Raw genomic sequence first — 54,832 nt, 5'->3', positions numbered from 1 at the left:
GCATCAAGTTCTACCGCAGCGCCAACGACAACGGCCAGAACGTCGTCGATCTGTGGACCACCACCGGCACCAGGCTTGCCACCGCCACCTTCAGCAACACCACCGCGAGCGGCTGGCAGACGGTGAACTTCACGACACCCTTTACCATCGCCGCCAACACCACCTACATCGCCTCCTATCACACGACAGGCGCTTACGTGGCGACAGACGGTTTCTTCACGAATGGCGTTTCCAACGGCCCGCTATCGGCCCTGTCGAGCGCTGCTGCCGGCGGCAACGGCGTCTACGCCTATGGCGGAACCGCGACCACGAGCATTTTCCCGACCAGCACCTTCGATTCGGCAAACTATTATGCCGACGTGGTCTTCCGCCCGCAGCTTGTCGCGTGAGGCATCGGATGAGATCAGGAACGGGTTTCGAATGAGCAGACTGCCCGTAACAGTGCTCGCCGGTTTTCTCGGCGCCGGCAAGACGACGCTTCTCAGCCATGTGCTGACCAACCGCGAGGGCTTGCGGGTTGCCGTCATCGTCAACGATATGAGCGAAGTGAACATAGACGCCAGTCTCATTCGAGACGGCGGCTGCAACCTGTCGCATACGACCGAGACGCTGATTGAGCTCAGCAACGGCTGCATATGCTGCACCCTGCGCAACGACCTCCTGACGGAGGTACGGCGACTGGCCGAAGAAGGGCGATACGACTATCTGCTGATAGAAGGGACCGGCATCGCGGAGCCGTGCCCCATCGCTGCAACCTTTTCCTTCCGCGACGAGAAGGGTGTTTCGCTCTCCGATTTTGCGAAGCTCGACACGATGGTCACCGTCGTCGACGCCGCAAGCCTCCTGGCCGATTACAGCAGCGCCGATCTGCTTGCCGACCGCGGCCTGCAGCGGGACGGCGAGGACCGGCGGACGCTCATCGACCTGTTGGTGGACCAGATCGAGTTTGCCGATGTCGTCGTCATCAACAAGATCTCGGACGCGAGCGAGGAGATGCGCACGGAAGTCCGCAAGACGGTGGCGGCCCTCAACCCCGATGCGCGCCAGGTGGAGACGGACTTCGGCAAGGTTTCTCTTGCGGCCGTGCTCGATACGGGGCTCTTCGATGAAGCGAAAGCTGCCGCCCATCCGCTGTGGCACAAGGAATTGTACAGCCCGGGCGACCATGTTCCGGAGACGGAAGAATACGGGGTATCGAGCTTCGTCTATCGCACCAGGCGTCCCTTCGACCCCATGCGGTTTCGAGCCTTCCTGGACGAGCCCTGGCCGGGGGTCATCCGCGCCAAAGGCCATTTCTGGCTTGCCACGCGGCCGCGTCACGTGGGTCTGATGTCGGCCGCCGGAGTGCAACGGCGCTGTGAACCCATGGGACTTTGGTGGGCAGCCGTCCCCCCACAGGACTGGCCGAGCCATCGGCAGTTTCGTGAGCAACTGGAGAGCCGGTGGGACAACGCCTGGGGCGACCGTCGGCAGGAACTCGTGTTCATCGGCGTCGATATGGACGAGATGGCTGTGCGGACGGCGCTGGACGACTGCCTGGCCAGCCCGGATCCGCGTGAGTGGCGGGCTCTCGAAGATCCGTTTCCGGCCTGGTAGCACGCGCCGGCGGCTGAGTTAGCCGGCTCGACCGGCCCAATAATCAGAATTCCTTTTCAGCCAGCCACGGCCACTTGGCAGTCGCCGCCCGCCCGTGTGCGGTGAGGGGTCATCACATGGGCGTATGGGGGTACCACCCATATACCCAAGATTGCTGTCGTACGTTCCCTGACGAAAGCTGGCAGGATGAAGTCTTCCAATGTCGGTCGACGGGAAACGGGGGCGCCACTCTTGCTGAGAATTCATGTAAGGAATCGTGAGTACCTGTGTATTGCCGGCGTCACGCCGAGCGTCAGTCAAACATCCTCTGCCTGGACCTCATTGCTTGGAACTGCGATCGTGGTGTCTTCGAGCACCCAGGGTCCCTCCAGCTTTGCCAGTCAGGAAAGCGCCGCCGTCCAATCCTCCTTCACCGGCGCCATCCCATCTTCCCTGATATCATCGGGCGACACGCAATCCTCGACGGCGATATCGCCGCCTTCGGGCGATGGCGGCACGCAGGACACGTCCACCAAGACGGCTTTGCTTGGGACGGTTCTGCAGACGACGACCACATCAATCGAGCGCACCGTGCTCGGCCCGGACCCATACCAGGAGGCGGCGACGCTGCCTGCGGCGCCCACGCTGACGGGTATCACCAGCGATGCCGGCACGGCGAGCCCCACGCCGCAGCCGCTCGATCCTTCCATCAGCACCGGCACGGCGTCGTTGAGCCTTCAGACCTCGATAGCCTCCATCTCGCTGCAGCCGAGCGAGGAGGTTTCCGCCGAGACCCCGGTGGGCTCGGTGGCGCTCGCAGCGCCTGTGGCTGCGGCTGTGGCCGTGCCGACGCTCAACAAGATCGCACTCGAAAACCTGAAGCAGGGCAACCCTATCAGCGAGTGGGGGCTGGAGGGCGATGGCAACGGCACCATCCAGGGCTTTGCGACCGAAATCAGCACGAATATCGGCCAGACGGTCGATTTCAAGATCGCCACGGATTCCACCCATTACCGCATCGATATCTACCGCATGGGCTATTACGGCGGAGCCGGCGCGCGCAAGGTCGATTCGATCGAGAAATCGCTGACGACGGCGCAGATCCAGCCGCATCCGATCGTCGACATGTCGCTCGGTCTCATCGATTGCGGCAACTGGTCGGTCTCCGCCAGCTGGCAGATCCCAGCCGATGCCGTTTCCGGCGTCTATTTCGCCAAGCTGGTGCGCGAGGACGGCACCGAGGATGCGAGCATCATCCCCTTCGTCGTGCGCGACGACGCCTCGACCAGCGATATCGTCTTCCAGACCTCGGACACGACATGGCAGGCCTATAATGCCTGGGGCGGCGCCAGCCTCTATTACGGCGAAGTGCCGGTCGACCCGGCAGACATGATCGGCTACCTGCCGCCGAACTGCAGCTGCGGCCTGACCGCGATCGGCCGCGCCTCGGCCGTCAGCTATAACAGGCCGATCATCACCAATACGAGCCCGATCGGCGGCTCGCACGATTACATCTTCGGCGTCGAATCCTCCGCCATCTCCTGGCTGGAGCAGAACGGCTACGACGTGTCCTATATCTCCGGCGTCGATGCCACGCGCAGCGGCGCGCTGCTGCTCAACCACGATGCCTATCTCTCCGTCGGCCATGACGAATACTGGTCGGCCGAGCAGCGCGCCAATGTCGAGGCGGCCCGCGATGCCGGCGTCAACCTCGCCTTCTGGAGCGGCAACGAATGCTATTGGAAGGTCCGCTGGGAAAGCAGCATCGACGGCAGCGGCCAGGCCTATCGCACCATGGTCTGCTACAAGGAGACCTGGGGCACGAGCACGGACCCGAGCAATGTCGGCACCGGCACCTGGCGCGACCCGCGTTATGCCGATCCGGGGCAGGAGCCGGAGAATTCGCTGACGGGCACGATGTTCCAGGTGGACAGCTACCGCCAGGATACGATCTCCATCCCCTACGACTATTCGAACCTGCGCTTCTGGCGCAATACCGACGTCTCTGAGATCAACGAGGGCGACACCTACAATCTGGTGCAGAACCTGCTCGGCTATGAGTGGGATTCCGATGTCGAGAACGGCTTCCGGCCGGATGGACTCGTCAACCTGTCGCTCTCGTCCATCTCGGTCGATACCTATCTGCGCGATTACGGCACGACGGTCGGTTCCGCCGTCGCCACGCACAGTCTCACCATGTACCGGGCAGCAAGCGGCGCGCTGGTTTTCGGCGCAGGCACCGTCTTCTGGTCCTGGGGCCTCAGCGACAACCACCAGGGCCCGACGACATCGACCGATCGCAACGTGCAGCAGGCGATGGTCAACATGTTCGCGGACATGGGCATCCAGCCGACCACGCTCGATGCGAGCCTGATCCTCGCGACACAATCGACCGACACGCTGAAGCCCACTTCGTCGATCAGCTCGTCGATGTCAGGCGCAAGCTTCGTCGAGGGGCAGCGCGTCACCATCACCGGCACGGCGCAGGATTTCGGCGGCGGCATCATTGCCGGCGTCGAGGTCTCCACCGACGGCGGCCAGCATTGGTTCAAGGCCACTGGCCGCGAGAGCTGGAGCTACAACTGGGTCGTCCAGGCGAGCGGCACCTACACGGTCATGTCGCGCGCCGTCGACGACAGCGTCAATATGGAGGCGCCATCGGCCGGCAAGCAGGTCACGGTGACCCTGCCGGCAACAACGACGAGCCTCTGGACGCTTGCGGAAAAGCCGGTAATCGAAACCGCGATCGATCGCGATCCCGTCGAACTCGGCCTGCGCTTCCAGGCAACGACGGCAGGCTCGGTGCAGGGCATCCGCTTCTACAAGGGCTTCTACAATACCGGCGACCATGTCGTCAGCCTCTGGACCGGCGACGGAACGCTGCTGGCGACCGGGGTGTCGGTGGGCGAGCCGCTCTCCGGCTGGCAGACGGTGATGTTCTCCAGCCCGATCCAGATCGCGGCCGGCACCACCTATGTGGCGTCCTATCACAGCAACGGATTCTTCTCGCTCACCGAGAACTATTTCAGCGAGCCCTATGCCAGCGGCGCGCTGAAGGCCGTCGATGGCGGCGGCGTCTTCGCCTACAGCACCAACGCAGGCACATTCCCCGGCCAGAGCCCCGGCGGCTCCAACTACTGGGTGGACGTGGTCTTCGATGCCGGCCCGAACAGCCAGCCGGTCGCGACCGACGACACCGGGCTGACCATCGGCCACAATGGAACGCTCGTCATCTCGATTGCCGCGCTCGTGGCAAACGATACCGATCCCAACGGCGATGCGCTGACCATCACCGCCGTCGGCAATGCGCTTAACGGCACGGTCGCTCTCAACACGCAGACCGGAACCATCACCTTCACGCCCACCAGCAATTATTCGGGCCCGGCAAGCTTCAGCTATACGCTGTCGGACGGGCGCGGCGGCTCTGATCAGGGCAATGTCAGCCTCACCGTTCAGGCCGGTCCGGCCGGCGAGACGCTGTTTACGGCAAGCGAAGGACCGAGCGGCGGCGGCTTCAACGACAATACGGCGATGGAACTCGGCATGAAGTTCGTCGCTTCCGTCAACGGCACGGTCTCCGGCATCCGCTATTACAAGGCTGCCGGCGATACCAGTGCGCATACCGGCTCCATCTGGAGGGCGGACGGCACGCTGGTTGCCACTGTCAGCTTCATCAACGAGTCGCTCTCCGGCTGGCAGACGGCGACCTTCTCCACGCCGCTGCAGATCACGGCGGGCGCGACCTATGTCGCCTCCTACCATACGACCGGCAGCTACGTGGCGACAGCGGGCTATTTCAACACGGCGCATACCAGCGGCTCGCTGACGGCGCCGGCCGGTGCGAACGGCGTCTACGCGGTCGGATCGGGCTCGACTTTCCCGACCCAGAGCTATCAGTCGACGAATTACTGGGTCGATGTCGTCTTCAACCAGTCGACGGGCAACACGGCGCCGGTCGCCGCCAATGACAACGGCTACACGACCTATGCCAATACGGCGCTGTCGATTGCCGCCGCCAATCTGCTCGCCAATGACAGCGATGCCGATGGCGACCCGCTTGCCGTCACCGGCGCAAACGGCGCGGTCAACGGAACGGTGACCTTCAACAGCCAGACCAATACAGTGACCTTCACGCCGACGGCAGGTTATACGGGTTCGGCAAGCTTCTCCTATTCGATCTCGGACGGGCAGGGCGGCACGGCCTCGGCAACCGTCAGCCTCACGGTCAATTCGCAGCCCGGCGGCGGGGCGACTTCGAGCCTGTTCACCGGCGCAGACACATCAGGGGTTACTTCAGCCAACGACGCCAACTCGGTCGAGCTCGGCGTCAAGTTCATCGCTTCGGCCAACGGCCAGATCACCGGGCTCACCTATTACAAGAGCACCCAGGATACCGGCACGCATGTCGGCTCGCTCTGGACGACAAGCGGCCAGTTGCTTGGCCAGGCAACCTTCATCAACGAGACGGCGAGCGGCTGGCAGACCGTCTCCTTCACCCAGCCGATCAACATCACGGCCGGCACCACCTATGTGGCGAGCTACCATTCCAACGGCTTCTATTCGGCAACGGCCAACTATTTCACGACGGACTATACGAGCGGCGCGCTGACGGCGCCGGCAAGTTCGGTCAGCGGCGGCAACGGCGTCTATGCCTATGGCACGAGCAGCCTGTTCCCGACCTCCTCCTACAATGCCGCGAACTACTGGGTCGACGTGCTCTATCAGCAGGGCACGCAGAATGCGGTCCCGGTCGCCGCCAACGATAGCGGCTTCTCGACCAATACCGGCACGCCCGTGACCATCCAGGCCTCGGCGCTGCTTGCAAACGATAGCGATGGCGATGGCGATCCGCTTGTCATCACCGGCGTCAGCGGCGCGGTCAACGGCTCGGTCGCCTGGAATGCCCAGGCCCAGACCGTGACCTTCACGCCGACGGCGGGCTATTCTGGGCCGGCAAGCTTCAGCTACGCGATCTCGGACGGCAAGGGCGGCACGGCCTCGGCTCAGGTCGCGCTCACCATCAACCCGGCCGCGGGTCCGGAGCAGAACCTCTTTGCCGCCGGTGCGACGCCCTCGGTCGTCTCGGTCAACGACAACCAGCAGATCAATCTCGGCATGAAATTCCAGGCCGATGCCGCCGGCTGGATCACCGCCATCCGCTTCTACAAGGGCGCCGACAATACCGGCCCGCACAACGGCTATCTGTGGACGGCTTCCGGCACGCTGCTCGGCAGCGTCACCTTCAACAACGAGACGGCGAGCGGCTGGCAGACCGCGCAGCTCAGCCAGCAGATCGCCATCCAGGCGGATACGACCTACGTCGTCTCCTACTCAACCAACGGCAATTATTCGGCGACCGGCAATTATTTTGCCAGCGACGTGACCAACGGGAATCTGAAGGCGCCCGGCGGCAGCAACGGCGTCTATGCCTATGGATCGGCCGGGCTGTTCCCGACCGCCAGCTACAACAGCACGAACTACTACGTGGACGTGGCATTCAAACCGCAGCTCGCGGCGTAACGCCCACGCGGATGCAAGGCCAAGCATGCTGTAAAGAGTGAGAGTATCGATGATGCGTACGGATATCAGATTGCCGGTTACGGTTCTCGCCGGGTTTCTCGGCGCCGGTAAGACGACTGTGCTCAATCATGTCCTGAGCAATCGGGAGGGTCGCCGGGTTGCCGTCATCGTCAACGATATGAGCGAGGTCAACATCGACGCCGATCTCCTGCGCGAGGGGGGCGCGGACCTCCTGCGCACAGACGAGACGCTGGTGGAGCTCACCAATGGATGCATCTGCTGCACGCTCCGCGAAGATCTCCTGAGCGAGGTGCGGCGCCTGGCCGCCGCCGGCCGTTTCGACTATCTGCTGATCGAGGGCACCGGCATTGCCGAGCCGCTGCCTGTTGCAGCGACCTTCTCCTTCCGCGACGAAAGCGGGGCGGCCCTTTGCGACGTGGCAAGGCTCGACACGATGGTCTGCGTCGTCGATGCGGTCAATCTGCTTGCCGATTACCGGAGCGCCGAGTTCCTTGCCGATCGCGGCGAAAGGCGTGACGGGGACGATGAGCGCAAGCTCGTGGAACTGCTCGTCGAGCAGATCGAATTTTCCGATGTCGTCATCATCAACAAGGCAGGCGACGTATCCTGCGCCGATCTTGCCGAGGTTCGCCGGGTCGTCGCCGCACTCAATCCGGATGCCCAGGTCATCGAGGCGGTCTTCGGCCAGGTGCCGCTCGGCACGATCCTGGATACCGGCCTCTTCAGCGAGGCGAAGGCCGCCCGCCATCCGCTCTGGCACAAGGAGCTCTTCGGCTGGGGCGAGCATGTGCCGGAGACCGAGGAATACGGCATTTCAAGCTTCGTCTATCGCAGCCGCCGGCCCTTCGAGCCGCTGAGGCTCAAGGATTTTCTCGACAGGAAATGGGCGGGCCTCATCCGCGCAAAGGGTCATTTCTGGCTGGCGACGAGGCCGGATGAGATCGGCCTCCTATCGATCGCCGGCACTCAATGCCGCATCGAAACCAGGGGATACTGGTGGGCCTCCGTGCCGCGGGTGCAATGGCCGCGCTTTCCGCAATTCCGGGAGCTCATCGACCGGCATTGGGACGATGTCTGGGGCGACCGCCGCCAGGAACTCGTCTTCATCGGTTCGGGCTTCGACAAGGCGGCGATCCGGGCCGCGCTCGACGATTGCCTGACCGGGGACGAAACAGGCTTCGATCCGCAGACCGCCGTCGGCCTTCGCGATCCGTTTCCGGCGTGGCGGCACGACGCTCACAGGTGAAAGTATTTTTCCAGTCAACCAGAGGAGAGAACCATGAGCAGCGAACTTTATGCAGACGGCATCGGCGAAATCACCGTCACGGGCACGATCGTGCGCATCGACCTGATGTCGCTTTCGGCCACCGACCGCGATGCCAACAACAATCCGAAGCCGGTCTTCCGCCAGCGCATCATCATGCCGATCGACGCCTTCGCCAATGCGGTCGATCTCATGCAGAAGGCGCTCGGCGGCTTGGTCGAGGCGGGTGCGGTTCGCCGCGTCGGCGACATGTCGGCGGCTGGCGATATGCAATCGGCGCCGGGCGGCGCGTCGAACGCCTCGCCGAACTTCAACTGATAAACGGGGTGCGGAGTCTGCGCGTCCATCCGGACGCGCAACGGACGCCCCGGCTTTTAAATCCAAGTCTCGGTCTCGTAGTGTTTCGGGTGGGCCATGAGTGGTTTTCTGCATACCAATCTGCACTGTCTTGCGCTCGTCGCGCGTCATCACGGGGTCGATCTTTCCCCTGAGCGATTGCAGCACGATTATGCCGTCGGCAACGATCCGGTGGCCGTGCGGCAGATGCTCCGGATGGCCAAGGATGCCGGCCTCAGGGCCACGCACCTGACGCTCGACTGGCGGAGCCTGTTCCAGCTCGGCGAGGCCTTCCCGGTCCTTGCCGAACTTTCGAACGGCAATTGGGTGGTCATCGCCGGGGCTCTCGGGGAGGGCGAAGATGAGAGAATCCGTGTTCTCGACCCGCTTGCCACGCGCCCCGACGTCATGCTGCTGAGCGAGGAGCAGTTCGCCAAGGCCTGGCTCGGATCGGTGGTTCTGCTGAAGCGCAACTATCGCATGTCGGATGAGGACCGGCCCTTCGGCTTCCGCTGGTTCATTCCCGAAATCATCCGCCAGCGCAGCTTCTTCCGCGACGTGGCGCTCGCAGCCTTCGTGCTCTACGGCCTCGGGCTGACGACGCCGATGTTCTTCCAGCTCGTCATCGACAAGGTGCTGGTCCACCAGAGCTATGCAACGCTGACCGTTCTGACGATCGGTATCGCGGTAGCCCTCGTTTTCGACGCGACCTTCAGCTTCCTGCGCCGATATCTGCTGCTCTACGCCACCAACAGGATCGACATCCGGGTGGCGACGCGCACTTTCGGCCATCTGCTCAACCTGCCGATCGCGCTCTTCGAGCAGGCCTCGGCCGGCGTTCTCGTCAAGCATATGCAGCAGACGGGACGCATCCGCGAATTCCTGACCGGCCGGCTGTTTCTGACGCTGCTCGACGGCGTATCGCTCTTCGTCTTCGTGCCGATCCTGCTTCTCTACAGCGTCAAGCTGACGCTCGTGGTGCTCGGCTTCGCAGCGCTCGTCGGGCTTGTCGTGATGATGCTCGTCGGGCCGTTCCAGCGCCGCCTGCAGGCGCTCTACCAGGCCGAAGGCGACCGGCAGGCCCTGCTTGTCGAAACCGTGCACGGCATGCGCACCGTCAAGTCACTGGCGCTGGAGCCGCGCCAGCGCAAGGTGTGGGACGATTATTCGGCGCAGTCGATCTCCGTGCGGTTCCGGGTCGAGAAGATCTCGACCATCGCCCAGTCGCTGACCGGGCTTCTGGAAAAGCTGATGAGTGTCGCGATCATCGGGCTCGGCGCGCTCGACGTATTCAGCGGTGCGATGACGATCGGCGCGCTTGTTGCCTTCAACATGCTCGCCGGCCGCGTTTCAGGGCCGCTCGTGCAGATCGTCACCATGGTGCACGAATATCAGGAAGTGGCGCTTTCCGTGCGCATGCTCGGCGAGATCATGAACCAGCGGCCGGAGCAGGCGGGCCGCGGCCGTGGTGTACGGCCGCATCTGCATGGCCGCATCGAGTTCGACAAGGTCACCTTCCGCTATTCTCCCGATACGGCGCCTGCGCTCGACAATGTCTCCTTCGCCATTCCGGCGGGCTCGGTCTTCGGCGTGGTCGGCAAGAGCGGCTCCGGCAAGACGACGATCACCCGGCTCATCCAGGGGCTCTACCAGAGCCAGGAGGGGCTGGTGCGCATGGATGGTTACGACAGCCGCGAGATCGACCTCGTGCATTTGAGAACCAGCATCGGCGTCGTGCTGCAGGATAATTTCCTGTTCCGCGGCTCGGTGCGCGACAATATCGCCGCCGCCAAACCCGATGCCAGCATCGAGGAGATCATGGAGGTCGCCCGCGTCGCCGGTGCGGAGGAATTCATCGAGCGCCTGCCGCGCGGCTTCGACACGATGCTGGAAGAAAACGCCGCCAACCTTTCCGGCGGGCAGAAGCAGCGGCTGGCGATCGCGCGCGCGCTGATCACCGACCCGAAGCTTCTGATCTTCGACGAGGCGACGAGCGCGCTCGACCCCGACAGCGAGGCGATCATCCGCGAGAATCTGAGCCGCATCGCCGCCGGGCGCACCGTCATCATCGTCTCGCACCGGCTTTCGACGCTTGTCGATGCCGATGCCATTCTCGTCATCGATCGGGGCAAGGTCGCCGATATCGGCCGGCACGACCAGTTGGTGTCGCGCTGCATGACCTATCGCCACCTGTGGGCACAGCAAATGAGGCAGGTCGCATGAACGCGCACGTCAGAAAATCCAGCGAGAACCTGCCCGTCGCCTCAGACAATGGTTCAGACAAGGGACCACCAGGCAGGAGCGGGCCGCTCGTCGCCCGCCCGCCGCTGCCGCCGGCGATAGCGGAATTCCAGTCCGACGCCGTCGAGCTGGAAGAACGCGCCCCGCCGCGCGTCGCGCGCATGACGCTCTATTGCGTGACGGCGCTGATTGCCGCGACCATCATCTGGGCCTCCGTCTCCGATATCGACGAGGTGGTGATCGCGCCCGGCAAGCTCGTCACCACGCAACCGACCATCGTCGTCCAGCCGCTGGAAACCTCGATCATCCGCACGATCGACGTGAAGGCCGGCGAGGTGGTGCATGCCGGCCAGACGCTCGCGACGCTCGACGCCACCTTCAGCCAGGCCGATGTCGACCAGCAGCATGCAAAATTCAGCGCGCTCGATGCCCAGGTGAAGCGCATCGAAGCGGAGCTTGCCGGCGACGACTACCCCGTCATGGCCGGCAACACGCCCGACGAGATGCTGCAGGTGCAGCTCTTCGGCCAGCGGCGGGCCTTCTACACGGCGCAGCTGCAGAATTTCGAGCAGCAGATCGCCGGCCAGTCGGCGGCACTTGCCGCGGCCAAGAACCAGGAGGCCGTGCTCATCGACCGGCGCGATACGCTCTCGCAGATCGAAGGCGCACGCGAGCGGCTCTTCAACAAGCAGAGCGGCTCGCTGATCACGATGCTGGGCTCGCGCGACGCCCGCCTCGACGTCGAATCCGATCTGACCGCCGTCCGCGGCAGGGCCGACGAGGCGGCGCATGCCTATGCCAAGCTGAAAGCCGACCGCCAGGCCTTCATCGAGGATTTCCGCCGCGCCGCGATGGAGCAGCTGGTGGAGCTGCGCGGCCAGCGCGACATGGCGGATGAAGAGCTGAAGAAGATGGAGCTGCGCCGCAACATGGTGTCGCTGACCGCACCCGCCGACGCCGTCGTGCTGGATCTCGCCCAGCGCTCCATCGGCTCCGTCGTGCGCGAAGCCGAACCGATCGTCACCCTGGTGCCGATCAACGTGCCGCTCGAAGCCGAAGTGTCGATCAACACGCGCGACATCGGCCGCATCGCCGTGGGCAAGGAGGCCCGCATCAAGCTCGACGCCTATCCCTTCCAGAAATACGGCACGGCCTCCGGCGAGGTGCGCACCATCAGCCAGGACACGTTCCTGACCGGCCAGCAGGACCAGACCGCCACCCCGAGCCAGCCGGCCGCCCCCTTCTTCAAGGCCCGCGTCCTGCTTGCCGACACCCGGCTGAACGCCGCGGATATACCGGTGCGGCTGCTTCCCGGCATGACGGTGTCGGCGGAAATCAAGGTCGGCCAGCGCACGGTGATCTCCTATTTTCTGTATCCGCTGCTGCGCGGCCTCGACAACGCGATCCGCGAACCCTAGGGCGCTGCGCATCGGTCACGGTCAACTGCCAAGCGACGATTGGCCTATGCGGGGTGAGTGGTATTGCCTTGTACCAGCTCGATCCGGGCTTGCCAGAAATCCGGCACAGGCTCTCCCTCGGTCATCCGCAACAGCGCCTGTGCGGCCTTCTCTCCGATTTCCGTGCGCGGCACGTCGATCGTGGTGAGCCGCGTTCGGACCGCATTGGCGAGCGATGTGCCATTGAAGCCGGCTACGGAAATCCGCTCAGGCACCGGAATGCCGGCCTGGTGCAAGTAGGAGAGACCGCCCAGCGCCATAGTATCGTTGAGGAAGTGAATGCCGTCGATTTCAGGGTGCATCCGCATGAGTTGTTCCGTCAGGAAACGTCCCGTGACAGCCTGCCGCGGCCTATCCTCGCAGATCACATTGATGAGATCGATGTGGGCCGCGGCAAGCGACGATTTCAGCGCGAGATAACGCCGGCGGGCGTTGAGGTCCTTGTCGAGTTCGGCGCCCACATAGGCAATGCGCCTCAGGCCCCGATCAAGGAAATGGGTTGCAACCAGGCGTCCCGCGTCCTCGTGTGATGGACCAGCGCTGAAATCCAACGCGTGCCTGTCGCAATCCCAAAGCTGGATCGCCGGGCAATTTCGCCGAGCCAGAAGCGCTTCCGCATCGGCACTTCTTGCCATGCCGCCGTTCAGCAGGAGCCCGGCTGGCCGGAAGGACAGCATGGCCCGGATCAAGTCCGCCTCTATGGACGGATCAAATTGTGATTCACCGATGAATGTTTGGAACCCCCGCGGCCTGAGTATCGCATTAACCCCGCTGAGGACTTCCGAATAGACGATGTCACTGATCGACGGGATGATGACCGCGACGATCCGGCTTCTGCGCGAACTCAATGTACCGGCGAGGCTGTTGGGCAGGTATCCAAGCTCGTGCGCCGCCTGCCTCACTCTCTGCCGCGTTTCCTCCGAAATGTTGCCGACCTCCCGCAGCACTTTGGAGACGGTCATTTTGCTCACCCCCGCCTTGGCGGCCACCTCAGCCAGGGTGACGGTTTTCGAGCGCTCTGAGGCCACCATTTTCTCCTGTTCTCCGATGCTTATGAATTTGCTTGACGCAGAAAAATGTTATCGATAACTTTGCCACAAGGTTAGCGATAACCTTAAAGCTGGCAGCCTGTAATCTCAAGCCCTTCGGACGTCGTCCGGTCGGCATAATGGAAGGCTCTCATGCCGGCGATGGGAGGTCCGGCACGCGGTTCGCAAGGCTTCGAAGCAGAAGCGAGCGAAAACGCGCCCGTTTGAAATCATCCAGAGGAGGAAGGTCAATGAAGTTTTCGAATAGCATCCGAACCGCACTGGCTGCGATCGGGATCGTCGCGGCCGGCTTGGCGTCTGCGGTCGAGGCGCATGCCGTCACGCTGAACGACATCATCTCGCGCGGCACCGTCCGTATTGGCGTCCTGACCGGCGCGCCGCCCATGGGAATGGTTGATGAAAAGGGCAATCCCACCGGCTACGATGTCGATGTCGCGAACCTGATCGGGGGGTATCTGTCGCTGCCCGTCGAGCTTGTGCCTTTGACGCCGCCGGCCCGAATTCCCGCTTTGCAGACCGGTAAGGTCGATTTCCTCGTCGCCACGCTGGCGCCGACCGGAGAGCGTGCGAAGACCGTGATGTTCACCCAGCCCTACAGCGCCTTCAATATGGACATCATCTCCGGGCCTGACCAGAAATTTGCCAAGCTTGCCGATCTCGAAGGCAAGCGCGTGGCCGCCAATCGTGGTTCGTCGCAGGAAACAGCGTTGCGCAAAGCTGCGATTCCAGGCCTGGAAATCGTCGTTTACGAGGATGATTCCACCAGCGCGCAGGCGCTGATCGCCGGCCAGGTTGATGCGGTAGCGCTGCCCTCGACGGTCGGCGACGCGATCATCAAGCAGCGCCCGGATGCCGGCCTGCAGGTCGGCTTCACTTTCTTCCAGCAGGGAAACTCGATGGCTACCAAGCTTGAAGATTTCGAACTGCGCCAATGGCTCAATACCGCCATCTACCTGATGAAGGTCTCCGGCGATCTCGACAAGATTGCGACGAAATGGACCGGCCGGCCGATGCCGACACTGCCGACGTTCTGATCGCCGTTTCCCGGACCCGCCGGCAATTGCGCCGGCGGATTCTCCCTTAGCCACGGAGTCCTCATGTCCTACACATTTCAGTTCGGCGTGCTGGCCCAATACCAGGAGCAGATCTTCAGCGGCATCTGGCTGACGATCAAGCTGTCGGTGTTGTCGATCATTCTCGGCTGCACTGCCGGCATAATGCTTGCCTCGGTACGCTCCGTCTGGGGCGGTGTGGTCCGCCTTCTCGTCGATGCCTATGTCGAGATCATTCGCAATACGCCCTTCCTGGTCCAGCTGTTCATCGTCTATTTCGGCCTGCCGGGCCTCGGCCTGCGCGTCGGTGCCGATACGGCTGCGCTGATCGGCATGACAATCAACCTTGCCGCTTATTCGACGGAGATCATTCGGGCCGGCATCGAGGCAATCCACAGGTCGCAGATCGAGGCTGGCGAAGCCTTGGGGCTCACGCGTTTTCAGATCTATCGTCACGTCATCATCGTGCCGGCGATCGCAAAGGTCTATCCGGCGCTGTGCAGCCAATTCGTGCTGATGATGCTGGCCTCCAGCATCTGCTCAGCCATCTCGACCCAAGAGCTCGCCGCCTCGGCTGCCTTTATCGAATCGCAGACCTACCGATCCTTCGAAATCTATATCGCCGTCACGGTGATCTACCTCGCCCTGGCGCTGGCGCTGCGCGCTGCGCTCGCCCTGATCGGCATGCGGCTTTTCGGCCGCCGCGTCGCCCGGCGCGCGATGACCGTGCTCCCGGAGGTGCAGGCATGACCTTCACGACCTTTGGCGCCGATCAGTTCGGCTTTCTTCTTCTATCGCTGCAATGGACGCTCCTGCTGACGGTTATCGCGCTGATCGGCGGCGGTTTGCTGGGCTTTGCCGTTGCGCTCGCCCGCACGGCGCAGTTGAAGCCTGTGCGAATTGCCGCCGCCACCTATATCCAGATCATCCAGGGCATTCCGGTGCTGATGATCCTGTTTCTCTCCTATTATGGCCTCAGCCTCGCCGGCTTGGAACTGCCGCCCCTCTTCGCGGCAGGAGCGTCCATGACGATCTATGCCTCCGGCTATCTTGCGGAAATCTGGCGGGGCTGCATCCAGGCAGTGCCGAAGCAGCAATGGGAGGCCTCGGAATCCCTCGCCATGAGCAGGTTGCAGCAATACCGCTTTGTGATCCTGCCGCAGGCCATGCGCATCTCCTTGCCGCCGACCGTCGGTTTTGGCGTCCAGGTGGTGAAGAACACTTCGATCGCCTCGATCATCGGCTTCGTCGAGCTTGCCCGGGCAGGGCAGCTCATTAACAACGCGACGTTCCAGCCATTCCGCGTCTTCCTCGTGGTCGCCGCGCTTTATTTCGTCGTCTGTTACCCATTGTCCCAGCTTTCACGCTTGCTGGAAAGGAGGCTTCATGCCGGAAGTAGTCGTTGAAAACGTCCACAAGAGCTTCGGTGCTCTCGAAGTCCTCAAAGGAGTATCTCTGACCGTCGGCCGCGGGGACGTCTTTGCGCTGATCGGTCGATCGGGCTCGGGCAAAAGCACGCTGCTGCGCTGCATGAACGGCCTGGAAAAGATCAATTCCGGCCGCATCGAAATTGCCGGCCATACACTCGGTCAAGACGCAAAGGCGCTTCGCAAGCTCCGCACCGACGTCGGCATCGTCTTCCAGAGCTACAATCTCTTTCCGCACCTCACTGTGGGCGAGAACATCATGCTGGCGCCGCGGATCGTCAAGAACGTTGCGAAGGCGAAGGCCCGTGAGGTCGCCGGCGAGGTACTGAAACTCGTCGGCCTGGCGGAAAAGTTCGACTCCTACCCGGACCAGCTTTCCGGTGGCCAGCAGCAGCGCGTCGCCATCGCCCGGTCGCTCGCGATGCGGCCGAAGGTCATGCTCTTCGACGAGGTCACATCGGCCCTCGATCCAGAGCTCACCGAAGAAGTGCTTATGGTGATGGAACAGCTCGCCCGCGACGGCATGACCATGATCCTCGTGACGCATGAAATGGCTTTTGCCCGGCGCGTCGCTACGCAGACGATCTTCATGCACAAGGGCAAAATCTGGGAGCAGGGACCGTCTGCAAAGCTCTTCGCCGACCCGCAGACGCCGGAACTGCGGCAGTTCGTGAAATCCGACGTCAAATAGAGGCTAGGCGCATCGGATTTGGTGAGCGCCCAGCCCCTCGAAGCTTACGACCGCTTTTTGATGGTGCTGTAAATGATGTTGCGGTTGGCGCCGAACCAGACTGTCTTATCAACCGTGTCTTCCGCCGCGCTAGCATTGGCAATGCGCCACATGTCGGCCTCGGAACGCTGGAGGAGCTCCCAGTTCATATAGGATTCCATGTATCCGTCATCGGCCATCTCGTCGGAGAAGTTGGCAAATAGAAAGACGCCGCCCGGTTTCAGCATGTCCATGCAAATCTGCGTGAGCCGGATGGCCACTTTGTCGGTGAGGTAATCGTACAGTCCTGCGGCGTAGATCAGATCGAATGTGCCAATCTGATGCTTTCGCGCGAGCAGGCCGCGCACAGATCCATCGATCGGCTCGACGGAAGTCCCGTGGAACTGGCTCGAGATCGAGCCGATACTTTGGGGATCCTGATCAAGGGCAACCCAGCGTTTGAGACGCCCTTCCGCGAGCGCCGTCGACGCCTCCGCTTCGCGAAGGTGTCCGGCGGCGATGGCCAGGACTTCGGTATCCGAACCCGTTCGCGCAGCGGTGTCGTCAACGTAGCGGGTCAGGATGTCGCGACGCTCTCTCACGGCGACCGGGCCGGGCGCGTTGATCGTGTATTCGAAGATATCCAGACCGAGAGGGGTGGATCTGGCCACTTCTTCGGCCACCGCCGGATGCCCATAAATAAAGTCTATGAGACCGGCATCCCCGGAATAGCCGCGAGGTTTTTCAAAGGACCAACGCGTGAACGGGCACTGCTGCAGAATCTCTGCCGAGGAATGGGCCTGAATAAACGGGATGAGCTTCTGCCACACAGCGCCGAATTTCTGGCGGATGTCATGAAGCTGACCAATCAGCCACCTGACTGCGCCAGGCAGGTCTTTGCCGGCGGAGAACCGCTGCATCGCGATGTTGATGACGATCGCAAACTCAGCCTCCGCGGTCCGCAGGAGATCCGTTTCATGATCCTGGTGAGGTGAGGGGAAGTTATTGCTGACGGACTGCGGTGTAATCAGGCTTTGGCCATCGAGAGAAAAGAGCGGCTGTGCCACGGAACCTCACTGGTAAATAACAACTTAAGAGATAGGATAAAATCCTCAGCATTCTCTTAACGTCAAGTCAAGGTCCGCGGCAGTGGTCGCCACTGCACCACCTAATTTTAGAAAATATTAGTGAAGCCGAGAGATACAGTGCCAGCTTCGGCGCTGTTCGAGTGTTATCGGTTGATGCGGGATCTGCGTAGGGCTATCCAATTCAGCTGGCGGTCTGCGTAGGGCAACTGCTGCAAGATGTTGGGTGGCAGGGGCATGATGCACGTGTTAGCCGAGACCGCAGTCGCCACCATGCGGCCGACGCTGTCGCCAGAACGGTTGCGTCGTCTTTATAAGCATAGGAGCGAGAGCGGCCGAAAGTGCGCGACGCGCAGCGGCCTCTGGATCGCGGTGGCTGCTTACCTCGCCTACGCTTTCACGGACTATCTTTTTATTGGCGATGTCGTTCGCTACACGGTCGCTGGCCGGGTGGCCGTGAGCGCCGCTGCTTTATGCATGCTGGAACTCTTGCTCTACCGTAAGGCAAAAGCCGATACGGTCGACATGGCCGCGGCGGCGTCTGTGCTCGCAGCTTATCTCGCCTGGCTTCTCACTGCCCAGATGACCACGGTCAGGGAAGCGTTCTCATACTATATGGTTTTTGGCGCGATCTTCATGATGAGCGTCAACCTGTTCTTCAGTTTCCGGTTTCCGCTTGCCCTGGCGGCCTCCGTCACGAACATGCTCATCTTCATTGGCGCCCTCTGTCTGTTCGCGCCTATGTTGCTTGTCCACAAGCTGATCCTCGGTGCCTTCTGTATTTCCTGCTTTATTTTCACGTCTTACGTGAACCTTCAGCTCAACAGGGAGCGCTATAAAGTCTTCCTGAATGCTCTTGAAGCGAGTTTGCAGCAAGCGGCCGCCGAAGAAAGGGGCAGGGCGCTTTTGCACCTCTCGAACACGGACTCGTTGACGGGCCTTGAAAATCGCCGGGCAATCGATCAACGCCTGCGTGATCATTGGCAACGCTGGCAGGACCAACGAGCGCCCTTTGCCGTGCTGCTGATCGATGTCGATTACTTCAAGCACTATAATGACTGCTATGGCCACCAGGAAGGTGACCGTTGCCTTGTGGCTGTATCCGAGCTTCTCCAGAGCGTGGCCTCGTCCTACGGCTCGATCATCGGGCGATACGGCGGCGAGGAATTCATCGTCATCACACCCATGCAAAATTCGGAAAGAGCGTCCGCACTCGCAGAAGCAATGTGTGCTACCGTCCGCGCGCTGGCCTGGCCGCACGAGCACCGGCGGGACGGGACCGCCGTCATCACCGTGAGCGTCGGCGTATCCTACACGCGGGACCAGACCAAGCAGGTCGACAAGGTCATTCATGAAGCCGATCGCGCGCTTTATGCCGCCAAGGCAACGGGTCGCAACACCGTCGTGGTCTTCGATCCCGACGACCCGCAGAGCAGCGATGACAGCGAGGATATCGCCGCGACCCTGAAGATCGCGCTTGAACACGGCCTCGTCTCCCTCGTCTATCAGCCGATCCGCAACGTCCAGACCGGCAATACGGACGGTGTAGAAGCTCTGATGCGTTTGAGGATGCTGGACGGAACCGCCGTACCGCCGGATAGATTTATCCCGGTTGCGGAAAGGACAGGTTCGATCGTTAAACTCGGCCGGTGGGCCATTCGCACTGTTTGCCGGGACCTGTTGGCAGCCGATCTGGTGCAGGTTGCCAGCGTCAACGTTTCGCCGATTGAACTGAAGACGCCGGGTTTCGCCAGCTATGTCGCGGCAACACTGGCGGAATTCGACGTGGCGGGCGCCAGGCTTGCTTTCGAAATTACCGAAGGCGTGGAACTGGAAATCGACCAGGAACTGGTCCGCTGCATTAGTGACCTGAGGGCGCTCGGCGCTCAAGTCTGGCTCGACGACTTCGGCACAGGCTTTGCCGGGCTCTCGTGGCTTCGCCTGATAGACTTCGACACCGTCAAGATCGATCGGTCCTTCCTCCATGACAGCAACACGGAGAGAGGCAAGAGGATGCTGCTCGACATCATCAGCCTGCTGCGCAATCGCGGCGTGAAGATCCTCGTTGAAGGCGTCGAGACGATCGAACATCAACTGCTGATGCAGCAGTACGGAATCAACCAGATCCAGGGATATTACATCGGACGGCCCGCGCCGGCGGCTCGGCTTGAAACGGATAACGTGCTGCCGTTCAGCATGGCCAGGAACCTTGATGCGAAGCGTCTGTCTCGGAATGGGCCATAGGTTCAGATCCCTTCAAGGCGACAAACATGAGGAGAAGGATGACGCACGCGCCTTTTATGAGGCGGTCGGCTTCCTGCCTTCCCCATCCGACCCCATGATGCTGATAGTCGGCTTGCGCGATCTCAACAACGCGCTGAACTCATAACCGTTGCGCTTACCTTGCCGGCGGAGAGCCAATGGCCGCCCCTCTCTCATCGTTCGAGAGAACAGAGCTCCTTTTGAGGCAAGTCAATGCGCAATTCCCGGCAGACGTCAAAATGACGGTATCAGGTCTCGACCCTCCTCATTCGGAGTGAACCATGAAACGGCATATCTTTCTTCCGCTCCTCACCTATCCGGATGCGACGTCGGAAACCATGATCGCCAATGCCGTTGCGCTTGCGCACCACATGCAGGCGACACTGACAGTCTGTGCGGTGGAGATTACCATTCCCGACGTCTCCAATGCACTGTCGTCGCTGATCATCGATACAGGGAAGATGGCGCGCGACGCCGAAGCGCTGAGTCGCAAGCGCGCCTCGGTCCTGACCCAGCGGGCGGTCGATCAGGCAAAAGGGGCTTTGGTCGATGTCCGCACGCGCGAGATCAGGGTCGAAGAGCCCTTCGTCGTCGAAGCGCTCGCGGAAGCATCCCGCGCTTACGATCTCGTGGTTCTGGAATCGGCCGGCCTGTCACGCCCGGTCGTCGAGGCGGTGCTGTTCGGCTCCGGGAGACCGCTCATGCTTTTTCCCCCGGCACCTTTCGGCGGCCGCATGGACCACGTCGCCATCGCCTGGGACGGCAGCCGCGCGGCGGCGCGGGCGGCTCATGATGCCGCAGCATTCCTGGAGCGTGCCTCAAGGGTTTGCCTGATTTCCGTCATCGATGAGAAGCCGATCAAATACGAGACCGGGGAATACCTGATCGAGAATCTTATGAAGAGCGGCGTCATGGCGGAGGCGGTTCAGGTGCAGGCCCGCGGTGAGCTGGTCGGGGAGGTGCTGCAAAGCAAAGCCTTCGAAGCGCGGGCGGATCTTCTCGTCATGGGCGGCTTCGGTCATTCCCGCCTGCGCGAATTCGTGCTCGGCGGCGCCACCCAGGCGGTGCTGACCAGCATTACCCTGCCGGTCCTGTTGTCGCATTGACGATCTGCCCAGTACCGATCCCAACCCTCAGTCGAGCCTGGCGGTGAAGACGTAGCCGACGCCGCGCACGGCCTTGATGAATTGCGGCTTCTTCGGATCGGTCTCGATCTTGCGGCGCAGCCGGACGATCTGGGCGTCGATCGTCCTGTCGAAGGCTTCGAGGTTTCGTCCCCGAGTCAGATCCATCAAGACGTCGCGGGTGAGAACGCGGCCGGCATGGCGCACGAAGGTCGCCAGCATATCGAATTCGCCGGTCGTCAGTTCGATCTCCGCACCATCGGGATCGAGAAGCTGGCGGCGGCTGAGATTGAGTTTCCAATCCTCGAAGCCGACGATCTCCTCGCTCGCGGCGTCTGCATTGCGCGGCGAAGATTGCCGGCGGCGCAGGATCGACTTCAGGCGGGCATGGACTTCCCGGAGATGGAAAGGCTTGGCGATATAGTCATCGGCGCCGACCTCCAGGCCGACGATCCGGTCGACGACATCGTCGCGCCCCGTCAGCATCATGATCGGGACATCCGAATTGGCGCGGATTTCGCGGGCAAGATCGAGACCGTCCGTGCCGCCGGGAAGGACGAGATCGAGCAGGATGGCATCAAAATTCTGCTGGCGCAGGCGTACCCGCATTTCGGTTCCGTCGGACGCGGAAGAGACCGCGTAACCCTCGCCCTCGAAATAACGTGTCAACATCTGGCGAATGCGCGGATCGTCGTCGACGACGAGAAGATGCGCGTCATACTGGGCTGTTGCCATCATCCATCCGTCAAGCCGTTGCTCGTTACAGATCGTGTCCAATGGCATCGTCTTTAACACGCTCGCCGTCCCGGTGTCACCAGCAGCCGGTCGGTTGTCCTCATCAGGAGCGGGAGAAAAAGATGTGAAAAGGCGAGCGGCTTTTCATGCCCTACTGCTTTGATTGAGATTAGGATTCAGAGCCCTGTCTGAAACCAGCAGAAGGCGGGGTGCCGCCGGCGCTTCGGCGGCCAAGGCGGATGTTTCCCAGGCATGGCGCCACCTGCGGACGTCGTTTGCGGTGATCAGAACCGTATCCCCGTCCATCTCCTCCGATTCGAAGCGGCTTGCCGCAATTTCGCAGAACGTGTCGATGTGCTGAAGAAGGCGCACTTCGGTGGCGCGAGGCGGCGAGGCTATCGACAGCAATGCGCGTCGCGAGACGACGACGGTCTTTTTGTCGGCGCCGAAACGCACCTCGATGCGTCCGGACTTGTCCCTCGCATTCAAGCTTGCTGTCATGACATCATACGGCATTCCATTGCTCCGCTCATAGGCTGGTCGCGGTTGCTTCCAGATTTTCTCCAACGTTACGACCTAAGCCCAAAGACACTTTGACCTCGATCAATGCGATGCCGGTATCTCTGCGTGGCCACGGCGGCGCGTGCCGGTCAGGCAAAGATGGCGACGGGATCGGCACCGAACATCGCGCCGTGACCTCCCGCGAGCAGGAGCCACGCGGTCATGGCCGCAGTCATGAGGACCGCGAGCAGCATCGGCATGTCGATCATCGGCTGCTCTCCTTTGGAATAGGCGGCGAGCGGCCAGATCGAAGTATGTGCCGCCAGATCGGTCCAAGCGCTGCCAAGGCGCCGCTTCGCTCTTTTTTCGATCATCGGAATTGCCGCCAATGCGAATCCGGCAAATCCTCCGAACAACAGCAGGGAGCGCAGATCGCCGTTTGCCGCGATATGGCCGCTCGCCCAGGCGGCAAATCCCCAAAGGACGGGATGTCTGGTAATTTTGGTGACGGAGCCGAGTGCGAGCGACGGGCTCAGCGTGATAGAAAGAGGATTGGCGCTCAAAAGTCCCGCGATGACGAGGAAGATGCCCAGGGGTGCGAGTACGAACGTGACCGCAGCATGCCATGGCCGCAACTCCCACAAGGGCATGTAATCCATTGCGAGCGCCGAGGCGAAAACCCAGATCAGCGCCAGAATGGAAACTGTGGAATAGCCGGCGAAATAGATCGGCCGGCCGACGCGGTGAATGATTCCGGAGCGAATGGCCGGTACGGCCGGGATGGAGTGAAGTGCTACGAAAAGCGCGAAGGCGGCAAGGAATTCGGTCAAGCGCATTCTCCTGGTTCTGCAGGCAATTCCCGATCGGCATCAATCCCGTATGCCGTCGGCGAGATTGAGGAGCTTTTGGGGATCGGTCACCGTCAGCTTCTGGCGGCCACCCTCCACCATTCCCTTCGCTTCCCATGCACTGAGAATTCTCGAGACGGTGTGCAGCGTCGTTCCGGTCATTTCGGCGATGTCCTGGCGCGATATCGGGAAATCGATGCGGATGCCCGTTGCAACCGGCCGGCCAGCCTGTTTGGAAAGCCTGAGGACGGCGTGGGCCACCCGCTTTTCCACTTCCTCCGTCGACATTTCCCGGATGCGCGTGTGCGCTTCCTCCAATCTTTGGCCGATCGTCTGCATCGCGGTCACGGCAAGGCGCGGGTTCTGTTCGACGAACCGCGGCCACATGTCGGTCGGCCAGGCGATGACGAGGCTTTCGGCCGCCGCGACGGCCGTTCCCGGGTAATCTTCCCGGCGGAGCGCCATTGCAAAGCCGAACAGGTCGCCCGGATGAACCATCCGGACGATGATCTGCTGTCCGTCCTGGGTCACTTGCGTGACCTTGAGACGGCCGTGCAGAAGCAGGAAGAACGACTTTGCCCGCGCGCCTTGCTCGAAAACCGCGTCTCCCGGAGCGATGCGCCGCGGCGACGCGTGCTGCAGCATCGAATCGAGATCCGCATCGGTCATTCGCTCGAAGAGCGGCAATGATTTCAAAATCGTCCGGTCAATTTTCATCGTCATCCTGCTCTGCCCTGGGCATTCGTCGCCGGTCCGAACATTTCCGCCATTGCTCTTTGCGCAAAGTCTTTCACGCTTTCCAGAAAACCTGGCCTGCGAATGAGGCGGAAGCCGAGATTGTCGGGCGGGCTGCCGACCGAGCATCCGCCGCCCTTGGGATTTCGCACGAAACTGCTCATCGGGGCGCGGTGTTTGCCTGCGGCTATCAGAATACCGCAATTCCTGGGGTCCGGCTCCGCCGCAGGATCGTTTCGATCGAGATCGACCCGTTTGTTGCAGGTCGAGGTCCACTCCCAGACGTTGCCGGCGAAATCGACCAGTCCGGTTTGACTGATTCCGAACGAGCCCTGCGGCTGCGGTCGCGGGTCGATCGCCGCCGCCCGGCGGGCTTCGCGCTCGTAATCCGCAAGCCAGCGGTTTGCCGGGTTCTTGTCGTTGGGGTCGATTCCGAGAGCATCGTCGGGAAAACGATCGGCCGCGGCATAGGCCAGCTCGAAATCGGTCGGCAGCCGCCATTCGGCGCCGGTGCGCTCCGACAGCCAGGCCGCGTACCGGACCGCATCGTCGTAGCTCACGCCGGTCGCGGGGATTTCCCCCTGCGACGGCGTATCGTATCGCTGTTCGGCCGGCTCACAACGGGCATCGGCCACGCAGCGATTATAATCGCCAAGCGTGGTCTGATACTTCATGATTTCGAGCGCCGTGGTCACTTCCCTATCCAGCTTGGGCGCATCGACAGCCAGGCCGTTGCGGAAATATTCGGTGGCGTCGCGATAAGCGAAGCCATGCGGCGCGATGACGACGGTCTGCGGGGCGGCGACGGCCCCGTCGGGGCCGGCCGTCACGAGCAATCCCGATTGCACTGCGACAGCGACCGAAAGTGCGGCGAGCAGCGCAAGAGGAATTGCGATCGATATGCCTGAAACTGGTTCGATGGCTGCAATGCGGGCCATGGTTTTTCGCAGATAGCGCCCCCAAAAATGAGATTGGTGCGCGGGCCACCCCTGGCCCGCGCACCGCCCCCTCCGCCAGGTCAGCTTGCCGACGGTGCCCTGACCGAGGTCATGAGATCGTTGTCCCATTCGCCGGTCACCTTAAAGTGGGCCGCTGCCCCCAGCTCGAAGGCCTCGATAAGGTTATGGTTCACGTAGGCATAGATGCCTGGCTGAGCGAAGGTGTAGAGGGCGGCCCCTGCCGTGCCGCCGGGAATGAACCAGGTTTCCTGGTCCGTGTCGGGCGGGTTGAGGAATTTGCCGGTTGCCCAGACATATTCGCCATGTCCGCCGATCAGATGCGGCCGGGTGTCCCGGTTGGCCTGCGAATGAACGATCAGGACGGTTTCTCCGACCTTGGCCGTCATCGCATTGTCGCCGGTCAGGGCTCCGACCGCACCGTTGAAGACGATGTGGGTGGGCGTCAGCGTTTTCATCGCGGCCACCGTATCTTCATAGGCCTCTCCGGGGCTGTCGTACGTCTTGAACTTGCCGGTTTCGTCACGCGGCACGTAAAAGTCCTGTTCGCCGATATAGTAGACCTTGTCGTAGACCAGCGGCTTGCCGTTGCCGTCCTTGAGGCCTTCGCGCGGCAGCACCATGATGGCGCCGTTCATGCCCGATGTGACGTGCCACGGAACCATGCCGGGAGGGGCGCAGTGATAGACGAAGACGCCGGCCTTGGTCGCCTTGAAGCGAAGAACGGTGCTCTCGCCCGGATTGACGACCGTCAGCGCCCCGCCGCCCAGCCCGCCAGTGGCGGCATGGAAGTCGATGTTGTGCTGCATCGCGTTGGTGTCGGGATTGATCAGCGTGAGCTCGACATAGTCGTCCTGATGAACCACCATCAAGGGGCCGGGAACCGATCCGTCGAAGGTCATGGCGTTGATCTCGGTGCCCTCCTTGTCCAGGATCATCTTCTTTTCCTGGATAGTGAGCGTGAATTCCTTGATCTTCGGCCCGTCCGCGGTCTTCTGCTCGTGAGCATGAGCGAAGGGCGGCTTGACGAGCTCGACCTTCTCGCGGGGAAGCTTCGATATGTCGACCTTGGCCGGCTTGGCGGTCTTCAGCGCTTCCGCCGCGGCGGCCTCTTCATTGGCGTGGGCCACTGTGTTGGATACGATGATTGGCGTCAGCGCTCCGGCAACAGCAGCACCCGTCAGCATCGTACGCCGGGTCATTTGTAGAGTATTCGTCATTGCTAATCTCCTGTAGTCGAAGACGGGCGGACGCCGCCCTGTCGAAGGGGAGAGTAGAACAAAGCCGACGGAAATCTTTGACGTGGCGCAAACTGGCTGTTTGTGCCGGCGCAAAGTTCAAAAGATCTTCTTTGCGTAATCTCAACGACCGCCGTCTTCCATCCGGGCATTTCTGCATGATCAAAATGGAGATCTTGATCATGCAGACTATAAAGGACGTGGAGACCAAGGCGCCGCGGGGAATGAGCCGTTCCGGAATGGTCCTGTTCTCCTACGGCTTTCGGCCTTTCTTTATGGCCGCGGCATTATGGGCGATCGTCAGCATCGGCCTCTGGACGGCGTTCCTCAACGACGGCGTCGCCGTGGCGAGCGATTACGGCACGCTTTACTGGCACGCTCACGAGATGCTCTTCGGCTTCGCGCCGGCTGTCCTGGCAGGCTTCCTGCTGACCGCAATCCCGAACTGGACCGGCCGCCTTCCCATCTCGGGGCGCCCGCTGGCAGCGCTCTTTGCGGTGTGGTGCACCGGCCGGATCACTATGTTGTTCAGCGGCAGTATCGGTTTGACGGCCGCCGTCGCGATCGACAGCCTCTTTCTCCCGCTCATGCTGGCCTTATCGGCGCGAGAGGTGATTGCGGGAAGGAAATGGAAAGACCTGAAGGTCATCGCCGGGCTGGCGGTCCTGTCGGCGGCCAATGTCTTCTTTCATATCGAGGTGATCGGAGACGGCAATCCGGCGCTTGCCATTCGTCTCGGCCTTGGCGCCTATGTCCTGCTCGTTACGATCGTCGGAGGACGCATTCTGCCGAGCTTTACCAGGAACTGGATCAATCAGCGCGGCCGCACGGATTTTCCAGTCGCCTACAATCGCTTCGATGCGGCGACGATCGTTGCCGGCGCCGTTTCTCTCGCTGCCTGGGCGATTGCGCCCGAATCCGTCGTGACCGGTTTCTCTGCCGCCGTTGCGGCGATCATGAACGGAATACGGCTTTTCCGCTGGCGGGGATGGACGACATGGCCGGAGCCCATCCTCTTCGTGCTTCACATTGCTTATGGTTTCGTACCGATGGGATTTGCCGCCGTCGCCCTCGGGCCGATGGGGCTGCCCCAGGTCGCCGTTCTTCATCTCTTTGCGATCGGCGCAATGTCCATGATGATGCTGGCGGTCATGACGCGGGCAAGCCGAGGTCATACCGGACGGAAATTGAAGTCGAGCCGGGTGACGAACGCATCCTATATCGTGCTTGCCGCCGTTGCCCTGCTTCGGCCCATGGCAGAGCTGATGCCTGCCTTCACGACCCAGATACTGATGGTGTCCGCTCTCGGCTGGACGGTTGCCTTCGGGCTGTTCGCGCTCGAACATGCACCGTTCCTGTGCCGGGACCGCAAACCTCTGGCCGCGCGCAAGCCATGAGGAAGAGCGCCGCCCCGTTTACGGGTGGCGGCGCTCCTATTCACACGTTCGGCAATCGTCCCATCATTTCCGGCGACCAGGCCGGCTCGTAGACCATGTCGACGACGGCAGCCGAAACGCCTTCGATCTCTTCCGCCCGGGCCTTCACCGCTTCGGCGATGAAGGCGGAGGCCGGACAGAAGCGGGTCGTCGTCGTCATTTCTATTCTGACGGCGCCATCATCCGAAACCTCGATGCCGTATATCAGCCCGAGGGCCACGATATCCGTCCCGAGTTCCGGGTCTTCTATCCCGCGCAATGCCGCCAGGATCGTTGGTTTGGAAATCTTATGCGCGGGCATCGGAAACGTTCGCCGGCGTTGCCCTGATCATGATCCTGTAGATCTTGCCGCTGGCATCGAAATCTCCGATCCACTCATGGCCTCGCGCCTTGAGCTCATTGAACAGGAAGACGGGCTCGCGGTTCAGGAGCGCGAACAACACCTCGCCGCTCTCCATCGATTCCAGGCGAGAAAGAATGCGCTCCATCGGTTCGGGCGGGGCGAGATCGGTCAGATCGAGGTTCCAGGTCGGTTCCGGCCAGATCGCCTCCGCTGTTGCGGCTGCCGGCGCGGGATCGCTGTCCGGCTTCCCCTGGGGAACGAAATCGATCTCCCAGTCGTCGTCGGCCAGGCGTTTGGTGAGATGCGAATAGCCGCGCCGCTCCAGCTGGCGGATCAGGGGGATGGGTTCGAATATGGCATGAAGCCGCACGCCCTCGTCGGGGCCGAGCTTTGCGAAAGTATCCATAATGAGCTGGAACGGCATCCCGCCGTCGCGCAGGATCTGTCTGACGTCGAGTTCACGAAGCTGAACCATGGGCGTTACCTCTGTGGTTTGCGGCGCTAAAAAGCGCCGGCGGTTGAAAGGGTGCGCTCTTGGCGGCGGGATCGACATTCGCCAGAGTGCGGGCAAGCGCGAGCTCGATCGTAAGAGCCGCTGTGGAAAAAGTCTGGGCTATCGCGGCAAGATGAAAAGCCGCATCCGATCCGAGCGCGATCGCGGCCGCCGCCGCAATGACGGCGAGGTAAAAGATGCAGAGCCAGGCCGTCGCCCGGCGTCCGTTTATCAGCTCGGCCAGGCGCGGTGTCGGCCGGCGTCCGAGCAGTGGGCCGAAGGCTTCGATCCAGGTGAGGAAAGGAACGATCTTCAGGAGCTGCGACAGGCCGAACCCGGTCAGCCAGCCGAAGACGAACAGGTAGCCTATGGCGGTGAAGACCTCTGGCGCGGCATCCGATGCCAGGGCGATGGCCAACATCGGCACCGAAAGCCCCAGCAGAACGAATGCCGGCAAGGATCCGGCCATGTTGAGCTCGAGGCTCTTCCGGCGCCGCGCGCGGTAGGTCGAAAACAGGTCGGCGAGGTAGGCCGCAACCGGCAGCTGGAAGAGCAGCGATCCGAACAGGAAGAGGCACTGGCCCAGGACGGGTGCAAAGATCGTCGAGGCCGTCGCCGCGGCAAGGGTGCCCGCCGCAAGCAATCCCGTGGCCCGAATGAACGGCGCCCTCTTCATATCGTCGGAAAGCAAGAACATCGGCAGCAGCTTATAGCTGACGCCGATCGCGGCGAAGCTCATCCAGCCGGCGAGGCCGAAACTCGCATGGAACGGCACGGCATTCGCGACGAAGGCGATGATGCCCGTGGCCTCCGTCAGCCCGGAAACCGTGACGGCGAACAGTGCTCCCAACGCCAAGGTCACAACAAGGCATGCCATGCCGATCATGACGAGCGGCGAGGCGGCGTGAGCCGCCCTGCTGCGCCACAGACCGGAAAGCAGCACGAATCCGATCGACAACAGCGATGCCGGCAGCACCGATGATGCTGCGACCATGACCGGGCCTGCCGCCCCGGACCCGGTATCGATCAGATGGAAGCCGAAGAGGAGAAGTCCGAGCCCGGCGACGGAACCCGCAAGGCAGGGCAGGTCGAGCCGCCCGGTCGGCAGGCCGAGACCCGTCATAACCGGGGTAAACTGCAGAAGCGCCCCGATCATGAGGAGGCCGAGCCAACCGATCGTAATGCAATGGACGATAATCAGCGCGTGAGGTTCGGCGACACTCGCCGACGGCGCCCAGGCTCCGGCCGAAAGCAGGCCTTCGGCCAGAAGCAGGAAGAAGAGCGCCGCGCCGAAATATGACATCGTCCAACGCGACAGTGTTGCTCCCACCGGCATCATCGCGCTGCCCCGAACTCAGTGGCTGCCGCAGCAGCAGTCGCAACCGGAATCCTGGCGGGTGATCTGCACGCGCCAGACGTCGGGTCCCTGTTCCAGATATTCCCAGAGGAATTTTCCCGGAAATGCGGTTTCAAGCTGGTAATGCAGGGGCCGGGGCTCATGATCGCTGGTGATCAGCATGGCGTCGCCGGGGGTCAGTGCGCTGAGCGTGCCAAAAATCCGGGGATGCCGCTCGATAGGATGTATCGTCCTGACATCGATGTGGGGAGCTTGGGCGTGGATGGTTTGCGCATCGGTCATCTGGCTGTTTCCTTTTGCCGCGTCTTGCAGACTGGCGGGATCGCGGCTCGTCCCGCGCTAGAACGAGACGGTAAAGGGCTTTGCGGAAAGCGACTTTGACGGCGGACAAATATCCGGATGATTCCCGGCCGAGCGTCCTCATTGATTTGGGACAAGGAAGAATGCGCGGCCGGAGGTCATAAAGCATCCTGATTTTGATAGAGGATGCGACAATGTCCGACAATTTGGTCGCCAAGTACGGCGATGCGCGGCTCCCGCGTTACACGAGCTACCCGACGGCTCCGGCCTTTTCAGCCGCCGTGGGGCCGGATGAATATGCCAGGGGCCTTGCAGACATCGGAAAGGCCGGACCGGTTTCCGTCTATCTCCACGTGCCCTTCTGCCGCTCGATGTGCTGGTATTGCGGCTGCCACACGACCATCACCCGGCAGGACGCCCCCGTGGTCGAATATCTCGACGTGATGAGCCAGGAGATCGAGCTCGTCTCCTTTGCCGCCGGAAACGACGTGCCCGTCAAGAACGTTCATTTCGGCGGCGGCACGCCGACGATCATGAAGCCGCAGGAATTTTCCACCCTGATGGCGAAGCTCAGGAGCGCCTTCGCTTTCGAGGCGGATGCCAGCGTCGCGGTCGAGATCGACCCGCGCACCTTGGCCGCTCCCATGATCGAGGCGCTCGGCGAAAACGGCGTCGATCGCGCGAGCCTCGGCGTCCAGAGCTTCGACCCGATCGTGCAGGCCGCCATCAACCGGATGCAGTCCTTCGAGCAGACAGAGACGGCAGCCGTGGGCCTGCGCTCGGCAGGTGTGACCAGCATCAATTTCGACCTGATATACGGCCTCCCGAAGCAGACGGTCCAATCCTGCGTGGAAACGGTCCGCCTAGCCGCGCAGCTGCGCCCGGAACGTTTCGCCGTTTTCGGCTATGCCCACATACCGGCCTTCAAGAAGCATCAGCGCCTCATCGACGAAGCATCGCTTCCGGATGCGAGACAGCGCAACGAACAGGCCGAAGCCATCGCCCAGGAGCTTGAAAAGGCCGGGTATGTGCGCATCGGGCTCGATCACTTCGCACTGCCGGAGGATGAGCTTGCGGTCGCCGCGCGCGAGGGGACGATGAGGCGGAACTTCCAGGGCTACACCACCGACGACTGCGATAGCCTCATCGGCCTCGGCGCTTCGGCGATCGGGCGTTTGCCGACCGGCTATATGCAGAACCACGTACCGCTGGGTCTCTATGCGGAGCGTGTCGCGTCCGGCGTGCTGCCGACGGCCAAGGGATATCTTCTGACCGAAGAGGACAAGCTTCGGGGCAGAATCATCGAGCGGCTGATGTGCGATTTCGAAGTCGATTTGGGAAGGCTGAGCAGGGAGTTGGGTTTCGACACCGGCTTCCTCGTCGAGCGTAACGAACGTCTCGGCGGACTCGTGGCCGATGGCGTCGTGACGATCCGCGACAACAGGATCGTCGTCTCGCAGGACGCACGCTTCATGGTCCGCGCCGTTGCGGCGGCATTCGACGCCTATTTCGGTTCGCTCGGCCGTACGCACAGCAAGGCCGCCTGACAACAACTCAGGCCGGAGGCGCCGATCGGGCGGCTCCGGCCTATTTACTCACGCCTTTCAGGCGGTCAGGTTCCGATAGATTGCCGGCAGCGCGCCCGGCAGCTTCGCAATATCCGAAATCACGGCAAAACCAGCCCTTCCGAAAATTGCCGGCAAGTAGTCGCCGGCATTGCGGTCCACGGTGACGGCGAAGACGGCCTGGCCGAGCGCGCGGGCTTCGGCGACCGCCTTCCTGCTGTCTTCCAGGGCAAACCGCCCTTCGTAATGATCGACGTCGTTCGGTTTGCCGTCCGTCAGAATGAGGAGCAGCTTTTTCCTTGCGGCGTGTTTGTGCAGCTGTCCCGAAACATGTCTGAGGGCCGCCCCCATTCGCGTGTAATAACCCGGTTTGAGATCGGCGATCCGCTGCGCAGTCACCTGCGAGAACGTCTCGTCGAACTCCTTGACGCTGTCGATACGCACCCAGCTGCGGCGTCTCGACGTGAAGGTGTGAATGGCGAAACTGTCGCCGCAGGCATCCAGGCCGCGCGCAAAGACATCGAGCGCCTGTTTCTCGACGTCGAGGACCCGGCGATTGTCCACCCAGGAGTCCGTCGACAGCGAGACGTCGACGAGGATCGACGTTGCAAGCTCGTGCGAAGCAGGGCGGGCGCATTCATAGATACGGTCGTCCGGCTGCCCGGTCGCAAGCAGGTCGGCGCGCGAGCGTATCACCGCCTCGAGGTCGAGCTCGTCACCATCGAGCTGCGCCTTCCTGATCTCCCTCTTTGACCTCAGCGTCTCGAATTGCCGTCTGACCTTGCGCACGATCGCCTGATCGGCAACGACGGGCACCTGTTGCGCGGCCGGGACGCTGCCGATGAGGACGCGGCAGTAATTCTCCAGATATTCCGCTCTGCGGAAATGCCATTCGGGATAGGTCAATACGCCGTGGATCTGGGAAACGTCCGAGGCCTCCGGGGAGAGATCCAGGTCGAAACGGAATTTCGACTTCGGCCGCTCCCGTGTTTCGCTCAAAGTGATCTCGTCGAGTTCGTCGGCTGCGCCGGCATCGTCCTCCTCGCGATCGTCCGTCGGCCGGTCGACATTGACCATCTCGGCCATGGCGAGGATCTTTTCGAAGCGGTTGAGGATGAAAGGATCGCGCCTGCGGTCGTCGGCATCTTTCTTGCGGACCGCTTGATGCGACGAGCGGGCCGGGCCTGCCTCGCCGCCCTCGGAAGGCAGATCCTCGCGGTCGGATTTTTGAGCCTCCGCGCGTCCGGTGAAGTCCGGCCAGATCGGGACCGGCAGCATCGGCAGATATCCTGCCGGCGCCTTGTCTCCTCTCGGCCTGACAAGATCGGGCAACCGGCTCCCCAAGGGAAATGCCAGGGCAAAGCGCAGATAATCCTCGACCTGCCTTTCGGCCTTGGGCAGCCTGCCGCGGATCCGGCATGCGAGAATGGCCTCGCTCAGGCGCAGATATCGTGGATACATGCCGGGAAAGATGTCGGCCACCCGCGCGGCGTTTTCACGACCTGTTTCGATCCGGGCAATGTCGGAAAGCATGGCGTCGGTCGTTTTGCGGCTCGGAATGGCAGCCACCGCGATATAGGCGGCCAGCCAGAAATAGAGATCCCGGTTCAGCCGTTCGTCATCGAAGATATCGATCGAGGCGGGCAGGTGGATGGCGCTGCCGTCCCAGCTCGGATGATCACTTCTTTCTTCGCCGAGACCGACAACCTGCCGGAAACGCAGCCGATGCGACGAGATCTGCTGGCGTGATTTCTGGATCTGCAGTGTCGGATCGCCGCCAAAGGCGCGGAAGCAGACGGCCAGCTGCGATTTGATGTCGGCCAGGTTGACCGCGTGCTCCGCATGGCGGGGCCAGGAGCGCGTGTCGCCGACAAGGCGATGCCAGGCGCGTCCGACCGTTTCCTCGAGTTCCAGGAATTCGAGCATCTCTCACCTGCCGAGCGTCGCTGCGGCCACCTCGACGAGGGCGGCCTTCACATCGGCTTCATCCGTCAGCGGTTCGATGATGGCGGCCCTGACCGCTTCGGCAAGCGGCATTCCGGCATCGACGAGGATGGCGCAATAGATGATGAGGCGCGTCGAGACGCCCTCCTCCAGATCCTGCCCCTTGAGAGCGCGAAGCCGGCGGGCAAGGTCCACCAGCGGCGCCACCCGGCTCTCCGCCAGGCCGCTTTCGATCGAGACGGTCGCAATCTCGCGCTCCCGCGGAAGGAAGTCGAACTCGATCGAGACGAAGCGCTGGCGGGTGCTGGGCTTCAAGGATTTCATCAGATTCTGGTAGCCTGGGTTGTACGACACGACCACCATGAAAGACGATTGCGCCTCGATGAGTTCCCCGGTGCGCTCGAGCGGCAGCAGCCGGCGATCGTCGGTCAGCGGATGAAGAACGACGGCGACGTCTTTGCGGGCTTCGACGATCTCGTCGAGGTAGCAGATGCCGCCCTCGCGCACGGCTTTCGTCAGCGGACCGTCGACCCAGACGGTTTCTCCGCCTTTCAACAGATACCGGCCGGTCAGATCGGCAGCGGTGAGATCGTCATGGCAGGAGACGGTCGAGACCGGCAGCCCCAGGCGGGCGGCCATGTGATGCACGAACCTGGTCTTGCCGCAGCCCGTCGGCCCCTTGAGCAGAATCGGCAATTGCCGGCTCCAGGCGCTCTCGAACAGCGCGCATTCGTTTCCATGGGCGGTGTAGTGCGGGATTCCCGCATTCGCATCGAGCGGGAGATTAAACGCGATCGTCATTTCTTCTGTTCTCCAAAAAGGGGAGGGGAGCCCGCCTATTCGGCGGGCTGTGCAATTGCGTCGGGCAGGCGGGCGCGGCCGGGGACGAGAACCGACCAGATGAACATCAGCGCGCTGATGAAGACGAAGATGCCGGAGCCGAGTCTCACCCAGTAGAAGACGCTGAGCTGGTCCTGCACATCCATGTAGGATTCGCCGAGCACCCTCTGCAGGTGAACCTGGATGATGCCGGCAAAGGTGAGGGCGAAGGTCATGACCGACATCGCCGTGCACATGATCCAGAAACTTGCGATCGAGAGCCACTGATTATAGGGCGCGCGGCCGCGGATCTGGGGAATGGCATAGGCCATCGCCGCAAGATTGAGCATGACGTAGGCGCCGAAGAAGGCGAGATGCCCGTGCGCCGCGGTAACCTGTGTGCCATGCGTATAATAGTTCACCGAAGACAGCGTATGGAGGAAACCCCAGACGCCGGCGCCGAAGAAGGCCATGACCGAGCAGCCGATCGACCACAGCAGCGCCGCCTTGTTCTCATGCTTGCGGCCGGCCTTCCAGGTCATCACGAAGGTGAACACCACCATGGTGAAGAACGGCGCGACCTCCAGCGTCGAAAAGAGCGAGCCGATCCACTGCCAGTATCCGGGCGCGCCGATCCAGTAATAATGGTGGCCGGTGCCGAGAATGCCGGAGAAGAGCGCCAGGCCGATGATCACATAGAGCCATTTTTCGATGACTTCCCTGTCGATGCCGTTCAGCCTGATCATCAGGAAGGCCAGCACCGACGCCATGATCAGCTCCCAGACGCCCTCGACCCACAGGTGGACGACATACCACCAGTACATCTTGTCGAGCGCGAGGTTGACCGGGTTATAGAAGGCAAAGAGGAAAAAGATCGCCACGCCCCAGAGCCCGAACAGCAGGATGTTGGTGATCGTGGTCTTGCGTCCCTTCAAGGCCGTCATGGTGACGTTGAACAGGAACATCAGAGCGACGACGACGATGCCGACCTTGATCGCGAAGGGCTGCTCGAGAAACTCGCGGCCCTCGTGGATGTGGAACAGGTAGCCGATGACGGCGACCGCCGCGGCGACGAGGAATATCCAGAACTGCGCGATGGCGAGTTTCGGGCTGTAGAGCTCCGTCTCGCATTCCTCCGGAAGAAGAAAATAGGTGGTGCCCATGAAGCCCATCAGCAGCCAGACGATCAGCGCGTTCGTGTGGATCATGCGGACGATGTTGAACGGCAGCTCGACCGACAGCGTGTTCGGCAGGACGTAGATCGTTCCCGCCAGCACGCCGAACAGCAGCTGCGCCATGAAAAGGCCGAGAGCTCCGTAGAAATAGAGCATGGCGACGCTTTGTGTCTTGTATTTCATTGCTTGATCCTCTCGCCCGTCAGCCCGCCTGGTTCGGCGGCCACGCCTGCGTGTTCATCTTGCTGACCCATTCGAGGAAGTCCGCGAGATCGTTCACTTCTTCTTCCGTCAGATTGAATTGCGGCATCTGCCTGCGGCCCTCGATGCCGGAGGGTTGCGCCGCCATCCAGGCGTGGAGCGCCTCGCGCGCACTGGCCGGGTCCTTGTCGCCGCCCCAGCGAATCCAGACATTGGAAAGCTCGGGAGCGAAATAGGCGCCTTCGCCGTCCAGCGTGTGGCAGTTGATGCAGGCGTTCTTCTCCCAGATGTGTTTGCCTCTGGCGACGCTCTCGGTCAGCGTCTTCTCGTCGGTCGAGACGGTCCGGATGTAATAGTGGCTGTGGGCGGTCAGCCCGACGAATATGGCGAAGAAGAAGGCCGATCCGCCGTAGAACACGTTTCGGGCCGCGGTTTTTGTCAGGCGTTCAGCCATCGATGATCCTTTCATGTCGGTGGCGGAGCCCGCCGTGACGTCGAAAACGGAGCCAAGGGCTCACGCTTCCTGGATGACCGAAGGGCGGCGGCGGGTCTTTGTTAATTCGCAAAGACCGCCGAGAATGCCAGCGCGCCGGCCACGGCCGGGAACAGCACGGCCGCCGCCCACAGGATCAATGCGAGGCCGAGCGGCGAACCCTTGAAGCGCAGGCCGAGGAAACCGGAGACGACCAGGCGCACTTTCGCCAGCGCAATCAGCCCGGCGGCGAGCGCCAGTGCGGGCCTTGCCGCGGCGCCCGACAGAAACATCGAGGCTGCGAAGACGCAGGATGTCAGCATCAGCAGAAAGATCAGCGCCCGCGAGGGAGCATTCGCCCTGTCTTGTACAGTCATAAGAGATAGACCACCGGGAACATGACCAGCCAGACGATGTCGATGACATGCCAGAGGGTCGTCACGAGATGGATATTCTCAAGCGATGGAAACCGGGCCATCAGCGCGAGGACCAGAGCTCCGAACAGGACATGGACCAGGTGAAATCCTGTTATCAGCACGTAGAGCTGCGAGAAGCTGTCCTCGGCAAGCAGCGATGCGCCTTCCACCTGATATTCGTAAAGTTTGAGGGCGACGAACAGAGCCCCGCCGACGGCCGAAGCAAACAGGGCCTGCCGTTGCCGCCGCAAGTCGACCGACCGCGCGGCGAGCGCCGCAAACCAGCCGCTCACCAGTAGGACCACCGTATTTGCGAGTGCAATATCGTGATGAAGCTTGGCCTTTCCGGCCGCGAATACGTCCGGCTGGAACCACGACGCGATGACGAAGCCCATCATCAGCGCCGCAAAAGCCGCAAGTTCGCTCCACGCCAATATCCAGACCATCAGGTCGTCGCTTCGGGCTGCGGGCCGGCTGCGGAGCTCGGGGGAAATCATCGCTGTCATGGCTGTGACGATAGGGATGATATCGCGCCCGCTCTTTGATCGATCGCAAAGAGCGGGCCGATCGGAAGAACTAGGTTTTGCGGAAAGGAGAACCCGATGACCGATGCCCAGATAGGACTGTCGATAGCAACGCCCGTGATTATAGTATTCGCGATCGCCCTCTATCGGATGGGTGTCCTGCAGCGGACGGGCACGGTCTCAGCGGTTCTCGCGGCGGTCGTGATCGCCGCCAGCCTGTTTCTGCAGAGGTAATGTGATGAAAAAGCCGATCCCCACCGATTTCATAGAACTCGAACGCTGCTACGATCAACTGATGTCGTGGTGCGACGTACTCCAGGCAATCGCCGATTTCCTGCCTTGCCACATAGACGAAGACCTTTGCGAGCGTATCTCAGGCGGCCTGCTTCCGCTGCTGCAAACGACGCATGCGCTCGAAGAGCGCCTTATTTCGTCGGGACTGAACCTGATCATGGAAGCGGGTGACAAGGCCGATGCGGCCGAACGCCGGCGGGCAGTGCGTTTGTTTCATCGCGATGCCGCCCAAGACGTCGCCATTACGCTGGAAACGCTGGGCGAGGGGCGCTGCCGGCTCTCCTGGGAAGCTGTCGGATATCAGCTGCGTTCGTTCTTCTGCTCGACGCGCGGGCATATCAGATCGGAACGCGAGATCATGAGATTGATGCAGCGGGCGGCGGAGGCTGAACGGGCGCCGGCCTTGACGGATGCGATCAATCAAACCGAGGCGGCCTGAGCGACTGAGGTTTCGTGGCGGCCTGTCATTCCGACAGGCCGCCTTCGAGATGCACCGAATGGAAGTCGTCGACGAGCACTTCGAGATCCGCCAGCCAGCCCTCGGGGCTCCGCACCGGGATTCCTTCCGCATCCCATCCGCCTTCCGTGCTTCTCGCAAGTTCGAACTTCATGGGCTCGATCGCCGATCCCGGATTTCTCAGGCGAAGAACGACCTGCCTTGGGTCGAGGGCATCGAAATCCGGACCCATGATCGCGACGTGGACCTTCCTCGTTCCGCGCACCTCGGCTCCGAACTCCAGTTGAGCCATCGCTTTTTCGGCATGCAAATGGATCGATAGAACCGGCGAAACCTCCGCGGCCTCTGCCTGTCCTGGACCGGCAAAGCGCCAGAGGCCCGCCGTGCCGATGATCGCGACGGCAAGGATGAGTTCGAAGACGATGCTTCGGCGCAGCCTTTCTCTCGCAACCGGATTTCCGGCCAACGTCGGCGCCGTGAGCCAGAAGCGATTATAGACGGCCACCATGCAAAGACAGGCCACGAGCATGACCTTGACCGCAAGGATCCGGCCGTAGAGCGACGACAGGATCTGGATGAGCGCCGGAAGCTCTATTATCGCAAGCACGATCCCGGCAAGGATCATGACGAAGAACGGGATCGGGATCATCCGCGAGAAGCTGCTCAGCGGGCGCAGGCTCGGCGGTGTCCGGCCGAGCTTCCAGAGCGGCAGGAGGCTTCCTGCCCAGAACAGCAGCGTCGCGCTGTGGAGAAATATGGCGGCTCTCGCCAGCCAGCGCGGGTCCGCCGTGCTGCAGTGCCCACTGAAGGTAAAAGCGCTCGCCGCCAGTATCAGGGCGACGACGGCAAGAACGCGCCCGGTGATTTTGCGGCGGGCGAGGGGGAGCGCGATCGTGAGCAGCGACAGGAAGAACAGGCTGGCGCAAATTGCGGCATTGCCCTGTACGGCGATCTCGAGCGGCGCCGCACCGGCAAAGACCAGACCGTTTCCCGCTTCGTCCAGCCCCTGCAGGTAAAGCCCCGCCGCCAGCAGCGCGGTTCCCGGCAGCATGATGGTCGCGGCCCTCGCTGTTGGGCCGTTGCGGGCGCCCAGCCAACGGTCGAACAGCGCGCCGCCAACGGCGAAGGCCAGGAATAGAACCGTGGCGGTGTGCACGAGCCAGATAGCGATCGGCAAGGAAAGACCGGAGCCCTCGCCAACCGCAACCGGCGGCCTTGCGGAAGGCGTGCCGATGTTGAACACCAGCGTGCCGCCGACAGGGTGGCCGTCTTCGGATTCGACGCGGTAGCTCACCATCACCGTGCCGCGGATATTAGGATCGGAGAAGCGCAATCGGACATCCGCATCTGATGTGTCGGCGTCCAAGTCCTGGTTCGCGCCATTGCCGTCGGTTGCCGTGGCTCGGATGAGCCTGACCGGCTCGCTGAAATGCAGTTCGATTTCGGCCGGCAGGCGATCCAGCGTCTCATTGGCCGCCGGAGTCGAGCTTTTCAGAGCGGCGTGGGCAAGCGCGCCTGTCGGCGCCAGCATGCCCATCGCGATGGTGGCTGCAACGAGAGCCGCCCGAAGACGCCGCGTCACCCGTTTTCCTGTTTTCGAGGGCCACATGGTCGACGGCTCCCGGCGGTTCACGAACGCGGTTGTTCGACCACGTCGAAGTAGGGAGCGGGGGTTTCGTAATCGTCGGGCGACTTGCCCGCTGCGGGAATTTCGATCCAGCGTTCGACGGCGCCTTCGGTGCATTCCTGCACGACAGGAACGTAAATGCGGGTGCCGGACGGAATTTCCTTCGCGAGCGTCGCGCGGAAAACGAATTCGTCATATTCGTCGTCGGCGAGAGTGCCGCCGGACCATGTGATTTCGCTGACGCCTTCCTTCACGGGCTTGCCGTAGAGATCGTAGCTTTTCTCATAGGCGGCGTTGACCTTCTCGACCGACCAGCCCGGTTTCGGCATCGGCTTGGCCGACAGCAGACCCTCCGGGATCTTCACGCGGATCTTGATCGTCGCCTTGCCCTCGCAGCCATGCCCGACGCGAAGGATGGCCTTGTAAGCCTTGCCTGACGGCGCCTGGCTCTGCTCGAGGGTGATATGGGCATCGGCCGCGCCGGCGGCGCAGACCGCTGCGGCGAAAGCAATTGCCATGGGCTTGAACATGACGGGTTCTCCACCGTGCGGGATGGCGCGCAAGCGCGGCCATCCGCACCGGTCGGTTGACTATTGAGTGATCTGCGCGAGGTCGGCATCCAGCCGCTTGCGCACCATGTTCGGCACCTTCGCGGTCTTGATCGCCTCGATATTGGACGGGCTGTCACCGACCTGGATCAGGGCGACCATGCCCATGCCGACATGCGGCGTGCACTTCAGGACATAGGCGCCGGGAACGTCGAACTTCGTCTGGTACTGCTCGTTCGGCTTGGACTTGAACTCGGCAACGCCATCGGGAATGAGGCCCTTGAAGGTCTCGACATTGTGGCTCTTGTCGGTGGGAATGAAGGTTACGGTGTCGCCGGGAGCGATCTTCAGGACGCCCGGCTCGAACACCATTGCGCCGTCCGTACCCTTGTTGAGCATCTGAATCTGATGGTCGGCGGCCATCGACGGCGCAGCCGAAACAATCAGGGCTGCCGTTGCAGCGATCAGACCGAATTTCAAACGCATGTGCATATCTCCTGTTTCGCGAGGTCGATTTAGCCTCGTGAACACCTTCTAGGACATGCCGCCGCCGGCTTCTTTGACGCTCGTCAAATAGGAGAAAAAACGAGTAATTCCGCCCTAAAAAACATATGCATAGCATTCGTCGGGCGACGATTGCCGCCCGACGGAATCGGGCCGCCCCTGCCGGAGCATCATCGCCTCCGCCAAGGGTCGGTTTCAGAGATAAGGGGATAGTTGCCGCGAAGGTTATCTTGCGTCGAGAAGCTCGCGGATCTTCAGCGCGAGTTCCCTCGCGGTATAGGGTTTGCGAAGCCATTGCGCGCCGGGAACTATGCCTTTGCCCGCAAGACCCGGCTCGGAATATCCCGATGTGAAGAGCACGGCGATATCAGGCCGCAGGATGCGCACTTCTCGCGCGAGTTCGTCGCCGGTCATTCCCCCCGGCATCACGATGTCGGTAAACAGGAGCGCTATATCACTATTTTCCTCTAGAAGATCGAGTGCGCGGTGACCGTTTTCCGCTTCGCGCACCGTATAACCCATCGACGCCAGCCTGGCGACGGCGACGCGGCGAACGCGGGCGTCATCTTCGACCACCAGCACCGTTTCATCGCCGCGCGGCAGCTGGTTCTCACCGGTGTGTTGATCGGACTCGGGCTCCTGAGGCCTCTTCTCGTTGATGGCAGGCAGGTATATCCGCACCGTCGTGCCCCGTCCGACCTCGCTGTAAAGCTGAAGATGCCCACCCGATTGCTTCACGAAGCCATAGACCATGCTGAGCCCGAGGCCGGTGCCTGAGCCCACTTCCTTGGTCGTGAAGAACGGTTCGATCGCGTGCTGCCGGACTTCCTCGTTCATGCCGACGCCGGTATCCGTCATGGCAATGAGCACGAAATTGCCGCTGCGCACCTCCGGGTACATCTTGGCATAATCGGCATCGAGATGGACCCGCGAGATCGTCGTGATGAGACTGCCGCCCTTCGGCATGGCGTCCCTCGCGTTCAAGGCGATGTTCAGGATGGCGTTTTGAAGCTGCGAGCTGTCGACGAGGACGTCGAGGCCGGACCCTTCGATGACGGTCGACAGCTTGATATCTTCGCTGAGCGTTCGCCGGAGCAGGTCCGAGAAGCCGCTGACGAGCTGACCGAGATCCGCATGTTTCGGGCTCAATGGCTGGCGCCGGCCGAAGGCGAGCAGCTGGCCCGTGAGGACCGCCCCGTCCTGCGCTGCGGACTGAGCTTCCTTGAGAATTTCGCGAAGGGTGCCGGGCGCCAGCTTGTCCTCGATCATTTCGAGGTTGCCGCTGATGACGGTGAGCAGGTTGTTGAAATCGTGCGCGATGCCTCCCGTCAGCTGCCCGATCGCTTCCATCTTCTGGGCCTGGCGAAGATCTTCCTCGATCTTGAACCGGCTGGTGAGATCGCGGACGAAACCGGTGAAGATCCGCTCGCCGTTGGCGGTCGCTTCGCCGACGTGAAGTTCCATCGGAAACTGCGATCCATCGGCCCGCTGCCCGGTGACGACGCGCCCATAGCCGATGATGCGTTTCTCGCCGGTCTCGATATAGTGATCGATGTAGCCGTCGTGAGCGTCGCGATAGGGATTGGGCATGAGGTTGCTGACGTTGCGGCCGCAAATCTGGTCGGAAGACATGCCGAACAGTTTTTCGGCGGCCTTGCTGAACGACAGCACCGTTCCCTTATGGTCGATCACCACCATCGCGTCGGGCACGGTGTCGAGGATTGAACTCAGATGCGCCTCGCGCGCCTTGACCGCCTCCTGGGCGTGCCTCAAGGCGCTGACGTCACTGTTCGTTTGAATGACGGCAAGGTCTCCGTCCGACAGATTGACGAGCACGCAGCGGGACGCGACGTGAATATCGTGTCCGCTCTTATGGCGATGAATGATTTCACCCTGCCAGAAGCCGCGCGACTTCAACTGGTCCCGGACGTTTTCCGCCGGCTCGGGAAATTTCGTCGCCAGCAGTTCGTGAACCTTCTCGCCGACGGCTTCCTCTCTCGCCCAGCCGTACATGTTCTCGCAGCCGATGGACCAGTGCGTGATGGTTCCGTCGAAGCGATGAACCAGAATGTCCGCTCCATCCAGCACGTGCACCATCGCATCCAGTTCCTGGGACGATGCGGTTCTCGGTGATACCAAGCGATGGGGCATGAACGTTGATCCTGCGACTTGATGCATCAGTGCAGCTTGACCCTATGACAGGAATTGTCGGAAAAATCATCAGCGTCGCCGGACAACTGTGCAAGGCGTGCGAGATTGACGATCCTGAGGTCATGCCTGCCCTCCGGAACGACGATGTTTCGCGATGCGAGCTTCGTGATCGTGCGCGACACGGTTTCGATGGTCAGGCCGAGATGATCGGCAATGTCCTGCCGGTTCATCGGCACGCGCAGCAGGCCCTGCCGCGGCTGCGCACTGCGGCGGGATGCAAGCTTGACGATGAAGCTGCACAGACGTTCCTCGGCATTCTTCTTCGACAGAAGCACCATCTGTTCGTGCGCGGCGGCCGCCTCCTGGCAGAGGAGCGAGATATAGGCGGGACCGAGGGCATCCGACCGGGCGACTTCCTCGTGGAAGCTCTTCCGGGATATGCGGCGAATCCTGCATTCGGTAACGGCCTCGGCCGTAAACAGGAAATCGCTCAGCAGCGACGCGCCGATGAGATCGCCGGCGAAATGAAACGCGGTTATCACCCGGCGGCCTTCGCCGATGATGCGATGGAGGCGGACGACGCCTTCCTCCACCTGGAAAAGATGGCTGGCCTTGTCACCTTCCCAACAGATCGCTTTCCCCGCGGGAACGGTCTCGGTCGCCGACGTCAGGAAAAGCGACGACAGGGATTGACCGGCATGGAGAGCTTCGCTCGTCTTCTCGGCATTTTCGAACGCATGGTTGGTCTGCATCAGCATCGTCTTGTCCCTCGTGGCAGTGAGGGCACTAGAACGCCCGCCGGTCACACGGGAATGATCGGACGGTGCCAAAGGGTGAAAGAGTGTAACAGTTTGTAACAACGGCCGCCCATCCCCATCCGAGTGCTTTTGGTTGATGTAGATCAAGGAGCAATTGCCGGCTTCATGACAGTCCTGCCTCAAATGACGAGAAAGCCGGCCGCGAGCGGTCGTCTTTGCATTGGGGACGACATCATGAATTACACGACGGAAACGATGTTGGTCGCGGTCGCGGCGTTTCTAGCGCTGCTGGGAGCCGCATTCGCGCACGATCATCTCTTTGCGGTCCATATGGGCATACTCTGCTTCTGCCTCGCGGTGGGAACGGTGCTCCTAGTCAGGAACGTCGACTTCGCACCGGCGGACCAGCGGCGGAAGGTCGATGTGTCAGGCTATTTCGACGAGGTGATACGCTACGGCCTGATCGCCACGGTGTTCTGGGGCGTGGTCGGCTTCCTCGTCGGGGTCGTCATCGCGCTGCAGCTGGCCTTTCCCGACCTCAACATCGCGCCCTATCTGAATTTCGGAAGGCTGCGGCCCGTTCACACTTCGGCGGTCATCTTCGCCTTCGGCGGCAACGCTCTCATCATGACGTCGTTCTATGTGGTGCAGCGCACCTGTCGCGCCCGTCTCTTCGGCGGCAGCCTCGCCTGGTTCGTCTTCTGGGGCTACCAGCTCTTCATCGTCATGGCTGCGACCGGATACGTTCTCGGCATCAACCAGGCCCGCGAATATGCCGAACCCGAATGGTATGTCGATCTCTGGCTGACGGTCGTCTGGGTCGCCTATCTCCTCGTCTATCTCGGCACGATCCTGAAGCGCAAAGAGCCGCATATCTATGTGGCGAACTGGTTCTATCTCGGCTTCATCGTCACCATCGCGCTGCTGCACGTGGTCAACAATCTGGCGGTTCCCACGTCGTTCCTCGGCTCCAAGAGCTATTCTCTCTTCTCGGGCGTCCAGGACGCGCTGACGCAATGGTGGTACGGCCACAACGCCGTCGGCTTCTTCCTCACCGCCGGCTTCCTGGGCATGATGTATTACTTCGTGCCGAAGCAGGCCAACCGCCCCGTCTATTCGTACCGGCTGTCGATCATCCACTTCTGGGCGCTGATCTTCATGTACATCTGGGCCGGCCCGCATCACCTGCACTATACGGCGCTGCCCGACTGGGCCCAGACGCTCGGCATGGTCTTCTCGGTCATGCTCTGGATGCCCTCCTGGGGCGGCATGATCAACGGCCTCATGACCCTTTCGGGCGCATGGGACAAGATCCGCACCGACCCGATCATCCGCATGATGATCGTCGCCATCGCCTTCTACGGAATGTCGACCTTCGAGGGCCCGCTGATGTCGGTGAAGACGGTCAATTCGCTCAGCCACTATACCGAGTGGACGATCGGTCACGTGCATTCCGGCGCTCTCGGCTGGGTGGGCATGATCACCTTCGGGGCGATCTACTACCTGACGCCGAAACTATGGGGGCGCGAGCGTCTCTACAGCCTGCGGATGGTCAACTGGCACTTCTGGCTCGCAACGCTCGGCATCGTGGTCTATGCGGCCGTGCTCTGGGTCGCCGGCATCCAGCAGGGGCTGATGTGGCGCGAGTACAATTCCCAGGGCTTCCTCGTCTATTCCTTCGCGGAAACGGTCGCGGCGATGATCCCCTATTACGTGCTGCGCGCGGTCGGCGGAGCGCTTTACCTGGCGGGCGGTCTCGTCATGGCCTGGAACGTGTTCATGACCATCCGCGGACGTCTGCGTGACGAAGCGGCGATCCCGACCACTTTCGTGCCTCAAGCACAGCCTGCCGAATGAGGTGAGACATGGCATCGATACTTGATAAACATCAGATCCTTGAAAAGAACGCGACACTTCTGCTCGTCGGCTCGCTGCTCGTCGTGAGCATCGGCGGCATCGTCGAAATCGCCCCGCTGTTCTACCTGCAGAACACGATCGAGAAGGTAGAAGGCATGCGGCCCTATACGCCGCTGGAGCTCGCGGGGCGAAACATCTACATCCGCGAAGGCTGCTATCTCTGCCACAGCCAGATGATCAGGCCGTTCCGCGACGAGGTGGAGCGTTACGGCCACTACTCGCTCGCAGCCGAGTCCATGTACGACCATCCCTTCCAGTGGGGGTCCAAGCGGACCGGGCCGGATCTCGCCCGCGTCGGCGGGCGCTATTCGAACGAATGGCATGTCCAGCATCTCGCAAACCCGCGGGCGGTCGTGCCGGAATCGATCATGCCGAGCTACGCCTTCCTCAAGGAGCAGGAAGTGACGGTCAGGGATATCGGCATGGACCTCAAGGCCAACGAGGACGTCGGCGTGCCCTACAACGACGACATGCTGGCGAATGCGGAAGCCGACATGAAAGCCCAGGCCGATCCGAATGCGGATACGACGGCGCTGCTGGCGCGCTATCCGAAGGCGAAGGTCGGCGATTTCGACGGAGACCCGGCCAAGCTGACCGAAATGGACGCCCTGGTGTCCTATCTGCAGATGCTCGGCACGCTGGTCGATTTCTCGACCTATGACGATGCGACCGGCTACCGATGAGGTGATCCATGGAAACCTACACTGCAATGAGACACTTCGCCGACAGCTGGGGCCTTCTCGCGATGGCGGCATTCTTCGTCGGCGCCGTCGTGTTCACGCTTCGCCCGGGCAGCAGGCAGGCGGCGAAAGAAGCCGCCGATATTCCCTTGAAGGACGATTGAGATGTCGGAAAAACATATCGATGAAATCAGCGGCGTCGAAACGACCGGACATGAATGGGACGGCATCCGCGAACTCAACAATCCCATGCCGCGCTGGTGGGTCTGGACGTTCTATGTGACGATCCTGTGGGCGATCGGCTATGCCATCGCCTATCCGGCCATCCCGATGATCGCTTCCGCCACGAAAGGCTATTTCGGCTATTCGACGCGCGCCGAACTGCAGCAGGACCTCGATCTCGCCAAGGCATCCCAGACGAAGTTCCATGACCTGATCGCCGCCAAGACGGTCGAGGAGATCGACGCCGATCCTGTTCTTCGGGAATTCGCCATCGCCGGCGGTGCGTCCGCTTTCAAGGTGAACTGCGCGCAGTGCCATGGCTCCGGCGCCAGCGGCGGCCCGGGATTTCCGAACCTCAACGACGACGACTGGCTGTGGGGCGGAGACCTCGGCGCCATTCAGACGACGATCGCGCATGGGATACGCTTCGATTCGGATGCCGAAACGCATGCTTCCGAGATGCCGGCCTTTACCGACGTCATCGAGCCGATCCAGATGAAGCAGGTCGCCGCTTATGTCTGGGGGCTGACCAATACGCCCTCTGACCCCGCTCTTGCGGAGGCGGGAAAACAGGTCTTCCTCGACAACTGCGCCGCATGCCACGGCGAGGACGCCAGGGGAAAGACGGAAATGGGCGCCCCGGATCTGGCCGACGCGATCTGGCTGAAGTCGCGGGGCGAAGACGCCATCGCTCGCCAGGTGGCCTCTCCCAAGCATGGCGTCATGCCGGCCTGGGCAGGGCGCCTCGGCGATACGACGGTCAAGGAACTGACGGTCTTCGTCCATTCGCTTGGCGGCGGAACCTAAGGAGACAAGCCATGACAACTCACGACCACAATCCCATCCTCGGTCTCTACGGCACGCCGCGCGCCATTATCCGTTCACGCGTGTCGGCGCGCGCCCAGGTGACGCCGCCATCCTCCGAGCAGGACGATCCGGCAAAGATCGGCAATTCGATCGTCAGTTTGACCTGCCTCAAAGATCACAAGCAGACGAGCCGCTAGTTCTGGATCCGTCGAGGACGTCCCAGCGGTGTTTCTCCCCCGCAGTTCCTCGAGAGCCTTTCCGGGTTAGATTGCAGCATTCTGCCGGAGCAGGTTTTCGTCAGGGCAAAGGCGATTGGCGAAGGGCATACCCTAGGTATGTCCGAGCCGATCGCCTTTGATCCTGGCGGAAAGATGCCCGGCCCTTCGGGTTGGCTGAAACGGGCCGCCTGATGACCGGCCGACTCCGTTTGAGCCAACAGAATGCTGCAATCTAACCCGGAAAGGCTCTAGGCCACGCCCTCTCTCTCCAGGGCGTGGCCTTTCTCTTTCCGAAGGCCTCTCGGGAAAGCTTTCGTTCTTGATCTGCATCAAGGAACGGATGCGCGGCAGATGAGACAAGAGCGCGAAACGGATAGAATCCCATGAACCTCTACACCGCACCAGATCCCAATGACATCGAGCGCGTCAGCGTCGAGCCGGTCAATGCGCGCCGCAACCGGCAGCCTCTCTACGCGCCCAGGAAGAAGATCTTTCCCAAGCGCGCCGAGGGACGATTCCGCCGCTTCAAGTGGATCGTGATGCTGATCACGCTCGGCATCTACTACCTTGCGCCGTGGATTCGCTGGGATCGCGGTCCCTACGCGCCCGACCAGGCGATCCTCATCGATCTCTCGTCGCGGCGCTTCTTCTTTTTCTTCATCGAGATCTGGCCCCAGGAATTCTACTATGTCGCGGGCCTGCTCGTCATGGCCGGCTTCGGCCTGTTTCTCGTCACCTCGGCGGTCGGCCGCGCGTGGTGCGGCTACGCCTGTCCGCAGACCGTCTGGGTCGATCTCTTCCTCGTCGTCGAACGCGCGATCGAAGGCGACCGGAACGCGCGAATGAAGCTCGACGCCGCTCCCTTCAGCTTCGAAAAGCTGAGGAAACGGGTCATCAAGCATTCGATCTGGCTCCTGATCGGCGTCGCCACCGGCGGCGCGTGGATCTTCTATTTTGCCGATGCGCCGAGCCTGGCCGTTTCGCTGTTCACCGGCGCGGCTCCCGCAGTCGCCTATGCCACGGTCGCCACATTGACCGCGACCACCTATGTGCTCGGCGGCCTCATGCGCGAGCAGGTGTGCACCTATATGTGCCCTTGGCCGCGTATCCAGGGTGCGATGCTCGACGAGAATTCCCTGGTCGTCACCTATAACGACTGGCGGGGCGAGCAGCGGTCGCGCCATACCAAGAAGGCCCAGGCACAAGGCCTGCCGGTCGGGGATTGCGTGGATTGCAATGCCTGCGTGGCCGTCTGTCCGATGGGAATCGACATTCGCGACGGGCAGCAGATGGAGTGCATCACATGCGCTCTCTGCATCGACGCCTGCGACGGCGTGATGGACAAGCTCGGCAAGCCCCGCGGCCTGATCGCCTACGCGACGCTCAGCGAATATTCGAGCAATATGTCGCTTGCGACAGACGCGGGAACAACGCCGATCCAGCCGTCCAAGGTCAGAAACGAGGATGGAAGTTTCGTTTCGGCGGTCCGGCACTTCAACTGGCGTATCATCTTCCGTCCGAGAATCGTCTTTTACGCCGTGGTCTGGGCATCGATCGGCATTGCCATGGTCGTCCATCTCGCCTTCCGCGAGCGGCTCGAACTCAATGTCGTCCACGACCGGAACCCGCAATATGTCCTGGAAAGCGACGGCTCGATCCGCAACGGCTACACGCTGCGCGTCCTGAACATGGTGCCGAAGCCGAGGGATGTGAACATTACGCTGGTCGGGCTGGAGGGAGCGACGATGCGCATTTCCGAGCTCGGCAAGGAAGACGGCCGCAGCTTTACCGTCCATGCCGAACCCGACGCGGCCACGACGCTCAAGGTCTTCGTGACGCGCAAGCCTGACGGAACCGAAATCAACGAATTCCTCTTCGTCATCGAAGATACGGACCGTGCCGACCGGGCGACCTATCGGGCGGCGTTCAATGCACCGGGAGACGTCAAATGAAGGCTTCTGCTCAAGGTTTCACAGGCCTGCACATGCTGCTTACAACCTCGGCATTCTTCGCCGTGGTGATCGCCGTCAACGTCACCATGGTCGTCTACGCCTCCTCCAGCTGGAGCGGCCTGGTCGTGAAAAACACCTATGTCGCCAGCCAGGAATTCAACCGCAACGCGGCGGCGATGAAGGCGATGAGCGCCTCCGGTATCGAGGGCGATCTTTCCGTCAAGGGGCGCGAGATCCGCTATGACATCCACGGCAAGGGCGGGTCGCCCGTGATCGTCGACGATGTCGTGCTGAATTTCAAACGGCCGGTCGGAGACCACGAGGACTTCCACCTCACGCTCGGGAAGACGGGCGAGGGGCGTTTCGAAGCCGAGCACGTGGTCGCCAAGGGCGACTGGATCGTCGAGATCATCTCGCGAAAGGACGGCGTCGTCGTCATGCACGAAGCCAAACGCTTCGATACCGCGGAGTTCGGCCAATGAGCTGCTGCTCCATGGACACCGAAAGCGTGCTCGCCCTCAGCGCGACCTCGTCCAGCGCCGAGGAAGCCCGCCTTGCCAGCCACCCGCTCGGCGCAGGGTTGCGCCAGCTTGATCTCAGCGTTCCCGACGTCCACTGCGGCGCCTGCATCTCGACCATCGAAAGAGCGCTGTCAGCACTTGCCTTCGTGAGGAAAGCGCGGGTCAATCTGACCGCGCGAAGGGTAAGCTGCGTCTATCAGGAAGAAGTCGACGAGCGCGCGACCGATCCGTCCGAAATCCTCGCGGCGATCAATGCCGTGGGATATCGCGCGCACCTGTTTGCGCCCTCGGCCCCCGAAAACGACCGGACCAGAAACCAGCTTCTCCTGGCGGTCGGCGTTTCCGGTTTCGCGGCCGCCAACATCATGCTGCTCTCGGTATCGGTCTGGTCGGGCGCGGATGCCGCGACGCGCGACATGTTTCACTGGATCTCGGCGATGATCGCGGCGCCCGCGCTGGTTTATGCGGGGCGTTTCTTCTTCAAGTCGGCTTGGAACGTGCTGAAGCGCGGGCGGACCAACATGGACGTTCCGATCTCGCTCGCTGTAACTCTGTCTTATGCCGTCTCCTTGTGGGAGACGGCTCACCACGGCGAACATGCGTGGTTCGATGCCACGGTTTCCCTGCTGTTCTTCCTGCTGATCGGCCGGACTCTCGATCATGTCATGCGCGAAAAGGCGCGCGCGGCGATCAACGGGCTGGCGAGGCTCGCCCCGCGCGGGGCGCTGCTGATGATGCCGGACGGATCGCGGCGCTACATCGCGGTGGAAGAGATCGCGGTGGGCGACGAAATCTCGATTGCGGCGGGCGAACGCGTTCCCGTCGACGGCGTCGTCGTCAGCGGAGAAAGCGATGTGGACCTCTCCATCGTCACGGGCGAGAGCAGCCCGGTCGCTGTCGCTGCCGGCAGCGACGTGAATTCCGGCGCGATGAACCTGACCGGCTCGCTCGTCTTCCGGGCGACGAAGATTGCCAGGAACTCGCTTCTCTCGGAGATCATCGGCCTCATGGAAGCCGCCGAAGGCGGAAGAGCACGCTACCGCCGGATCGCCGATCGCGCGGCAGCGCTCTATTCCCCGGCGGTACATCTGCTGGCGCTCATCTCTTTCCTCGCCTGGGGCTTTATCGGCGGCGATTGGAAACAGGCGATGCTGGTTGCGGTCGCGGTGCTGATCATCACCTGCCCATGCGCACTGGGCCTTGCCGTGCCCGTGGTTCAGGTCGTTGCCGCCGGCGAGCTTTTCCGCAAGGGCATCATGGTCAAGGATGGTTCGGCGCTGGAACGGCTGGCTGAGGCGGATAGCGTCGCCTTCGACAAGACCGGCACCCTGACGATGGGCATGCCGCGCCTCGTCAGGATCGAGACGATCGAAGAAGGCAGCGCCGCCATCGCCTGCGGATTGGCCGCGCATTCGCGCCATCCGCTTTCCCAGGCGCTGGTGCGGGACACCGAACCCGCCCATCTCCCGTCCTTTGACGGCGTCACGGAAATTCCAGGCGGCGGGCTGGAGGCAAGAAAGGGAAGGGATGTCTATCGGCTTGGTAACGCGATGTTTGCGGGCGGAACCGGTTTCATGCCCCGTAGCGTGGACAGTCCGTTTTCGGAAGTGGTCCTGTCGAAAAACGGGGTCGTTCTTGCCCGTTTCCTCTTCGACGACACGCTTCGTCCTGGCGCTGCCGAAACCATCGCGGAGCTCAATGCGGCCGGTCTCGAAACGCTGATGGTATCCGGCGACAGGCAGACCGTCGTCGACAATACCGCAGGGGCTCTCGGCATCGACAGGGCCCTGGGCGCGCTGACGCCGAAGCAGAAGGTCGAGGAATGCCAGAGATTGAGCGATCAGGGCCATCGCGTGCTCATGGTCGGCGACGGCATCAATGACGCTCCCGCACTTGCCGCCGCGCATGTCTCGATGGCGCCCGCCACGGCGTCCGATATCGGCCGGCAGGCAGCCGACCTCGTCTTCTTCAACGACCGCCTCGACGCCGTTCCCGAAGCGATCGCCGTGGCGCGGCGCTCCGCCAGCCTCATCCGGCAGAACTTCGCGCTGGCCATCGGCTACAACGTACTGGCGGTGCCGATTGCAATCGCCGGGCTGGCGACACCGCTGATCGCGGCGGTGGCCATGTCGACATCGTCGATCATCGTCGTCACGAACGCGCTGCGCCTCAATGCATTCGGCAAACGTCCCGGCATCCGGGTCGCGGAACGCGCCGGCGGGCAAGCGGAGGTGAAAACCGCATGAACATGCTGATCTATCTCATACCGATCGCGCTTCTGATGGGAGGCATGGGGCTCCTGGCTTTCCTCTGGTCGCTGAAGAGCGGCCAGTACGACGATCTTCAGGGAGCCGCCTGGCGTATTCTCGCCGAAGACGAAGCCGACGGGAAGAAACCGTGATCACACAGGCCCAACACGAAAGGAAGATCGATGCCTGCGAAAAATTCCGTGCTTTTGCAGTCTGACCTGTTCGACGGCCTCGACCAGGCGACAGTGCAGCAACTCGCCGCCACGGCCGAGCTTCGGAGCTTCGCTCCCGACGAGCGGATCATCGCCGAAGGCCAGGAGGCGTCATTCGTCTATTGCGTCATCGGCGGGTTCGTGCGGCTTTCCAAATCGGAATCCGCCGGGCGCGAGGCGGATATCTACGTATGCGAGCCGGGTGACACCTTCGGCGAATATCTTCTCTCGGGCGGCGGCTCTTATGCCTACAGCGCGTGGTCTGCCGATGGGGCCGAGGTCGCCTTGTTCGAACTTGCGGACTTGCGGGCACTCGCCGAACGGCACCCCGTCATGCATCGAAACGTCATGCGCATCATGGCCCGGTATCTGCTCGGCACGATGAATTGCATTGCGGGAGACCGGCTGCACACGGCCGCACAACGCGTTGCGAATTACCTCATGAGCCGATGCCCGGCGTCCGCCTCGCAGGTCACGTTTCGCCTTCCCTATCGGAAGAGGATTCTGGCCGGCAAACTGGGACTTGCCCCGGAAGCACTTTCGCGGGCCTTTGCCGCGCTCGTCCCCGCAGGGGTCGAGGTCAGAGGCAAGGTCGTTCTCGTCGACAGCGTCGATCAGCTTCGCAAGGCATGCTGACCTTCCCATGACAGGAACAGGAGATTCGAGATGACGCGTAAGCAGAAGCGGCTCGCGGTGATAGCAGGCGGCATGGGCTTCATTGCTGCCGCCGTGCTGCTGGTCATGTTCGCCTTCAGCCAGTCGGTCGCCTATTTCTACATGCCGGCGGATCTGACAAAAACACCGGTGGCGCCGGAAACCCGCATCCGGCTCGGCGGGCTGGTCGGTGAGGGCAGCGTCGTGCGCGGCGCCGGCTCGACGGTGGAATTCGCCGTCACCGACGGCAGCGCCAATGCCGTGAAGGTCAAATATACCGGCATCCTCCCCGATCTTTTCCGCGAGGGGCAGGGGGTCGTCACCGAGGGCATGTTTGCATCGGGAACGAATGTCTTCATCGCCGACACCGTGCTGGCCAAGCATGATGAGACCTACCTGCCGAAGGACGTCGCCGACCGGCTGAAACAGCAGGGGCTGTGGCAGGAAGGCCAAGGCCAGGAAGCGAAGGCGACGCAATGATCGTCGAGATCGGGCATGACGCGCTGGCGCTCATCCCGGCGGAGCAATCGATCGGGTGTTTGACGAAAATCAAAGCGATGCGGCCGATCGGCCTCTAGCCTGTTCCGGACAATAACCGCGATCAGGGAGACGGCGACCATGCAGGCAAGGGATATAATGACCACGAAGGTGGTTTCGATCGGCCCGGCGGTCAGCGTGCGCCATGCGGTTGCGATGATGTTGCAGAACCACGTCAGCGGTCTTCCGGTCGTCGACGATCAGGGACGCGTTTGCGGCATGGTCACGGAGGGCGATCTGCTTCTGCGCCGGGAGGTCCGGCTCACGCCCCGCCCCGCGCGGGCGCCGGAACTCATCTCCGAGATCGATCTCGAACGTTACATCTGCAGCAACGGTTGGTGTGTCACCGATGTCATGTCCCAGGATGTGATCGTCGCACGGCCGGACAGCGAAGTGTCCGATATTGCCGAAAGCCTGCAGGCGCACCGCATCAAACGCTTGCCGATCGTCGAAGACGGACGTCTGGTCGGGATCGTCAGCCGGAGGGATATCCTGCGGGTCATCGCCGAAGCGCCGGCGGCGGCCTTGCCGCGAGGGGATGAGGCGATCAGGCTGGCGGTGCGCACCAGGCTGAGATCCGATCTCGGGCTCACCCCTCAAAGGGTGCAGGTCTCCGTCAGGAACGGGCAAGTGACCGTCGACGGCCAGGTGGAATCCGAATTGAAGCGCAAGGCGATCAAGGTTCTCGTCGAGGGCCTCAGCGGAATTGCCGGCTATAGGGATCGGCTGCTCGTCGCTCCTGCTCACAGCCAGGATTAGAAACTCCATTGCATTGGCCGCCATCATCGCGCCGATGCAACGAGGAGGCTTGCGCGATCCTTGAGGGGTCGAGCAAGCCATCTGTCAACTTCCCTGCTTGACACGGAAACCTCCGACTCGTGAGCCGACCTTAGACCGTGTATCGGGCTTCTTCTTTGATTGAAAGCAATGAGGAAGAGCACGATCGAAGTACGCTTCGGTATTCATGCGCTTGCGTCGAACTTGACAGAGATCAATTACGCCGACGGTGAGCCCGATGTATCGCTTGGTCATGCAGAAGGAGCATATGATGGATTTCGAAGCATTTTTCAAAAACGAGCTGGACGGGCTTCATGCCGAGGGCCGCTATCGCGTTTTTGCCGATCTCGAGCGTCACCGCGGCCACTTCCCGCGCGCGACGCGCCATACGGCCGATGGCGAGAAGGACGTCACGGTCTGGTGCTCCAACGACTATCTCGGCATGGGCCAGAACCCCAAGGTGATCGAGGCGATGAAGAACGCCATCGACCACTGTGGCGCGGGTGCGGGAGGCACCCGGAATATTTCTGGCACCAACCACCACCACGTCCTGCTCGAGCGTGAACT

General features: G+C 62.0%; 53 protein-coding genes. 30 read left to right on the top strand and 23 right to left on the bottom strand.

What is annotated here, in order from left to right:
- From QD408_RS24425 to QD408_RS24395, 7 genes are all read left to right on the top strand, one after another.
- The coding region (locus QD408_RS24425) for a DUF4082 domain-containing protein (protein WP_414141070.1) at positions 1 to 389 on the top strand (389 nt) is incomplete at its 5' end.
- A gap of 31 nt (positions 390 to 420) precedes the next feature.
- Positions 421 to 1,596, top strand: coding sequence for a GTP-binding protein (locus QD408_RS24420; protein ID WP_414141069.1), 1,176 nt, complete (start codon positions 421 to 423; stop codon positions 1,594 to 1,596).
- Positions 1,597 to 1,782: 186 nt separating this feature from the next.
- Positions 1,783 to 7,095, top strand: coding sequence for a DUF4082 domain-containing protein (locus QD408_RS24415; RefSeq protein WP_414141068.1), 5,313 nt, complete (start codon positions 1,783 to 1,785; stop codon positions 7,093 to 7,095).
- Positions 7,096 to 7,144: 49 nt separating this feature from the next.
- Positions 7,145 to 8,362: a GTP-binding protein gene (locus tag QD408_RS24410; protein ID WP_088681531.1), complete on the top strand. Its 1,218-nt coding sequence runs from the start codon at positions 7,145 to 7,147 to the stop codon at positions 8,360 to 8,362.
- A gap of 33 nt (positions 8,363 to 8,395) precedes the next feature.
- Positions 8,396 to 8,698 carry a hypothetical protein gene (locus QD408_RS24405; RefSeq protein WP_088681532.1) on the top strand — a complete coding sequence of 101 codons (303 nt, stop codon included), beginning with the start codon at positions 8,396 to 8,398 and terminating at the stop codon, positions 8,696 to 8,698.
- Positions 8,699 to 8,794: 96 nt separating this feature from the next.
- Entirely contained in the window at positions 8,795 to 10,939 is a 2,145-nt protein-coding gene (locus QD408_RS24400; protein WP_414141066.1) for a peptidase domain-containing ABC transporter, read from the top strand.
- Positions 10,936 to 12,375, top strand: a complete 1,440-nt coding sequence (locus QD408_RS24395) for an HlyD family type I secretion periplasmic adaptor subunit (RefSeq protein ID WP_414141065.1) — start codon at positions 10,936 to 10,938, stop codon at positions 12,373 to 12,375. Before QD408_RS24400 ends, QD408_RS24395 begins: the two co-directional genes overlap by 4 nt.
- Before the next feature lie 44 nt (positions 12,376 to 12,419).
- Here the strand turns inward: QD408_RS24395 and QD408_RS24390 are convergent, their stop codons facing one another.
- Complete coding sequence (locus QD408_RS24390) at positions 12,420 to 13,445, bottom strand: LacI family DNA-binding transcriptional regulator (protein WP_088681535.1); 1,026 nt, start codon at positions 13,443 to 13,445, stop codon at positions 12,420 to 12,422.
- A gap of 248 nt (positions 13,446 to 13,693) precedes the next feature.
- Between QD408_RS24390 and QD408_RS24385 the strand changes: the two genes are divergently transcribed.
- From QD408_RS24385 to QD408_RS24370, 4 genes are all read left to right on the top strand, one after another.
- Positions 13,694 to 14,497, top strand: coding sequence for a transporter substrate-binding domain-containing protein (locus tag QD408_RS24385; protein WP_088681536.1), 804 nt, complete (start codon positions 13,694 to 13,696; stop codon positions 14,495 to 14,497).
- A gap of 63 nt (positions 14,498 to 14,560) precedes the next feature.
- A complete protein-coding gene (locus QD408_RS24380; RefSeq protein ID WP_088681537.1) occupies positions 14,561 to 15,265 on the top strand; it encodes an amino acid ABC transporter permease in 705 nt (234 codons plus the stop codon).
- Entirely contained in the window at positions 15,262 to 15,921 is a 660-nt protein-coding gene (locus QD408_RS24375; protein ID WP_414141064.1) for an amino acid ABC transporter permease, read from the top strand. The genes QD408_RS24380 and QD408_RS24375 overlap by 4 nt, the downstream gene beginning before the upstream one ends.
- A complete protein-coding gene (locus QD408_RS24370; protein WP_088681538.1) occupies positions 15,902 to 16,633 on the top strand; it encodes an amino acid ABC transporter ATP-binding protein in 732 nt (243 codons plus the stop codon). Before QD408_RS24375 ends, QD408_RS24370 begins: the two co-directional genes overlap by 20 nt.
- Before the next feature lie 44 nt (positions 16,634 to 16,677).
- Here QD408_RS24370 and QD408_RS24365 read toward each other — a convergent pair whose 3' ends face one another.
- Entirely contained in the window at positions 16,678 to 17,718 is a 1,041-nt protein-coding gene (locus QD408_RS24365; RefSeq protein ID WP_088681539.1) for a class I SAM-dependent methyltransferase, read from the bottom strand.
- Positions 17,719 to 17,973: 255 nt separating this feature from the next.
- Here QD408_RS24365 and QD408_RS24360 point away from each other — a divergent pair, with 255 nt between their 5' ends.
- Both QD408_RS24360 and QD408_RS24355 read left to right on the top strand, forming a co-directional pair.
- Positions 17,974 to 19,980 carry a putative bifunctional diguanylate cyclase/phosphodiesterase gene (locus tag QD408_RS24360; RefSeq protein ID WP_414141063.1) on the top strand — a complete coding sequence of 669 codons (2,007 nt, stop codon included), beginning with the start codon at positions 17,974 to 17,976 and terminating at the stop codon, positions 19,978 to 19,980.
- Between the two features lie 299 nt (positions 19,981 to 20,279).
- Positions 20,280 to 21,104 (top strand): universal stress protein, encoded by an 825-nt coding sequence (locus tag QD408_RS24355; RefSeq protein WP_414141062.1) that lies wholly within the window; start codon positions 20,280 to 20,282, stop codon positions 21,102 to 21,104.
- A gap of 27 nt (positions 21,105 to 21,131) precedes the next feature.
- Here the strand turns inward: QD408_RS24355 and QD408_RS24350 are convergent, their stop codons facing one another.
- The 6 genes from QD408_RS24350 to nirK form a co-directional block, all read right to left on the bottom strand.
- The gene (locus QD408_RS24350; RefSeq protein ID WP_088681541.1) at positions 21,132 to 21,857 is read right to left on the bottom strand and encodes a response regulator; all 726 of its coding nucleotides are present in this window, start codon (positions 21,855 to 21,857) and stop codon (positions 21,132 to 21,134) included.
- Positions 21,858 to 22,001: 144 nt separating this feature from the next.
- On the bottom strand, positions 22,002 to 22,373 hold the full coding sequence (locus QD408_RS24345) for a hypothetical protein (protein WP_414141071.1): 372 nt from the start codon (positions 22,371 to 22,373) through the stop codon (positions 22,002 to 22,004).
- Between the two features lie 134 nt (positions 22,374 to 22,507).
- On the bottom strand, positions 22,508 to 23,188 hold the full coding sequence (locus QD408_RS24340; RefSeq protein WP_414141061.1) for an NnrU family protein: 681 nt from the start codon (positions 23,186 to 23,188) through the stop codon (positions 22,508 to 22,510).
- Between the two features lie 39 nt (positions 23,189 to 23,227).
- A complete protein-coding gene (locus QD408_RS24335; RefSeq protein ID WP_088681544.1) occupies positions 23,228 to 23,923 on the bottom strand; it encodes a Crp/Fnr family transcriptional regulator in 696 nt (231 codons plus the stop codon).
- Positions 23,924 to 23,925: 2 nt separating this feature from the next.
- On the bottom strand, positions 23,926 to 24,879 hold the full coding sequence (locus QD408_RS24330; RefSeq protein ID WP_414141060.1) for an SUMF1/EgtB/PvdO family nonheme iron enzyme: 954 nt from the start codon (positions 24,877 to 24,879) through the stop codon (positions 23,926 to 23,928).
- 80 nt (positions 24,880 to 24,959) lie between these two features.
- Positions 24,960 to 26,117 carry a copper-containing nitrite reductase gene (gene nirK / locus QD408_RS24325; RefSeq protein WP_088681546.1) on the bottom strand — a complete coding sequence of 386 codons (1,158 nt, stop codon included), beginning with the start codon at positions 26,115 to 26,117 and terminating at the stop codon, positions 24,960 to 24,962.
- A 200-nt stretch (positions 26,118 to 26,317) separates the two neighbouring features.
- Here nirK and QD408_RS24320 point away from each other — a divergent pair, with 200 nt between their 5' ends.
- The gene (locus QD408_RS24320) at positions 26,318 to 27,532 is read left to right on the top strand and encodes an NnrS family protein (RefSeq protein WP_414141059.1); all 1,215 of its coding nucleotides are present in this window, start codon (positions 26,318 to 26,320) and stop codon (positions 27,530 to 27,532) included.
- 40 nt (positions 27,533 to 27,572) lie between these two features.
- On the opposite strand, the gene QD408_RS24315 is transcribed toward QD408_RS24320, so the two are convergent.
- The 4 genes from QD408_RS24315 to QD408_RS24300 are packed head-to-tail and all read right to left on the bottom strand — an operon-like array spanning position 27,573 to position 30,046.
- Positions 27,573 to 27,872 carry a metal-sulfur cluster assembly factor gene (locus tag QD408_RS24315; protein WP_088681547.1) on the bottom strand — a complete coding sequence of 100 codons (300 nt, stop codon included), beginning with the start codon at positions 27,870 to 27,872 and terminating at the stop codon, positions 27,573 to 27,575.
- Entirely contained in the window at positions 27,859 to 28,389 is a 531-nt protein-coding gene (locus QD408_RS24310; RefSeq protein WP_088681548.1) for a DUF2249 domain-containing protein, read from the bottom strand. The genes QD408_RS24315 and QD408_RS24310 overlap by 14 nt, the downstream gene beginning before the upstream one ends.
- Positions 28,373 to 29,710 carry a hypothetical protein gene (locus QD408_RS24305; protein ID WP_414141058.1) on the bottom strand — a complete coding sequence of 446 codons (1,338 nt, stop codon included), beginning with the start codon at positions 29,708 to 29,710 and terminating at the stop codon, positions 28,373 to 28,375. Before QD408_RS24305 ends, QD408_RS24310 begins: the two co-directional genes overlap by 17 nt.
- Positions 29,711 to 29,761: 51 nt before the next feature.
- Complete coding sequence (locus QD408_RS24300; RefSeq protein WP_088681550.1) at positions 29,762 to 30,046, bottom strand: DUF2249 domain-containing protein; 285 nt, start codon at positions 30,044 to 30,046, stop codon at positions 29,762 to 29,764.
- 212 nt (positions 30,047 to 30,258) lie between these two features.
- Between QD408_RS24300 and hemN the strand changes: the two genes are divergently transcribed.
- Positions 30,259 to 31,611, top strand: coding sequence for an oxygen-independent coproporphyrinogen III oxidase (gene hemN, locus QD408_RS24295; RefSeq protein WP_414141057.1), 1,353 nt, complete (start codon positions 30,259 to 30,261; stop codon positions 31,609 to 31,611).
- A 57-nt stretch (positions 31,612 to 31,668) separates the two neighbouring features.
- Here the strand turns inward: hemN and QD408_RS24290 are convergent, their stop codons facing one another.
- The 6 genes from QD408_RS24290 to QD408_RS24265 form a co-directional block, all read right to left on the bottom strand.
- Complete coding sequence (locus QD408_RS24290) at positions 31,669 to 33,555, bottom strand: nitric oxide reductase activation protein NorD (protein ID WP_414141056.1); 1,887 nt, start codon at positions 33,553 to 33,555, stop codon at positions 31,669 to 31,671.
- A gap of 3 nt (positions 33,556 to 33,558) precedes the next feature.
- Positions 33,559 to 34,374 (bottom strand): CbbQ/NirQ/NorQ/GpvN family protein, encoded by an 816-nt coding sequence (locus QD408_RS24285; RefSeq protein ID WP_414141055.1) that lies wholly within the window; start codon positions 34,372 to 34,374, stop codon positions 33,559 to 33,561.
- A 35-nt stretch (positions 34,375 to 34,409) separates the two neighbouring features.
- Positions 34,410 to 35,750, bottom strand: coding sequence for a cbb3-type cytochrome c oxidase subunit I (locus tag QD408_RS24280; protein WP_414141054.1), 1,341 nt, complete (start codon positions 35,748 to 35,750; stop codon positions 34,410 to 34,412).
- Positions 35,751 to 35,769: 19 nt separating this feature from the next.
- A complete protein-coding gene (locus QD408_RS24275; protein ID WP_088681555.1) occupies positions 35,770 to 36,222 on the bottom strand; it encodes a c-type cytochrome in 453 nt (150 codons plus the stop codon).
- Between the two features lie 101 nt (positions 36,223 to 36,323).
- Complete coding sequence (locus QD408_RS24270) at positions 36,324 to 36,617, bottom strand: hypothetical protein (RefSeq protein WP_088681556.1); 294 nt, start codon at positions 36,615 to 36,617, stop codon at positions 36,324 to 36,326.
- Complete coding sequence (locus QD408_RS24265) at positions 36,614 to 37,162, bottom strand: cytochrome c oxidase subunit 3 (RefSeq protein ID WP_414141053.1); 549 nt, start codon at positions 37,160 to 37,162, stop codon at positions 36,614 to 36,616. The genes QD408_RS24270 and QD408_RS24265 overlap by 4 nt, the downstream gene beginning before the upstream one ends.
- A 96-nt stretch (positions 37,163 to 37,258) precedes the next feature.
- On the opposite strand from QD408_RS24265, the gene QD408_RS24260 reads away from it, so the two are divergent.
- Positions 37,259 to 37,414, top strand: coding sequence for a hypothetical protein (locus QD408_RS24260; protein WP_414141052.1), 156 nt, complete (start codon positions 37,259 to 37,261; stop codon positions 37,412 to 37,414).
- A 4-nt stretch (positions 37,415 to 37,418) separates the two neighbouring features.
- Positions 37,419 to 37,913 (top strand): hypothetical protein, encoded by a 495-nt coding sequence (locus QD408_RS24255; RefSeq protein WP_414141051.1) that lies wholly within the window; start codon positions 37,419 to 37,421, stop codon positions 37,911 to 37,913.
- A 25-nt stretch (positions 37,914 to 37,938) separates the two neighbouring features.
- Here QD408_RS24255 and QD408_RS24250 read toward each other — a convergent pair whose 3' ends face one another.
- The 5 genes from QD408_RS24250 to QD408_RS24230 form a co-directional block, all read right to left on the bottom strand.
- Entirely contained in the window at positions 37,939 to 39,513 is a 1,575-nt protein-coding gene (locus QD408_RS24250) for a copper resistance CopC/CopD family protein (protein WP_414141050.1), read from the bottom strand.
- Positions 39,514 to 39,560: 47 nt separating this feature from the next.
- Positions 39,561 to 40,088, bottom strand: a complete 528-nt coding sequence (locus QD408_RS24245; RefSeq protein ID WP_414141049.1) for a YcnI family protein — start codon at positions 40,086 to 40,088, stop codon at positions 39,561 to 39,563.
- A 60-nt stretch (positions 40,089 to 40,148) separates the two neighbouring features.
- Entirely contained in the window at positions 40,149 to 40,592 is a 444-nt protein-coding gene (locus QD408_RS24240) for a pseudoazurin (RefSeq protein WP_414141048.1), read from the bottom strand.
- A gap of 243 nt (positions 40,593 to 40,835) precedes the next feature.
- Positions 40,836 to 42,761, bottom strand: coding sequence for a PAS domain S-box protein (locus QD408_RS24235; protein ID WP_414141047.1), 1,926 nt, complete (start codon positions 42,759 to 42,761; stop codon positions 40,836 to 40,838).
- A gap of 26 nt (positions 42,762 to 42,787) precedes the next feature.
- On the bottom strand, positions 42,788 to 43,519 hold the full coding sequence (locus QD408_RS24230) for a Crp/Fnr family transcriptional regulator (RefSeq protein ID WP_414141046.1): 732 nt from the start codon (positions 43,517 to 43,519) through the stop codon (positions 42,788 to 42,790).
- A 234-nt stretch (positions 43,520 to 43,753) separates the two neighbouring features.
- Here QD408_RS24230 and ccoN point away from each other — a divergent pair, with 234 nt between their 5' ends.
- From ccoN to QD408_RS24165, 13 genes are all read left to right on the top strand, one after another.
- Positions 43,754 to 45,376, top strand: coding sequence for a cytochrome-c oxidase, cbb3-type subunit I (gene ccoN / locus QD408_RS24225; RefSeq protein WP_088681594.1), 1,623 nt, complete (start codon positions 43,754 to 43,756; stop codon positions 45,374 to 45,376).
- An 8-nt stretch (positions 45,377 to 45,384) separates the two neighbouring features.
- Positions 45,385 to 46,119, top strand: coding sequence for a cytochrome-c oxidase, cbb3-type subunit II (ccoO, locus tag QD408_RS24220; RefSeq protein ID WP_414141045.1), 735 nt, complete (start codon positions 45,385 to 45,387; stop codon positions 46,117 to 46,119).
- A gap of 8 nt (positions 46,120 to 46,127) precedes the next feature.
- Positions 46,128 to 46,280 (top strand): cbb3-type cytochrome c oxidase subunit 3, encoded by a 153-nt coding sequence (locus tag QD408_RS24215; RefSeq protein ID WP_088681566.1) that lies wholly within the window; start codon positions 46,128 to 46,130, stop codon positions 46,278 to 46,280.
- A gap of 1 nt (position 46,281) precedes the next feature.
- The gene (gene ccoP / locus QD408_RS24210) at positions 46,282 to 47,145 is read left to right on the top strand and encodes a cytochrome-c oxidase, cbb3-type subunit III (protein WP_414141044.1); all 864 of its coding nucleotides are present in this window, start codon (positions 46,282 to 46,284) and stop codon (positions 47,143 to 47,145) included.
- A gap of 11 nt (positions 47,146 to 47,156) precedes the next feature.
- On the top strand, positions 47,157 to 47,342 hold the full coding sequence (locus QD408_RS24205) for a hypothetical protein (protein ID WP_088681568.1): 186 nt from the start codon (positions 47,157 to 47,159) through the stop codon (positions 47,340 to 47,342).
- A 404-nt stretch (positions 47,343 to 47,746) separates the two neighbouring features.
- Complete coding sequence (gene ccoG, locus QD408_RS24200) at positions 47,747 to 49,315, top strand: cytochrome c oxidase accessory protein CcoG (protein ID WP_414141043.1); 1,569 nt, start codon at positions 47,747 to 47,749, stop codon at positions 49,313 to 49,315.
- Positions 49,312 to 49,797, top strand: coding sequence for a FixH family protein (locus QD408_RS24195; protein WP_414141042.1), 486 nt, complete (start codon positions 49,312 to 49,314; stop codon positions 49,795 to 49,797). Before ccoG ends, QD408_RS24195 begins: the two co-directional genes overlap by 4 nt.
- Complete coding sequence (locus QD408_RS24190; protein WP_414141041.1) at positions 49,794 to 52,082, top strand: cation-translocating P-type ATPase; 2,289 nt, start codon at positions 49,794 to 49,796, stop codon at positions 52,080 to 52,082. Before QD408_RS24195 ends, QD408_RS24190 begins: the two co-directional genes overlap by 4 nt.
- Positions 52,079 to 52,237 carry a cbb3-type cytochrome oxidase assembly protein CcoS gene (gene ccoS, locus QD408_RS24185; protein WP_414141040.1) on the top strand — a complete coding sequence of 53 codons (159 nt, stop codon included), beginning with the start codon at positions 52,079 to 52,081 and terminating at the stop codon, positions 52,235 to 52,237. Before QD408_RS24190 ends, ccoS begins: the two co-directional genes overlap by 4 nt.
- Positions 52,238 to 52,267: 30 nt before the next feature.
- Positions 52,268 to 52,933 carry a Crp/Fnr family transcriptional regulator gene (locus tag QD408_RS24180; RefSeq protein WP_414141039.1) on the top strand — a complete coding sequence of 222 codons (666 nt, stop codon included), beginning with the start codon at positions 52,268 to 52,270 and terminating at the stop codon, positions 52,931 to 52,933.
- A gap of 30 nt (positions 52,934 to 52,963) precedes the next feature.
- Positions 52,964 to 53,431 (top strand): cytochrome c maturation protein CcmE, encoded by a 468-nt coding sequence (ccmE, locus tag QD408_RS24175; RefSeq protein ID WP_414141038.1) that lies wholly within the window; start codon positions 52,964 to 52,966, stop codon positions 53,429 to 53,431.
- 138 nt (positions 53,432 to 53,569) lie between these two features.
- Positions 53,570 to 54,247: a CBS domain-containing protein gene (locus QD408_RS24170; RefSeq protein ID WP_088681575.1), complete on the top strand. Its 678-nt coding sequence runs from the start codon at positions 53,570 to 53,572 to the stop codon at positions 54,245 to 54,247.
- Between the two features lie 289 nt (positions 54,248 to 54,536).
- The coding region (locus tag QD408_RS24165; RefSeq protein ID WP_414141037.1) for an aminotransferase class I/II-fold pyridoxal phosphate-dependent enzyme at positions 54,537 to 54,832 on the top strand (296 nt) is incomplete at its 3' end.

The organism is Rhizobium sp. BR 249, assembly GCF_047445895.1.
Classification (GTDB): Bacteria; Pseudomonadota; Alphaproteobacteria; order Rhizobiales; family Rhizobiaceae; genus Rhizobium.
This window is presented reverse-complemented; position numbering and strand designations above follow the sequence as displayed.

Excerpts from the sequence above, each read along its gene's own strand:
- QD408_RS24260 (WP_414141052.1), top strand. The coding sequence starts at position 37,259 with ATGACCGATGCCCAGATAGGACTGTCGATAGCAACGCCCGTGATTATA.
- QD408_RS24400 (WP_414141066.1), top strand. The coding sequence starts at position 8,795 with ATGAGTGGTTTTCTGCATACCAATCTGCACTGTCTTGCGCTCGTCGCG.
- QD408_RS24420 (WP_414141069.1), top strand. The coding sequence starts at position 421 with ATGAGCAGACTGCCCGTAACAGTGCTCGCCGGTTTTCTCGGCGCCGGC.
- QD408_RS24265 (WP_414141053.1), bottom strand. The coding sequence starts at position 37,162 with ATGACAGCGATGATTTCCCCCGAGCTCCGCAGCCGGCCCGCAGCCCGA.
- QD408_RS24415 (WP_414141068.1), top strand. The coding sequence starts at position 1,783 with ATGAAGTCTTCCAATGTCGGTCGACGGGAAACGGGGGCGCCACTCTTG.
- ccoP (WP_414141044.1), top strand. The coding sequence starts at position 46,282 with ATGTCGGAAAAACATATCGATGAAATCAGCGGCGTCGAAACGACCGGA.
- QD408_RS24370 (WP_088681538.1), top strand. The coding sequence starts at position 15,902 with ATGCCGGAAGTAGTCGTTGAAAACGTCCACAAGAGCTTCGGTGCTCTC.
- QD408_RS24230 (WP_414141046.1), bottom strand. The coding sequence starts at position 43,519 with ATGCTGATGCAGACCAACCATGCGTTCGAAAATGCCGAGAAGACGAGC.
- ccoS (WP_414141040.1), top strand. The coding sequence starts at position 52,079 with ATGAACATGCTGATCTATCTCATACCGATCGCGCTTCTGATGGGAGGC.
- QD408_RS24380 (WP_088681537.1), top strand. The coding sequence starts at position 14,561 with ATGTCCTACACATTTCAGTTCGGCGTGCTGGCCCAATACCAGGAGCAG.
- hemN (WP_414141057.1), top strand. The coding sequence starts at position 30,259 with ATGTCCGACAATTTGGTCGCCAAGTACGGCGATGCGCGGCTCCCGCGT.
- QD408_RS24275 (WP_088681555.1), bottom strand. The coding sequence starts at position 36,222 with ATGGCTGAACGCCTGACAAAAACCGCGGCCCGAAACGTGTTCTACGGC.
- QD408_RS24240 (WP_414141048.1), bottom strand. The coding sequence starts at position 40,592 with ATGCGTTTGAAATTCGGTCTGATCGCTGCAACGGCAGCCCTGATTGTT.
- QD408_RS24360 (WP_414141063.1), top strand. The coding sequence starts at position 17,974 with ATGATGCACGTGTTAGCCGAGACCGCAGTCGCCACCATGCGGCCGACG.
- QD408_RS24385 (WP_088681536.1), top strand. The coding sequence starts at position 13,694 with ATGAAGTTTTCGAATAGCATCCGAACCGCACTGGCTGCGATCGGGATC.
- ccmE (WP_414141038.1), top strand. The coding sequence starts at position 52,964 with ATGACGCGTAAGCAGAAGCGGCTCGCGGTGATAGCAGGCGGCATGGGC.
- nirK (WP_088681546.1), bottom strand. The coding sequence starts at position 26,117 with ATGACGAATACTCTACAAATGACCCGGCGTACGATGCTGACGGGTGCT.
- QD408_RS24215 (WP_088681566.1), top strand. The coding sequence starts at position 46,128 with ATGGAAACCTACACTGCAATGAGACACTTCGCCGACAGCTGGGGCCTT.
- QD408_RS24245 (WP_414141049.1), bottom strand. The coding sequence starts at position 40,088 with ATGTTCAAGCCCATGGCAATTGCTTTCGCCGCAGCGGTCTGCGCCGCC.
- QD408_RS24330 (WP_414141060.1), bottom strand. The coding sequence starts at position 24,879 with ATGGCCCGCATTGCAGCCATCGAACCAGTTTCAGGCATATCGATCGCA.
- QD408_RS24195 (WP_414141042.1), top strand. The coding sequence starts at position 49,312 with ATGAAGGCTTCTGCTCAAGGTTTCACAGGCCTGCACATGCTGCTTACA.
- QD408_RS24235 (WP_414141047.1), bottom strand. The coding sequence starts at position 42,761 with ATGCCCCATCGCTTGGTATCACCGAGAACCGCATCGTCCCAGGAACTG.
- QD408_RS24280 (WP_414141054.1), bottom strand. The coding sequence starts at position 35,750 with ATGAAATACAAGACACAAAGCGTCGCCATGCTCTATTTCTACGGAGCT.
- ccoO (WP_414141045.1), top strand. The coding sequence starts at position 45,385 with ATGGCATCGATACTTGATAAACATCAGATCCTTGAAAAGAACGCGACA.
- QD408_RS24335 (WP_088681544.1), bottom strand. The coding sequence starts at position 23,923 with ATGAAAATTGACCGGACGATTTTGAAATCATTGCCGCTCTTCGAGCGA.
- QD408_RS24320 (WP_414141059.1), top strand. The coding sequence starts at position 26,318 with ATGCAGACTATAAAGGACGTGGAGACCAAGGCGCCGCGGGGAATGAGC.
- QD408_RS24375 (WP_414141064.1), top strand. The coding sequence starts at position 15,262 with ATGACCTTCACGACCTTTGGCGCCGATCAGTTCGGCTTTCTTCTTCTA.
- QD408_RS24390 (WP_088681535.1), bottom strand. The coding sequence starts at position 13,445 with ATGGTGGCCTCAGAGCGCTCGAAAACCGTCACCCTGGCTGAGGTGGCC.
- QD408_RS24395 (WP_414141065.1), top strand. The coding sequence starts at position 10,936 with ATGAACGCGCACGTCAGAAAATCCAGCGAGAACCTGCCCGTCGCCTCA.
- QD408_RS24205 (WP_088681568.1), top strand. The coding sequence starts at position 47,157 with ATGACAACTCACGACCACAATCCCATCCTCGGTCTCTACGGCACGCCG.
- QD408_RS24270 (WP_088681556.1), bottom strand. The coding sequence starts at position 36,617 with ATGACTGTACAAGACAGGGCGAATGCTCCCTCGCGGGCGCTGATCTTT.
- QD408_RS24355 (WP_414141062.1), top strand. The coding sequence starts at position 20,280 with ATGAAACGGCATATCTTTCTTCCGCTCCTCACCTATCCGGATGCGACG.
- QD408_RS24180 (WP_414141039.1), top strand. The coding sequence starts at position 52,268 with ATGCCTGCGAAAAATTCCGTGCTTTTGCAGTCTGACCTGTTCGACGGC.
- QD408_RS24190 (WP_414141041.1), top strand. The coding sequence starts at position 49,794 with ATGAGCTGCTGCTCCATGGACACCGAAAGCGTGCTCGCCCTCAGCGCG.
- ccoG (WP_414141043.1), top strand. The coding sequence starts at position 47,747 with ATGAACCTCTACACCGCACCAGATCCCAATGACATCGAGCGCGTCAGC.
- QD408_RS24345 (WP_414141071.1), bottom strand. The coding sequence starts at position 22,373 with ATGCCGTATGATGTCATGACAGCAAGCTTGAATGCGAGGGACAAGTCC.
- QD408_RS24350 (WP_088681541.1), bottom strand. The coding sequence starts at position 21,857 with ATGGCAACAGCCCAGTATGACGCGCATCTTCTCGTCGTCGACGACGAT.
- QD408_RS24300 (WP_088681550.1), bottom strand. The coding sequence starts at position 30,046 with ATGACCGATGCGCAAACCATCCACGCCCAAGCTCCCCACATCGATGTC.
- QD408_RS24305 (WP_414141058.1), bottom strand. The coding sequence starts at position 29,710 with ATGTCATATTTCGGCGCGGCGCTCTTCTTCCTGCTTCTGGCCGAAGGC.
- QD408_RS24290 (WP_414141056.1), bottom strand. The coding sequence starts at position 33,555 with ATGCTCGAATTCCTGGAACTCGAGGAAACGGTCGGACGCGCCTGGCAT.
- ccoN (WP_088681594.1), top strand. The coding sequence starts at position 43,754 with ATGAATTACACGACGGAAACGATGTTGGTCGCGGTCGCGGCGTTTCTA.
- QD408_RS24310 (WP_088681548.1), bottom strand. The coding sequence starts at position 28,389 with ATGGTTCAGCTTCGTGAACTCGACGTCAGACAGATCCTGCGCGACGGC.
- QD408_RS24410 (WP_088681531.1), top strand. The coding sequence starts at position 7,145 with ATGATGCGTACGGATATCAGATTGCCGGTTACGGTTCTCGCCGGGTTT.
- QD408_RS24315 (WP_088681547.1), bottom strand. The coding sequence starts at position 27,872 with ATGCCCGCGCATAAGATTTCCAAACCAACGATCCTGGCGGCATTGCGC.
- QD408_RS24285 (WP_414141055.1), bottom strand. The coding sequence starts at position 34,374 with ATGACGATCGCGTTTAATCTCCCGCTCGATGCGAATGCGGGAATCCCG.
- QD408_RS24170 (WP_088681575.1), top strand. The coding sequence starts at position 53,570 with ATGCAGGCAAGGGATATAATGACCACGAAGGTGGTTTCGATCGGCCCG.
- QD408_RS24255 (WP_414141051.1), top strand. The coding sequence starts at position 37,419 with ATGAAAAAGCCGATCCCCACCGATTTCATAGAACTCGAACGCTGCTAC.
- QD408_RS24405 (WP_088681532.1), top strand. The coding sequence starts at position 8,396 with ATGAGCAGCGAACTTTATGCAGACGGCATCGGCGAAATCACCGTCACG.